A 57,671-nucleotide genomic window follows, 5' to 3' on the forward strand; every position below is an offset into this window, starting at 1 on the left:
GCCCCCGGCGGTCTGCGGTTCCGGTCACGGCGACCCAGCCCCTTTCAGTTCGTGCTGCTCGGGTCGAGATAGAGCCTGCGCTTGTCGATGTAGCGGACCACACCGTCCGGCACCAGGTACCAGACCGGTTCGCCGCTGGCGACCCGGACCCGGCAGTCGGTGGAGGAGATGGCCAGTGCGGGCACCTCGACCAGGGACACCCCGCCCTCGGGCAGACCCGGGTCCGACAAAGTGTGCCCTGGACGGGTCACTCCGATGAAGTGCGCGAGGTCGAAGAGCTCCTCGGCGTTCCGCCAGGAGAAGATCTGGCTCAGCGCGTCGGCGCCGGTGATGAAGAAGAGGTCCGCGTCGGCGTGCTCGGCGCGCAGGTCGCGCAGGGTGTCCGTGGTGTACGTCGGCCCCTTGCGGTCGACGTCGATGCGGCTGACCGAGAACTGGGGGTTGGAAGCGGTGGCGATGACCGTCATCAGATAGCGGTCCTCGGCCGGCGACACCGGCCGGCGGTCCTTCTGCCACGGCTCGCCGGTGGGCACGAAGATGACCTCGTCCAGGTGGAACTGGCTGGCCACCTCGCTGGCGGCGACCAGGTGACCGTGGTGGATCGGGTCGAAGGTGCCGCCCATGACGCCGATGCGCTTCTTCACTGGCCCGTCTCCGAGCTCAGGCTGCTCTCCCATGAGCGCTCACCCTACGTGGTCCGCGCGGCGGACGTGCGCCCCGGCCGCGGGCCGGACGGGGCCCGACGCGGCCGGGGGGCGGCCCCGGCGCTGCTGGCGGCGGTCGCTGCTAGCGGTCCTTGTTGAAGCGGGTGGTGAGGAAGAGCAGGATCAGCAGCAGGAGCAGCGCGCCGCCGCCGGTGATGAACGGGTTGAGGCTGTCGTGGTTGTCGCTGCCGTCCGCGAGAACGGAGAGGGCGGGCGCAGCGGCTGCGTGGAGGCTCATCGGTGGCGGACCTTCTGGCTCGGAGGCGTGCGGGGGGCCTGCTTGATCGTGCTCATGGTACGGGCAGCACACCAGGAACTGCTCGGCGGCTCCACACGTCTGACTCCGTGTGCGCTCATTCCCGGTAGCCGCGCAGCAGGAAGACAGCCAGGAACACGACGCCGACGACGGCGCAGATGACGATGATCCGCAGGAACATCCCCGGGCCACTGCCGTTGGAGATGGCGGCCAGCTGCTGCAGAGCGGTGGTGGTGCGCATGGGGCGGGACTCCTCGGGGGTAAGGCCGGACGACTCAGCCTAGACCCGGCCCCCTGCGGAATTGTCGGCGGGATCGCCGGTCGTCGTCGGTCCCCCGGCGTAGTGTGGCGAACGGAGTTCCGGGGACGAGCGGCAGCAGGGCAGCGAGCAGCTGTGCAGCAGAGGAATTACACAGGACGGCGGGGGCCCGGCGGTGGCGCCGGGGTCCGCTGTCGATCGGGAGGAAGCAGCAGATGACCCAACCCACCGAAGGCAGCGTGCCGAGCCGGAACCGCAAGCGCTTCCCGGGCATCTCCACTCGTGCCTGGGAGCACCCCGCCGACCGCTCCGCGCTGGTCGCCCTGCGCAAGCTCAGCGGCTTCGACGACATCCTCAAGAAGCTCGGCGGCATGGTCTCCGAGCGCGCCGTGCGGCTGATGTTCCTGGCCTCGGCGGTCCGGGCCTCGGAGCGGCAGTTCGCGCACCTGCACGACATGGTGCGGGACGCCGCCTACATCCTGGACCTGGAGAAGGTCCCGCCGCTCTACGTCACCCAGGACCCGGTCCCCAACGCCATGTGCATCGGCATGGACTCCCCGGTGATCGTGGTGACCACCTCGCTGGTCGAGCTGCTCGACGAGGAGGAGATGCGGGCCGTGATCGGCCACGAGGTCGCCCACGCCATGTCCGGGCACGCCGTGTACCGGACCATGCTGATCATCCTCACCAACCTGGCCACCAGGATCGCCTGGATCCCGCTGGGCAACATCGCCATCCTGGCGATCATCACCGCGCTCAAGGAGTGGTTCCGCAAGTCGGAGATCTCCTGCGACCGGGCCGGGCTGCTGGTCGGCCAGGACCTGCAGGCGTCGATGCGCGGCCTGATGAAGCTGGCCGGCGGCCACCACCTGCACGAGATGAACACCGACGCCTTCCTGGAGCAGGCCGAGGAGTACGACCGCGCCGGTGACCTGCGCGACGGCGTCATCAAGCTGCTGCAGCTGCTGCCGCAGACCCACCCGTTCGTGGCGGTGCGGGTGCAGAAGCTGAAGAAGTGGGCCGAGAGCGAGGAGTACAGCTCGATCATGGCCGGCGCCTACCCGCGCCGGGAGCAGGACGGCGACGCCTCGGTCACCGACCAGATGAAGGCGGCGGCGGACTCCTACGCCCAGTCCTTCAAAGAGACCAAGGACCCGCTGATGGGCCTGGTCCGCGATGTCGCCAGCGGCGCCGGGGACATCGGCGGCAAGCTGCGCGACGCCTTCGTGGGAAGTCGCAGTGCGGGGAACCGCGGCACCCGGGACAGCGCGGAGGAGCCGCCGGCCGAGCCGGGGGCGGCCCCGGCCTGACGGCCGCTCAGCAACCGCTCAGCACTAGTTGTACCGAACGGGGCCGGCGCTCGATCAGGGCGTCGGCCCGCCCATGACCCCGCAGACCGCCCAGGCGCTGCGGGTCTTGTCGTAGGGGTCGACGACCGCCCCGGACGGCGAGGCGGCGGCGGAGACAGTGGCCGCCGCGGAGGCCTTGCCGGACGCCGATGCCGACGCCGATGCCGTCCCGGACGCCGTGGCGGGCAGGACCGGGGTGAAGTACCTGGCGGCGCTCGCGGCGTCGCAGGCCATCGGACCGGCCTCGGTCGCCGAGGAGGTCAGCTCGACCCGGTTGGCGGCCAGGTCCGCGGCGGTGAACCGGTAGACGACCTCCCGGCGCACCGTGAAGAGCACGGTCGGCTGCTGGGTGCCGTCGGTGGAGACCGGGGTCAGCGCGTAGACGAAGGTGTGGTCACCGGTCAGCTGGAGCGCGCCGTCCACCTCCACCGGCACCGTGAACGAGCCCTGCACCCGGGTCTCCTGGCCGGCCGTCGGACCCACCTCGGTGGAGTCGAAGCGCACCAGCCAGCCGGTCGCCTCGTGCTTGCCGTCGTCGACCGGACTCTTGATGCTCTGGTCGAACTGGCTGCGCTGCCCGGACGCCAGCAGGTCGCGGACCGGGTCGGTCTTGCCGCCGAACAGCACGCCGGTGTCCAGCGAGGACACCTCCGCGTAGTTCTGAGCCAGGATCAGCGCCTGCGCCACCTGGTTCTTGCTGAAGTGGTCGGTCGCACCGGCGTTGGGCAGGGCCAGCCCGGCCGGTCCCAGCGCGTAGGTCCTGGGGTCGACCTCGGTCGAGGCGCCGGCGCTCGCACTCGCGTCCGTGGACGGGGTGGCGCCGGCGGTCGCGGTGGAGCTCGTGGTGGCGACCGCGCTCGCCGTCGCCGCCGCGCTGCCGCTGGCCACCGGCGCCAGCGTGGGGACGCCGCCGGCGCCCGGCTGCAGCGGGACCACGGACATGCTGAGCTCGGCGGCGGAACCGGCGCCCGCCTGCGGGTAGGGGTGCTTGGTCCCCAGGTAGACGGCGGCCGAGAAGGCGATCGCGATCAGCAGCATCAGCGCCAGGGCCTGCCGCGAGAGCCCCCCGCCGCGAAGGCCGCGTCCGCGGATCGGCCGGCTGCCCGCGGAGAGCCGTTCCTGTGCCGAGAGCTCCTGGATCCGGGCAGCCCTGACGAACGACTCGTCGAAAACGACGGATCGGAACTCGTCATCACCACCGGCACCGCCCTCGGGCGTGCCCTCCGGTGGTTCTGCCCGGCCACCCATGGCACAAGGGTATGTCGGCACGGGGAGAGTGAAGGGTGCTCATGGGCCAACTTCTGCGCCGGTACTGAGAGATTCCTCACCCGGTCGGCGCCGGAACTCCGGACAGGACCTAGCGCGGTGATGCCGCCGCGGTCGCCGACACGGCCGAGGCCGACGCCGAGGCGCTGCCCCCGGTTCCGCTGGTCGGCCGTTGCACCGACTGGCCGTTCTCGCTCCCGGTGCCCCGGTAGACGGCGGCGGCGGCGACCATCACCGCGAGCATGCCGATCACCACCAGCATCATCCGGGCGACGATGCGCTGCCAGCGGCCGGGGTGCGCCTGGTGCCGCCCCCGCACAGGGCCGAACGGGGAGACCGGCCGACCGGCGGTGGCGGTCCGGCCCGCGGCGGAGCCGGCCGCGGCTCTGCCCCGGCGGCGGCCGGGACCGCGCAGTGCCAGGCTGCGCTCGGCGGCCGAGGGCTCATGGATCAGCGCGGCGAGGACGAACGCCTCGTCGAAGACCACGCCGTCGAAGATGTCGGCCGGGTCGCTGTCGGGCTGTCCGGCGTCAGCGTCGCCGGAGCCGGTGTCGAAGCCATCGGGATTCACGGGACCCCCCAGGTACTCGGTCGCACCACTCCCAGCAGAGTAGCGCCGGGCCCCGTTCTTGTCTGTGGCTTACCGTACGGGTCACACTGCTGTCACCGCGCTGTCACCCCCGTACGTGTCCGTCACCGGTGACGATGTACTTGGTTGAGGTCAGCTCCGGCAGGCCCATCGGGCCGCGGGCGTGCAGCTTCTGGGTGGAGATGCCGATCTCCGCGCCGAAGCCGAACTGGCCGCCGTCGGTGAACCGGGTCGAGGCGTTGACGGCGACCGTGGTGGCATCGACCAGCTGGGTGAACCGGCGGGCCGCGGACTGAGAGGTCGTCACGATCGCCTCGGTGTGGCCCGAGGACCACAGCCGGATGTGCGCGACGGCAGCCTCCAGCGAGTCCACGATGCCGGCCGCGATGTCGTAGGAGAGGTACTCGGTCTCCCAGTCCTCGACGGTGGCCGGGACCACCGTCGCCTTGGAGTCCGGCGCGTACGCCAGCACGCGGTCGTCGGCGTGCACGGTCACCCCGGCCTCGGCCAGCGCGTCCAGGGCCAGCGGGACGAAGGCGTCGGCGACGTCCTTGTGCACCAGCAGGGTCTCCGCCGCGTTGCAGACGCTCGGCCGGGAGGCCTTGGAGTTCACCAGGATCTCCACCGCCATGGCCAGGTCGGTCTCCGCGTCGACGTAGACATGGCAGTTCCCGGTACCGGTCTCAATCACCGGAACGGTGGAGTTCTCGACGACGTTGCGGATCAGCGCCGCCCCGCCGCGCGGGATCAGCACGTCCACCATGCCCCGGGCCCGCATCAGCTCGGTCACCGACTCCCGGCTCTCCCCCGGCACCAGCTGGATGCAGTCGGCCGGCAGGCCCGCGCCGCCGACGGCGTCCCGCAGCACCTCCACCAGCTTGCGGTTGGAGGAGTAGGCGGAGGAGGAGCCGCGCAGCAGCACCGCGTTGCCGGACTTCAGGCAGAGCGCCGCGGCGTCCACGGTGACGTTGGGGCGGGCCTCGTAGATGATCCCGACCACGCCCAGCGGCACCCGCACCTGGCGCAGGTCCAGCCCGTTCGGCAGGGTCGAGCCGCGGACCACCTCGCCCACCGGGTCGGGCAGCCCGGCGACGTGCCGCACGTCGGCGGCGATGGCGGCGACCCGCTCCCGGTTCAGCGTCAGCCGGTCGATGATCGACTCGCTGGTGCCGGCCTCCCGAGCCCGCTCCACGTCCTCGGCATTGGCCTCGACAATCTCCCGGGTGCGCACCACCAGCGCGTCGGCGATGGCGAGCAGCGCCTCGTCCTTGGGCGTGCGCGGCAGCGGCGCCAGCTCGTTGGCCGCGGCCTTGGCCCGGTAGGCGGCCCTCAGCACCGGCGACTGCGGCAGCGGGGACGGCAGGTCCGGCGAGGGGAACGCGGTCAGCGGGGTGCCGTCGAGGGGGAGGTCGGATTCGGGGCTGCTGCTCATGGCGGAAAGCGTAGCCGCCCGGGGCGCGCGGGCAGCGGGTCCTCCCGAGGAATGAGAAGGTCCCGGCAGCGACGGGCCCCGAGGACGGCCGCGGGGCTCACTACGGGGCTCAGTACGGGTGCACCCCGCCGAGGAAGGCCCGCGACTCCCCGTACCCCTCCGCTATCCGCTTGTGGTAGGTCGGCCGGTCCACCACCTCCAGGCCGACGATCTCCCAGGGCGGCAGCTGTGCGGTGGCCTTGTGCTCGCCCCACAGCCGCAGCGCCATCGCCGCCGCGTCCTGGAGGTCCTCGGCCTGCTCCCAGTAGCGGATCTCGCCGTGGTCGGCGGCGTAGCGCGCGGTCAGGAAGGGCGTGTGGTCGTGGGCCAGCTGTTCCAGGCCGCGTTTGAGCTCGGTCAGCGGGGTGGCCGGACCGGCCACGCTGAGCACGACGTGCCAGAGCCGGGCCCGGCTGCTGTCCTCCTCCACGGAGGCCGACGGGCCGGGGGCGTCTTGGGTTGCGCCATCGGCGCGCGCGGTCCGCGACGCGCCCCCGTTGATACTGGTGAGCACCGGATCAGCTGTCCCCGCCGATCTCGCACCCTGGCGCCTGCGTCCCACCGGCGGCCTCCTGTCGACGATCTCGGGCGGTGCAGTTCGGGCGGTGCTGCTCGCAACGGTGCAGTTGGCAACGGTGCGGTTCGGACAACGCTGTCAGGACGGCCCCGTTCAGTGCTCCCGGGCGTCCGGGAGCACCACCAGGTCGTCGCGGTGCACCACCTCGCGCTCGTACTCGGGACCCAGCTCCCGTGCCAGGTCCCGGGTGGACCTCCCCAGCAGCCTGGGAAGCTCCCTTACATCAAAGTTGACCAGCCCTCGCGCCACGATGTGGCCGTTTTCGTCAAGAAGGTCCACCGGATCGCCCGCAGCGAACTTGCCCTCAACTCCGGTGACACCGGCGGCCAGCAGCGAGGTTCGGCGTTCCACCACGGCCCGGACCGCCCCGGCGTCCAGGCGCACGGCGCCACGCGGCGCGCTGGCGTGCTCCAGCCACAGCAGCCGGTCGGCGGAGCGCCGCCCGGTGCGGTGGAACAGCGTGCCGGTGCCCCGCCCGGCCAGCGCGTCGGCGGCGTGCCGGGCGGCGGTGAGCACCACCGGGATGCCCGCGCCGGTGGCGATCCGGGCCGCGTCGACCTTGGTGACCATGCCGCCGGTGCCCACCCCGGCCTTCCCGGCGGTGCCGATCTCCACCCCGGCCAGGTCCTCGGGACCGTGCACCTCCTCGATCCGGCTGCTGCCCGGCTTACCCGGATCGCCGTCGTAGAGGCCGTCCACGTCCGAGAGCAGCACCAGCAGGTCGGCGCGGACCAGGTGGGCCACGATCGCGGCGAGCCGGTCGTTGTCGCCGAACTTGATCTCGGCGGTGGCCACGGTGTCGTTCTCGTTGACCACCGGCACCGCGCCCATCACCAGCAGCTGCTCCAGGGTGCGGTAGGCGTTGCGGTAGTGCGCGCGCCGGCTGGCGTCCTCGGCGGTGAGCAGCACCTGCCCGGCGCGCAGCCCGTAGCGGGCGAAGGAGGCGGTGTAGCGGGCCATCAGCAGCCCCTGGCCGACGCTGGCGGCGGCCTGCTGCCGGGCCAGGTCGCTGGGCCGCTTGGCCAGCCCCAGCGGGGCCAGCCCGGCGGCGATGGCCCCGGAGGAGACCAGCACCACCTCGGCGCCCTCGCCCCGGGTCTTGGCGAGGACGTCGACCAGGGCGTCCACCCGGTCCGCGTCCAGCCCGCCGGACGCGGTGGTCAGCGAGGAGGAACCGACCTTGACGACGATCCGGCGCGCCTTGAGCACGTCCTCCCGCAGGCTGCCTGTCACGTCGTCCGCTCCCGGGATCGTCAGTGGTGTCGTCCGCCGCGCAGCAATGTACGCGAACCGGACACCGCACTCATCTTCGTTTCAGCCGGTGGGACCGTGCGCGTCCAGCTCGGCCAGCAGTTCCGTCCTGCGGGCCTCGTCCAGGAACGACGCCTTGAAGGAGTTCCGCGCCAGCAGCCGCAGTTGATCGTCCGTCAGCCCGAGCGCGGTACGCAGCCCCCGGTAGTTGTCCTCGACGTAGCCGCCGAAGTAGGACGGGTCGTCGGAGTTGACGGTGACCAGCAGCCCGGCCGCCAGCATCGCCGGCAGCGGGTGCTCCTCCAGCCGGTCCACGCAGCGCAGCCGGACGTTGGAGAAGGGGCAGACGGTCAGCGGGATCTGCTCCGCCACCAGCCGGGCCACCAGCGCCTCGTCCTCCAGGCAGCGGATGCCGTGGTCGATCCGCTCCACGCCGAGCAGGTCCAGCGCCTCGGTGATGTAGGAGGGCGGGCCCTCCTCCCCCGCGTGCGCGACCAGGCGCAGGCCGAGCCGCTTGGCCTCGGCGTACACCTCGGTGAACTTGGCCGGCGGGTGGCCGACCTCGGCGGAGTCCAGACCGACGGCCGAGATCCGGTCCAGGTACGGGGCGGCGTCAGCGAGGGTCTGCAGCGCGTCCTCGGCGGAGAGGTCGCGCAGGAAGCTGAGGATCAGCCCGGTGGAGACGCCGTGACGCTCCCGGCTGGTGTCCAGCGCCGAGGTCAGCCCCCGGATCACCGTGCCGATGTCCACGCCGCGGGCGGTGTGCGCCTGCGGGTCGAAGAAGATCTCCGCGTGCCGCACGCCCTGCGCCGCGGCGCGCTCCAGGTAGGCCTCGGCCAGGTCGGCGAAGTCCTGCTCGGTCTGCAGCACCGCGGTCAGCCGGTAGTACAGGTCCAGGAAGGACTGCAGGTCGCTGAAGGCGTAGGCGGAGCGCAGCTCCTCCGGCGTCGCGTACGGCAGGTCGATGCCGTTGCGCTCGGCCAGCGCGAAGGCCAGCTCGGGCTCCAGGGTGCCCTCGATGTGCAGGTGCAGCTCGGCCTTGGGCAGCGGGGTGTGCGGCGCCGCGTCGTGCGGCGCCCGGTGCGTGGTGCTCATGCTGGTCAGTTGTCCTCGAACTCTTCGGCGGCGGGCTCGACCTCGCGGCGCGGCAGCGGGTCGAACCGGGCGAACTCGGAGGCGGCGTCGTCGCGGACGGCCTCCTTCTCGCGGCGGCGGGTGACCGCGTCACGCGGCGACTCGAAGCGGTGGTCCTCGCCGCGGCGGCCGAGCATCTCCGCGCCGGCGGCCATGCTGGGCTCCCAGTCGAAGACCACGGCGTTGTCGGGGCTGCCGATGGCGACCGGGTCGCCCTCCTTGGCCCCGGCCTTGGCCAGCTCGACCTCGACGCCCAACCGGGCCAGCCGGTCCGCGAGGTAGCCGACGGCCTCGTCGTTGGAGAAGTCGGTCTGCCTGATCCAGCGCTCGGGCTTGCTGCCGCGCACCCGGTAGACCTGCTCCTGGGCGTCCCAGCTGACGGTGAAGCCGGCGTCGTCCACGGCGGTGGGCCGCAGCACCACCCGGGTGACCTCCTCGACCGGCTTGGCCGCGCGGGCCTCGGCGACGATCCTGGCCAGCGCGAAGCTGAGCTCGCGCAGGCCCTTGCGGGACACCGCGGAGACGTCGAACACCTCGTAGCCGCGCTCCTCCAGCGAGGCGCGGGTGATGTCGGCGAGGTCCTGCCCGTCCGGGACGTCGGTCTTGTTCAGCGCGACCAGCCGGGGCCGGTCCTCCAGGCCGCCGTAGAGCGCCAGTTCGGCCTCGATGGTGTCCAGGTCGGAGAGCGGGTCGCGGTCGTTCTCCAGGGTGGCGCAGTCCAGCACGTGCACCAGCACCTCGCAGCGCTCGACGTGGCGCAGGAACTCCAGGCCGAGGCCCTTGCCCTGGCTGGCGCCGGGGATCAGCCCGGGCACGTCGGCGATGGTGTAGGTGATGTCGCCCGCGGTGACCACGCCCAGGTTGGGGACCAGGGTGGTGAAGGGGTAGTCCGCGATCTTCGGCTTGGCGGCGGAGAGCACCGAGATCAGCGAGGACTTGCCGGCGCTGGGGTAGCCCACCAGGGCCACGTCGGCGACGGACTTGAGCTCCAGGACGATGTCCAGGCTCTCGCCGGGCTCGCCGAGCAGCGCGAAGCCGGGGGCCTTGCGCCGGGAGGAGGCCAGCGCGGCGTTGCCGAGCCCGCCGCGGCCGCCGGCCGCGACCACGAAGCTGGTGCCGAAGCCGACCAGGTCGGCCAGCACGTTGCCCTTCTTGTCCAGCACCACGGTGCCGTCCGGCACGGACAGCACCAGGTCGTTGCCCTCGCCGCCGGTCCGGTGGTCACCGGCCCCGGGCTTGCCGTTGGTGGCGCTGCGGTGCGGGTGGTGGTGGTACTCGATCAGCGTGGTGACCTGGGGGTCGACCACGAGCAGCACATCGCCGCCCTTGCCGCCGCTGCCCCCGTCGGGGCCGCCCAGCGGCTTGAACTTCTCCCGGTGAACGGAGGCGCAGCCGTGGCCTCCGTTACCCGCGGCGACATTCAGCTCGACGCGGTCCACGAAGGTGGTCATGGTTGGAGCGCCTCTCGATAGGCAACAGGAATGTTCGAACGGGAAACCCGTGGTGCAAACACCGAGGGTGGACCGGAATGTTCCGATCCACCCTCAGTGTCACGTATTGCTCGCCCAACGGCAGGCCTGGATCAGGCGACCGGGACGATGTTCACGACGCGACGGCCGCGGTGGGTACCGAACTCCACCGCACCGGCGTTCAGCGCGAACAGGGTGTCGTCGCCGCCACGGCCGACGCCGGAACCCGGGTGGAAGTGGGTGCCGCGCTGGCGGACCAGGATCTCGCCGGCGTTGACCTTCTGGCCGCCGAAACGCTTGACGCCGAGGCGCTGAGCGTTCGAGTCACGACCGTTACGAGTAGAGCTTGCGCCCTTCTTGTGAGCCATTGTCGCCTCCCCTTACTTCGCGGTGTTGATGCTGGTCACGCGGAGCGCGGTGTGGCGCTGACGGTGGCCCATGCGCTTGCGGTAACCGGTCTTGTTCTTGTACTTCTGGATGTTGATCTTCTCGCCCTTGTGGTGGTCCACAACCTCGGCGGAGACCTTCACGCCTGCCAGGACCCAAGGGTCACTGGTGACCGAGTCACCGTCGACGACCAGGATCGTCGAAAGCTCAACGGTCTCGCCGACCTTGGCGTCGACCTTGTCGGACTCAAACACATCGCCGACAGCAACCTTGTGCTGCCGACCGCCGCTACGCACGATCGCGTACACCGCGAACCCACTCTCATCACTCGGTCGGAGCCCCTGATGCCAGCACTCCCCGCAGCGGAACGGCAGGGGGCCTCTTCCGGGCGCGAGGCTCGGAAGGTGGTTGCTCAGGAGCTGGGCGTGACGGTGCCGAAATGCAAAGCACGCCGAGGGTCAAGGCTACGGAACCACGGCCTGCGGGTCAAACCGCCCCAGGTGGGACAGGGTCCGCCGGGGAAAACCGCAGCCCGCACCTGTCCCCGTTTCGGGGACAGGTGCGGGCTGCGTCCGTGCCTGCGGTGCTACTCGGCCGCCTCGGGGGCGGGAGCGTCCGCGCTCGCGGTCTTCTTGGCGGCGCGCTTGGTGGCGGTCTTCTTGGCCGCCGCCTTCTTCGCCACGGTCTTCTTGGCCGGGGCCTTGTCGGCCGCGGCCTTCTTCGCCGCCTTCTTGGCCGGGGCCGGCTTCTCCTCGGCCGGCTCACCCTCGACCGCCGCCGTCTTCTTGGCGGCGGCCTTGCGCGGGGCGCGCTTGCGCGGCGCGGGGGCAGCGGCCTCGGCCGGCGCCTCCTCGACGACGGCCTCGGCGACCGGCTCGGCGACAGCCACCGGCTCCGGCGCCGCCACGACCTCGGGCGCTGCCTCGACCGGCTCCGGCGTCCGCGCCGGTACGACCACCACGGCCGCCTCCTGCGCGGCCGGCGGTCCGGCCGGCGAGGTCGCCTTGCGGACCGCGCGGCGGCGGGTGCGCGCCGGGCGGGCCGAGGACTCGATCATGGCCTCGGCCAGTTCCTCGGCCTCGGCCTGCACCGCGGCGTCCACCGGAGCGGGCTCCACGACGACGGCCGGTTCCACCACCGCCTCGGCCACGACGACCGGCTCGGGCAGCACGATCTCCAGGTCCTCCGCCTCGGCGGTGTCCTCGGCCGTCAGGCCGTTGGAGACCAGGTCCTGGGCCAGCTCCTCCAGGGTCTCCTCGCGCACCGGCGTCTCCGCCTGGTGCGCCTGGTCCCCGCCCCGGCCGCGACGGCGGCGCTTGCTGCCGCCGCTGCCGCTGCCGTGCTCGGACTGGGCGTCCTCGTCGGACTCCACCGGAGCGGCCTGCTCCAGGTGCATCGGTCCGGAGAAGCCCTTCGGCGGCGGCGGCGCCTGCTCCATGTGCACGATGACGCCGCGTCCGTTGCAGTGCACGCAGGTCTCGGAGAAGGACTCCAGCAGGCCCTGGCCGACCCGCTTGCGGGTCATCTGCACCAGGCCCAGCGAGGTGACCTCGGCCACCTGGTGCTTGGTCCGGTCCCGGCCCAGGCACTCCAGCAGCCGGCGCAGCACCAGGTCCCGGTTGGACTCCAGCACCATGTCGATGAAGTCGATCACGATGATGCCGCCGAGGTCGCGCAGCCGCAGCTGACGGACGATCTCCTCGGCCGCCTCGATGTTGTTGCGGGTGACCGTCTCCTCCAGGTTGCCGCCCTGGCCGGTGAACTTCCCGGTGTTGACGTCGACCACGACCATGGCCTCGGTCTTGTCGATCACCAGCGAGCCGCCGCTGGGCAGCCAGACCTTGCGGTCCAGCGCCTTCATCAGCTGCTCGTCGATGCGGTACGTCGCGAAGACGTCCACCTCGGAGGTCCACCGCTGGAGCCGGGGCACCAGGTCCGGGGCGACCCCGGCCACGTACTCGTGGATGGTCTTCCAGGCGGTGTCACCGGAGACGATGACCTTGGTGAAGTCCTCGTTGAAGATGTCGCGGACCACCCGGACGGTCATGTCCGGCTCGCCGTAGAGCAGGGTCGGCGCGTTGCCGCTGCTGACCTTCTTCTGGATGTCCTCCCACTGCTGCTGCAGCCGCTGGACGTCGCGGGTCAGCTCGTCCTCGGAGGCGCCCTCGGCGGCGGTGCGCACGATCACGCCCGCGTCGTCGGGGACGATCTTCTTCAGGATGTTCTTCAGCCGGGCCCGCTCGGTGTCCGGCAGCTTGCGGCTGATCCCGGTCATCGAGCCCTCGGGCACGTACACCAGGTAGCGGCCGGGCAGCGAGATCTGGCTGGTGAGCCGGGCGCCCTTGTGGCCGATCGGGTCCTTGGAGACCTGCACCAGCACGGACTGGCCGGACTTCAGCACCGACTCGATCCGGCGCGGGCCGCCCTTGACGCCCAGGGCGCCGAAGTTGACCTCACCGGCGTAGAGCACCGCGTTGCGGCCCTTGCCGATGTCGATGAAAGCGGCCTCCATCGACGGCAGCACGTTCTGGACCTTGCCCAGGTACACGTTTCCGACGTAGGAGGTGGCCTGCTCCTTGTTGACGTAGTGCTCCACCAGCACGTCGTCCTCGAGCACGCCGATCTGGGTGCGCTCGCCGTTCTGACGGACCACCATGACCCGCTCGACCGCCTCGCGGCGGGCCAGGAACTCGGCCTCGGTGATGATCGGCACCCGGCGGCGGCCCTGCTCGCGGCCCTCGCGGCGGCGCTGCTTCTTCGCCTCCAGACGGGTGGAGCCCTTGATGGACTGCACCTCGTCCGGGTCGAACGGGGCGTCGGCGCGGTCAGCGGCGCCCGCGGAGCCACGGCGGCGCGGCTCGCGGACCTTCACCACGGTGCGCTCCGGGTCGTCCCCGGGAGCTCCGCTCTCGACCTCGGCCGCGCTGTCACCGCTGCGACGGCGGCGGCGCCGACGGCGGCGGCTGGACGCGGACAGCGCCTCGCCCAGGTCCTCGTCGTCGTCCTCGTCGTCGCCCTCGTGGTCCTCGTCCTGCGCCTGGGCGCCGGACTGGCCGCTGCCGCGCTCGGCGGCGGGGGCGTCGAAGTCGTCGCCGTCACCGCGGCGGCGACGGCGGCCACCGCGACGGCGGCGGCGCGAGGGCCGGCCCTCGTCGTCGCCGGCGGCGGAGTCCTGGGAGTCCTGCTCCTCGGCCGACTCGGCATCCTGGTCGATGCCGTCCTGCTCGTCCTCGTCCAGCTCGTCGGCGTCCTCGAGGTCGGTGTCGTCCTCGTCCACGGCCGGCTGCGGGGCCTCGAAGGTGGCGGCCGGGGAGACCGCGCGGCGGCGGTTGCGGCGACGACCGGTCGGCGCGTCGAACTCGTCGACGGCGGTCTCGGCGGACTGCTCCTCGGCCGGGGCCTGCACCGGGGCGGCCGGCGCGCGGCGCTCGTCGGCGCCCAGCGGGGCACGGCCGGAGGACTGCTGGAACACGGCGGGCGCGCTCGGCGGCGGCGGCGCGGAGGCGCGGCGGCTGCCGCGGCGGGCCGGTGCCGCGGTCGCCTCGTCGACGGCGGGGGCCTCGGCCGGGGCGCTGTCCACGGCGGGCGCGGCGACCGGCGCGGTGGCCCGACGGCGGTTGCGGCGGCGGCCGTCCTCGGGGGCCTCGGCCGGGCTCTCGGCGGCCGGCGCGGTGAACGCGGCCTGCGGCACGGCCGGACGGGCCGGCACCACGATCTCTGCGGGTTCCTGGAACACCGGGGCCTGGAAGACCGCGGTGGACGGACGCACCGCCCGGCGGCGCGAGCGCGGCGCCGCCGTCTCCTCGACGACGGGCTCCTCGGCAGCGGGGGCCACTGCGGCAGGGGCCTCCGCGGCCGGCGCGGGCGCCTCGGCGGCGGGGGCCGGTGCCGGTGCCGGCTCCTCGACGACCGGCTCGGTCACCGCGACCGGCTCGGGCTCGGCCTTCTTGCGGGTCCGACGGGCCCGCTTCACCGGCTCTGCGGCCGGGGCCGCCTCCTCAGCGGGGGCGTCGACCGGCGCAGCCTCGGCCACGGTCTCCAGGACCGGCTCGGCCTCGGCCTTCTTGCGGGTGCGGCGGGCGCGCTTCACCGGCTCTGCGGCCGGAGCGGCCTCCTCCGCGGCGGGTGCGGCAGCGGCGGTACCGGCCGAGGCCTCGGCACCCTCGCCCTGCGGCGGTCCGGCCGGGCGGCTGGCCGCCCTGCGGCGGCGCGGTGCGGCCTTGGGGGCCGCAGCCTCCGTGCCCCCCGCTTCGCTTCGTTCGTTCTCTTCGTTCTGTTCGTTGATTTCAAGCATCCGGGCGGTTCTCCCGTTCATGCCCCCGGGCGCCGCGCATGGTGAGCGGGCGCCGCACAGGGGCTTGCGTATGTCGATCGGTGCTCCGCTGTGCGGTGCGCCGATAAGTCTTTGGTCGAGCCTGTGGCAATCAAGTGGGTTGTGTCCGGAGTCCCGGGTGGCTCCCAGGGGCCCTGGACGGGCTCCGACGACGCCGGACGGCCGACCGCCGCCGCCTACGCGGGCTGCGGCTCGGCCGCCTCGGATGGGAGGGCCGGTGCCGCGCCGCGGTCGGGCGCGAACGGGTCGGTCACCGTGCCGGACTCCTCGTCTAGCGGCCCCTGCGCCAGCCTGGTCACCCCAGCGGGGACCGGCAGCGCCAGGTCGGCCGTCACACGGAGACCGGACAGGACGTCATCGGGTCGCACGGCGGGTGTTGCGTGCCGAACAACCAGCCGCAGTATCGCACAGGCACGGCCTGCGGCGATATCGGTACTACTTTCAGGTAGGCCGGTCGCACCAGCGACGACCTGCGATTCGACCACCTGGAGGGCCACCACGGCGCCGCGCGCGTCGAAGCTGCGGATGCCGTTCTTGGTCTGCCGCTGCACCTCGACGCTCTCGGCGGCGAGGAACGCCGCCACAGCCGCCGCAGCCGCCTCCGGGGCCACTCCGTCCAGCCGCAGCTCCCAGACCGACGCCTCGAGGCGCTCCACGAAGTTCGGGGTGCGCACCTCGACCGCGTCGATCACGTCGAGCCCGGTCGGCAGCGACTCGTCCAGTTGCGCCCGCAGCTGCTCCGGGTCGCGCGGCGCGCTCAGCGCCAGCTCGACGTACTCGGCCTCGCTGGCGGAGCCGGTGGGCGCCGCGTTGGCGAAGCTGATCCTGGGGTGCGGCGAGAAGCCCGCCGAGTACGCCATCGGCACGGCCGAGCGGCGCAGTGCGCGCTCAAGGGCCCGCTGGAAGTCGCGGTGGCTGGTGAATCGCAGACGGCCGCGCTTGGTGTAGCGCAGTCGGATGCGCTGCACCACCGGTGCGGGCGGCGGACCGTCGGGCGTACGGCGTGCCAGTGCGCTCAGTCCTCAGGTAGTAGGGGTGTGTCCGGACCCGTCCAAGGGTACGCGGACCGGACATCAAGCTCTGACGGCCGAGGGAAGCCCACTCACTGACCTGCTGTTCATGTTCACTCAACATGTCCCGGCCCGCGGATATTCCGGGAACCGGTCGTCGCCATGACGGTGTCTCAGACGACACCGAACAGGCACACTGTGCCCATCACGGTACCTTCACCAAAGGACGATCGACGGATGATAACGCTCACCAAGGAAGACGGCCCCGCGGACCTGGACGGGGTCACCCACCTCTCCATCGGCGCCTCCTGGGACGCCACCGCCGGGAGCAGCGGCAAGCTGGCCGGCATGGTCCGCCGCAAGGTCGGCACCGACCTGGACCTGATCGGCATCGCCATGCAGGGCGCGGACCCGGTCCGACTGGCCGGCCTGGACTCGCTGGACCCGCTGGGGAACGGCTCCTTGGTCCACAGCGGCGACAACCAGACCGGGCACGGTGACGGTGACGACGAGGTGCTGACGGTGGACTTCGCCAAGGTCCCCGGCAACATCACGGCCATCGTGTTCGTCGCGGCCGCCTTCAAGAAGGGCAGTTCCTTCCAGAAGGCGCGCAACATCAGCTTCAAGGTCTACGACGCCACCGGCGGCAGCTCCCAGCAGGTCGCCGACATCTGGCCGAGCCTGCTCAGCACGGACAACGGCTGCGCGGTGGCCAAGGCCATGCGGGTCGGCAACGGCTGGAAGCTCCAGGTGGTCAACGAGACCGGCAAGATCAAGCAGGGCGACGAGCAGTCCCTGATGCGCTTCGCCATCAGCAAGTGAGCGGATAGCGGGCGGACCGCGGTCCTGCGGCCCGGGGGGGCCGCAGGACCGGTCGGTCAGTGGTTGTGCGCGGCGCCGCCGGCGGCCGGCTGCTTGACCGTCAGCGGCAGCAGCTTGACCCCGGTCGGGCCGATCTGGATCTGGGTGTCCATCTGCGGGCACACGCCGCAGTCGAAGCAGGGGGTCCAGCGGCAGTCGTCCACCTCGACCTCCTCCAGCGAGTCCTGCCAGTCCTCCCAGAGCCAGTCCTTGTCCAGGCCGGAGTCCAGGTGGTCCCAGGGCAGGACCTCCTCGTACTGGCGCTCGCGGGTGGTGTACCAGGCGACGTCCACGCCGGTGCCGGCGAAGCCCTTCTCGGCGGCGCGCATCCAGCGGTCGTAGGAGAAGTACTCGCGCCAGCCGTCGAAGCGGCCGCCGTCCTCGTAGACCGCGCGGATCACCGCGCCCACCCGGCGGTCGCCGCGCGAGAGCAGGCCCTCGACGATGCCGGGCTTGCCGTCGTGGTAGCGGTAGCCGATGTTGCGGCCGTACTTCCGGTCGTTGCGGATGGCGTCGCGCAGCTTCAGCAGCCGGGCGTCGGTCTCCTCGACGCCGAGCTGCGGCGCCCACTGGAACGGGGTGTGCGGCTTGGGCACGAAACCGCCGATGGAGACGGTGCAGCGGATGTCGTTCTGCCCGGTGACCTCGCGGCCCTTGGCGATGACGTTCTTCGCCATCTCGGCGATCTGCAGCACGTCCTCGTCGGTCTCGGTGGGCAGGCCGGCCATGAAGTAGAGCTTCACCTGGCGCCAGCCGTTGCCGTAGGCGGCCGCGACGGTGCGGATGAGGTCCTCCTCGGACACCATCTTGTTGATCACCTTGCGGATCCGCTCGCTGCCGCCCTCGGGGGCGAAGGTCAGCCCGGAGCGGCGGCCGTTCCTGGTCAGTTCGTTGGCCAGGTCGATGTTGAAGGCGTCGACCCGGGTGGACGGCAGGGACAGGCCGACCTTGTCCTCCTCGTAGCGGTCGGCGAGCCCCTTGGCGATGTCCGCGATCTCGGTGTGGTCGGCCGAGGACAGCGACAGCAGGCCCACCTCCTCGAACCCGGTCGCCTTGAGGCCGCGGTCGACCATCTCGCCGATGCCGGTGATGCTTCGCTCCCGCACGGGGCGCGTGATCATGCCGGCCTGGCAGAAACGGCAGCCGCGGGTGCAGCCGCGGAAGATCTCCACGGACATCCGCTCGTGGACCGTCTCCGCAAGCGGAACCAGAGGCTGCTTGGGGTAGGGCCACTCGTCCAAGTCCATCACAGTGTGCTTGGACACCCGCCACGGCACGCCGGAGATGGTCGGCACGACCCGGCCGATCCGGCCGTCCGGCAGGTACTCCACGTCGTAGAACCGGGGGACGTAGAAGCCGCCGGTCCTGGCCAGCCGGAACAGCACTTCGTCGCGGGGGCTGCGGCCGTCCAGGCCGGGGCGGCCCTCGGCCTTCCAGGCCCGGATGATCTCGGTCATGTCCAGCACGGCCTGCTCGCCGTCGCCGACCACGGCCGCGTCCAGGAAGTCCGCGATGGGCTCCGGGTTGAACGCGGCGTGCCCGCCGGCCAGCACGATCGGGTCGTCGACGGTCCGGTCCTTCGACTCCAGCGGGATGCCCGCCAGGTCCAGCGCGGTGAGCATGTTGGTGTAGCCGAGCTCGGTGGAGAAGCTCAGGCCGAACACGTCGAACGCCTTGACCGGGCGGTGCGCGTCCACCGTGAACTGGGGGACCTGCTGCTCGCGCATCAGCTTCTCCAGGTCCGGCCAGACGCTGTAGGTGCGCTCGGCGAGCACGCCCTCGCGCTCGTTCAGCACCTCGTACAGGATCATGACGCCCTGGTTGGGCAGCCCGACCTCGTAGGCGTCCGGGTACATCAGGGCCCAGCGCACATCGCACGCGTCCCAGTCCTTCACGGTGGAGTTCAGCTCGCCACCGACGTACTGGATCGGCTTCTGGACGTGCGGGAGGAGTGCCTCCAGGCGCGGGAAGACCGACTCGACAGGCATAGAGGGGGACTTTCGTGACGACGGCAGGGCGGACCCTTCAGGATAACGCGGAGGTGGAGGAAGTCCGGACCGGAAGCAGCCGCCGCAGCAGCGGGGAGGGCTCCAGGCCCAGCTCGGACCAGAGCAGCCGGCGGTAGGACTGGTAGTGGCGCAGTGCCTCGGAGGCGTTGCCCTCGCTCAGGTGCACCTCGATGACGGCCCGGTGGGCGCTCTCCCGCAGGGGCTCCATGGCGACCGCGCCCATGGCCATCTCCAGCGCGCCGGCGCAGTCGCCGTGCTCCAGCAGCGCGGCGGCCAGCCGGTCCAGGGCGTGCAGGCAGTGCTGGCGCAGCTGCTCCTGCTTGGGCAGCACCCAGTCGTCGTACCAGTCCGGCAGCAGGTCGCCGCCGGTGAGGTAGGCGGGTTCGGGGCGGGGCGGGTCCGGCGGGCGCAGCAGCAGGGCGTTGAGCTCGGAGAGGTCGAGCCGGATCCGGGCCAGGTCGAGCATCACCAGGTCGTCGCGGAGCAGCAGCAGCGGGTCCAGGCAGCGTCTGATCCGCCACAGGGTGGACCGGAGGCAGGCGTGCGCCTGGGCCTCGGGCGCTTCCGGCCACAGCGCGCCGACCAGCTGGAGCCGGGTGCATGGTCCGTGCAGTGCGGTGTAGGCGACGACCCTGCGGCCGGCCTCCGGGAGCGCGACCGGGCTTCCGTCCGAGGTCAGCCTCCAGCCGCCGAGCAGTGAGAGTTCGATCATCGCGACCTCCGTCCGCTCCGTGCCTGGGATCGTTCGGCACTGTGCACTCTTGACGCGGCTCGGGGTTGTGTCAACGCCTCCGGAGCGGGCCCGGTGCGCGAGCGGTGACGGACAGGTGACGCGACAGGCCGTAGGCAGGGGCGTGACAGCCGATTGATTCCCTCAGGAGGACCCATGTCCGTCGCCCATGACCGTGTGGCACTGATCGGCAGCGAACGGAAGATGTCGAAGGGGCAGAGCCTCATCGGGTCTGCCGACTCCCACGAGAAGCTGACGGTGACCGTGCAGGTGCGCCGCCACCCCAACGCCGCCGCCGCACCCGACCTGGCGGAGCTGGGCCGGCAGCGCCCGAGCCGGCGCGCCCCGGTGGACCGCAAGTCCGTGCTGGCGGCGCTCGGCGCCGACCCCAAGGACCTCGACCAGGTCAAGCAGTTCGCGCAGCAGTTCAAGCTCAAGGCGGAGCAGGCCGACCCGGCGCAGCGGACGATCCGCCTCACCGGCACGGTGGAGCAGTTCAACCAGGCCTTCGGGGTGCAGTTGAAGCAGTACCGCGAGGGAGACCGGACCTTCCGCAGCCGTCAGGGCAGCGTCCATGTGCCCCGGCACCTGCAGGGCGTGATCGAGCGGGTGTCCGGGCTGACCAACCGTCCGCTGGCGCAGCCGCACCACAAGCTGATCCCCCGGTCGCCGTCCGGCGTCACCGCCCAGCAGGTCGCCCAGTTGTACGACTTCCCGCAGGGGGTGGACTGCTCGGGCCAGACCATCGCGCTGATCGAACTCGGCGGCGGCTACAGCCAGCAGGACCTGGACACCTACTTCAACAACGCGGGGATCCCCTCGCCGAACGTGATGTCGATCGGGGTGGACGGCGCCTCCAACTCCTACGGCGACCCCAGCGGTGCGGACGGCGAGGTGGAGCTGGACATCGAGATCGCCGCGTCGATCGCCCAGGCCGCGACCATCGCGGTCTACTTCGCGCCCAACAGCGAGCAGGGCTTCATCGACGCCGTGCTGGCCGCGGCGACCAGCACCCAGCACCCGGCCACCTGCATCTCCATCAGCTGGGGTGCGCCGGAGGACGCCGGCTGGACGGCGGCCGGGCGGAGCGGGATGGACTTCGCCTGCTTCGTCGCGGCGGCCCTGGGCATCACCGTGCTCGCCGCCTCCGGCGACAACGGCAGCAACGACGGGGTCTACGACGGGATGGCGCACTGCGACTTCCCGTCCTCCGACCCGTACGTGCTGGCCTGCGGCGGCACCTCGCTGCAGCTCGACAACAAGGGCATGCTGCGGAACGAGGTGGTCTGGAACAACGGCAACGGCTGGGCCACCGGCGGCGGGATCAGCAACGAGTTCCTGATCCTGCCCTGGCAGACCGCCGACGAGGTCCCGCTCCAGGTCGACACCGGACAGCAGGGCCGCGGGGTCCCGGACGTCGCCGGCAACGCCGACCCGATGCGCAGCCCGTACGAGGTCGTGGTGGACGGCGCCTGGATGTCGGTGGGCGGCACCAGCGCGGTGGCGCCGCTGTACGCGGGGCTGTTCGCGGTGATCGCGGCCAGCAGCGGGACCATGCCGGGCTTCATCGGCCCGTACCTGTACCAGCTGGCCTCGCAGCCGAACCTGTACTTCGACGTGGACAGCGGCAGCAACGCGGTCCAGCCGGCGCCGGGCTACTCGGCCGGCAAGGGCTGGGACGCCTGCTCCGGCATCGGCCGGATCAACGGGAACCTGCTGCTGCAGCAGATCTGACCCGGCGGGTCCGGGCCGTCCCGGCACCTGGAAGGGCTTCAGGTGCCGGGACGGTCATGACGTTATGGTGCGGTGCATCTTCACCGACTGCAGCAGTCCGATGCCCACCCAGATGGCGAACATCGAGGAGCCGCCGTAGCTGACGAAGGGCAGCGGGATACCGGCCACCGGCATGATGCCCAGGGTCATCCCGATGTTCTCGAAGCCCTGGAAGCCGAACCAGGCGACCACCCCGGCGGCGACCACGGTGCTGTAGAGGTCGTTGGCCTGCCGGGCGATCCGGCAGGCCCGCCAGAGCACCACGCCGAGCAGCAGGATGATCAGCCCGGCGCCGAGGAAGCCGAGTTCCTCGCCGGCGACGGTGAAGACGAAGTCGGTCTGCTGCTCCGGCACGAACTGTCCGGTGGTCTGGGTGCCGTGGAACAGGCCCTTGCCGAGCAGGCCGCCGGAGCCGATGGCGATCCTGGCCTGGGCGGTGTTGTAGCCCACGCCGGAGGGGTCCAGGCCCGGGTCGGCGAAGGCCGCGAAGCGGGCGATCTGGTACTGCTTCAGCACGTGCAGCTGGACGATGGCGAAGGCGCCCGCGCCGCCGACCACGATCAGGCCGAACAGCCAGCGCTTGGGCGCCCCGGAGGCCAGCAGCACGCCCAGGATGATCACCACCATCACCATGGTGGAGCCCAGGTCGGGCATCAGCAGGATGATCCCGATCGGGACCGCCGCCAGCGCCAGCGCCTGGACGATGGAGCGGCTGTCGGGGAAGGCCCGCTCCCCCGCGTCCACCCGGGCGGACAGCAGGGTGGCCATGCCCAGGATGATCGCGATCTTGCAGAATTCGGAGGGCTGCACCGAGAAGCCGCCGCCCAGCACGATCCAGGAGTGCGCGCCGTTGACGGTGGAGCCCAGCGGGCTGAGCACGGCCAGCACGCCGAGCACGGCCAGCCCGTACACCACCGGTGCGATGGTGCGCAGCCGCTGGTGGCCCAGCAGCACCACCCCGACGCACAGGCCCAGACCGATGGCCATGTTCATCAGATGCCGGATCAGGAAGTACTGCGGGTCGCCGTGGTTGATCTCGGTGCGGCTGCGGGTCGCCGACCACACCAGCAGGGCGCCGATGCCGGACAGCGCCAGGGCGGCGATGGCCAGGATCCAGTCCATCCGCCGCAGCGGGGACTCCCGGGACACCAGCCTGCTCAGCGTGGAGCGGCTGGGCGCGTAGCGGGGCGCGCGGTAGCCGGCGCCCGCCCCGGCGCTCCAGTTCCCCGAGGCGGTCATGCGAGCACCCTCCGCTCCGGGCTCAGCGCGAAGGCGGCCAGCGGGGCGCCGGTCCCCGGCAGCGGGGTGGTCGGCGCCAACGGGGCGCCGGCGGCGCTGAGGGTGTAGGCGGTCTGCTGGGCCTGGGTGACGCTGCCGTCCGGGTGGAAGGTCGGCAGGTTCTGCTGCGGGACCGGCAGCAGCGCCTTCTTGGGGTCGATGCTGTTGTCCTTCTGGATGCCGTACAGCGCGTTGTAGATGTTGCGCACGGCCGGGCCGGCGCCGCCGGACCCGGTACCGCCCTGGGAGATGGTCATGACGACGGCGTAGTCCTTGGTGTAGGTGTCGAACCAGGACGTGGTCTGCTTGCCGACGACCTCCGCGGTACCGGTCTTGGCGTGCAGGGCGATCTTGTCCTGCGGCCAGCCCTGGAACTTCCAGGCCGCGGTACCCGAGGTGATGACGTTGGCGGTGGCCTGGTCGATGTACTGGATGGTCCGCTGACTGTCCGGCAGCTTGCCCTGGACCACCGGCTTGAGGTTCTGGACCACCTTGCCGGTCGGCGAGACCACGGCCTTGGCGATCTGCGGCTGGTACAGCGTCCCGCCGTTGGCCAATGCCGAGTAGACCCGGGCCATCTGGATCGGGGTGACCAGGGTGTCGCCCTGGCCGATCGCGTAGTTGACCTCGTCACCGGCGCGCAGGGTGGCGAAGTCGGTGCAGTCCTCCTTGGCGATCTCGGTCGCGTAGTCGTTCTTGCCGCTCTGCGCCTGCTTGCACCAGGTGTCCTTCATGGCGTCGTAGTACGCCTGGTGCCAGGCCCGGTCCGGGACCCGTCCGGACGCCTCGCTGGGGAGGTCGATGCCGGTCTTGGCGCCGAGGCCGAACTGGTGCGCCGCCTTGTAGAGCCAGTCGGCGGGGGCCTTCGGCTTGGTGCCGCCGTCCTTGAGCCACTGGCTGTAGGCGATGTTGTAGAAGACGGTGTCGCAGGACACCTCCAGGGCCTTCGACAGGTTGATGGCGCCGAAGTTCTCCCCCTCGAAGTTCTTGAACACCCGTCCGCCGATGGTCATCGAGGAGGTGCAGGGGAAGGTGTCGTCGTAGCTGTAGCCCGCGTTGATCGCGCCCGAGGTGGTGACCACCTTGAACGTCGAGCCCGGTGCGCTCTGACCCTGTATGGCCCGGTTCAGCAGCGGGAAGTCGGAGGAGGTGCTGGTCAGCGCCTTGTAGTCCTTGGCGGAGATCCCGCCGCTCCAGATGTTGGGGTCGAACGTCGGCGCGCTGGCCATGGCGACCACCCGGCCGGTGTGCACGTCCATGACCACGACCGCGCCGGAGTCGGCCTTGAAGTTCTCGTGGGTGACCGGGTCGTAGGTCTTGCGGAGCGTCACCAGCGCCTGCTGCAGCTGCTGCTCGGCGATGCTCTGGATCCGGGCGTCGATGCTGGTCACCACGGAGTCGCCGGGCTGGGCCGCGGTGCCGCCGGCGGTGCCCTGGACCCGGCCCAGGTTGTCGACCTCCAGGTCGGTGGTGCCGGGCTTGCCGCGCAGCGCGCTGTCGTAGACCGACTCCAGTCCCGAACGGCCGATCTGGTCCGAGGCGGCGTAGGCGGACTTGCCGTCGGCGCCGGTCGCGGCGGTGATCTCGTCCTGGGTGACCGGCGAGAGGTAGCCGAGGACCTGGGCCGCGTTGGCGCCGCTGGGCGCCGGGTAGGTGCGCACCGCGGTGGGGTCGGCGGTGACCCCGGGGAAGTCCTCGCGGCGCTCCATGATCTGCATGGCCTGCTGGGTGGTGGCCTTGTCGGTGACCGGGATCGGCTGGTACGGAGAACCGTTCCAGCAGGGCTGCGGGGTCTTCGCGTCGCAGAGCCTGACCTTGTCGTGGACCTCGGTGGGCGTCATGCCCAGCACCTGGGCCAGCCGGTCCAGCACCGCCTTGCCGCCGTCCTTCTGCTGCAGCAGCGAGGTCCGGCTGACCGAGACCACCAGCTGGGTCTCGTTGTCGGCCAGCGGCTTGCCGTTGGCGTCCAGGATCTCGCCGCGCACCGCCGGCACCAGCACCGTGCGGATGTGGTTGGACGAGGCCTGGTCCTGGTACTCCTGCCCGTTGCGGATCTGCAGGTACCAGAGCCGCCCGCCCAGGGTCGCCAGCAGCGACAGCACGAGGACCTGGAGGATCAGCAGGCGTCCGGTGACCCGGCCGGTGCGGCCGGTCTGCGGGATGTTGGTCATGGGTGTCGCTTCCCGCCCCTGGGGGTCGTTGCGCGGTGGCTGAATGCTGTCTGAACTACTCGCCGCTGGTCTTGATCTTGGTTCGGCCCGGCTTGGAGCCGCCGAAGCCGGAGACCGTGCCCAGGCCGGCGCTGCCGCCGCTGCGGCTGCCGCCCTGGCCGAACATCGAACCGCGCCGGCTCAGACCGCCCCTGGCGGCCTTCGGCGAACCGCCGCCGGAACCCGCGGTGCCGCCGCCGCTGCTGACCGGCACCGCGATGGAGCGCCGGGCCAGCGCCATCACCCCCGGCACCACGAACGGGGCCAGCAGCACGTCGTAGATCACCGAGGTGACCAGCAGGCTGCCGACGCCCACGTGCCGCGCCGCCGAGTCGCCGACCAGCGCGCCGACGCCCGCGTAGAGCAGGGTCGCCGCGAACGCGGCCGCGGCGACCACCAGCAGCGGGGTCAGCACCGAGCGGATCTGGCCGCTCTCCGGCCGCAGCAGCCCCGCGGCGTAGCCGAGCACGCAGAGCACCAGCGCGTAGCGGCCCACCGCGTGGTCCGAGGGCGGCGCCAGGTCGGCCAGCAGCCCGGCGCCGAAGCCGACCAGGCAGCCGCCCTTCGGCCCGTACACCAGCGCGAGCCCTATCACCACCAGCAGCATCAGGTCCGGTACCGCGCCGGGCAGTCCGAGCCTGGCGAACACGCTCACCTGGACGACCAGGGCGACGACGACCAGCACGGTGGAGAGCAGGATGCGGTGCAGCCACATGGGACTAGTGGGCCTTCCCGTTGGCGGACTTGCTGGCAGGGGTACTGGCCGGCTTGGGCGGCAGCACGGCGTCCCTGGGGTCGGTGGCCGGCGGCTGGACCACCACGCCGACCAGGTCCAGGCTGGTGAAGTTGACGAAGGGTCGGACCAGCACGGTCCGGGTCAGCTGGCCGGGGTCGTTCTCCACCTTGGTCACCGTGCCGACCGGGACGCCGGGGACGAACGGGCGGTCGTTCTGCGAACCGAAGGTCACCAGCCGGTCGCCCGCCTTCACCACGGCCTGCGCGCTCAGCAGCTCCACCCGCAGCGGCCCGGTGCCCTCGCCGGTGGCCACGCCGACCTCGCCGCTGCCCTCCATCCGGGTGCCGACCGAGAAGCCCGGGTCGCTGGCCAGCAACACCGTGGAGGTGGTGGGAGCGACCGTGGTGATCCGGCCGACCAGGCCGTCCCCGTCGATGACGGTCATGTCGCGCTTGATGCCGTCGTTGCCGCCGATGTCGATGGTGACGGTCCAGGAGAAGCCCTGCGCCGCGCCGATGGCCACCACCTGGGCGGCCTTGACGGTGTACTGGCCCGCACCGGCGGCGCCCAGCATCCGGCTCAGCTCGGTGGACTGGCCGCGGGCCAGGTCGGAGCTGTTCAGCTGCTGCTTGAGCTGCAGGTTCTGCTGCTCCAGCGCGCTGATGCGGTTGTGCTGCGCACTGGCGTCGGTCACCGAGTGGACGGTGTCCGCCACCGGGTTGACCAGACCGGACACCCCGCTCTCGACCGGCCCGAGGACGGAGGCGGCGACGTTCCTCGGCCCGTTCAGCGGCGAGGTGTCACCGCCCCGGATGTCCACGGTGATCAGCGCGAACGCCACCGCGATCAGCAGGACCAGCAGCAGCCGGCTCTCTCGTGTGTCCCTCACGGTCCTCGGCGGTGCCCTTCGCTGTCGTGGTGTGCGTCTTGGGTGCCCGGCAGACCGGTTGAGCCGGCGTCAGATCCGGTGTGCGGGGTCAGCGGCGCGGCTGGGCGTCCAGTACCTGCTGGAGCACCTCGAAGTCCTCGACCACCTGTCCCGAGCCGAGGGCTACCGAGTCCAGCGGGTTCTCCGCGATGTGGACCGGCATCCCGGTCTCCCGGCGCAGCCGTTCGTCCAGGCCGCGCAGCAGTGCGCCGCCCCCGGTGAGAACGATGCCGCGGTCCATGATGTCACCGGCGAGTTCCGGCGGGCACTGGTCCAGCGTGGTCTTGACGGCGTCGATGATCTGGTTGACCGGCTCCTCGATCGCCTGCCGGACCTCGGCCGCGGAGATCACGATGGTCTTGGGCAGACCGCTGACCAGGTCGCGGCCCCGGAGCTCGCTGTGCTCCTCCTTGTCCCCGTCGACGGGGTGGGCCGAGCCGATGGTCATCTTGATGTTCTCGGCGCTGCGCTCGCCGAGCAGCAGCGAGTACTCCTTCTTGATGTGCTGGATGATCGCGTTGTCCAGCTCGTCGCCGGCGACCCGGATCGACTGGGCGGTCACGATCCCGCCCAGCGAGATCACCGCGACCTCGGTGGTGCCGCCGCCGATGTCGACCACCATGTTGCCGGTCGGCTCGTGCACCGGCAGCCCGGCGCCGATCGCCGCGGCCATCGGCTCCTCGATGATGTGCACCTGGCGCGCACCGGCCTGGGCCGCCGCCTCGATCACGGCGCGCCGCTCCACCCCGGTGATGCCGCTGGGCACGCAGACCACGACCCGCGGACGGGCCAGGTAGCGGCGCCGGTGGATCTTGAGGATGAAGTAGCGGAGCATCCGCTCGGTGATCTCGAAGTCGGCGATCACCCCGTCCTTCATCGGACGGATGGCCACCACGTTGCCGGGGGTGCGCCCGATCATCCGCTTCGCCTCGGTGCCGACCGCCAGGATGCTGCCGGTGTTGGTGTTCACCGCGACGACCGACGGCTCGTTGAGGACGATCCCCCGGCCCCTGACGTACACCAGCGTGTTGGCGGTGCCGAGGTCGACAGCCATGTCACGACCAATGAACGACATGTTGTTCGCCATGGGTATGCGGGGCCTTCCCGGGGTCGAGGGGGTTTGGGGCGGCGGGCCGTCCCCATGGTAGCCAAGTACACACTGAGGGTGACGATGGACCCCCTGCCATTGTCGGGGCAGACGATCACATTTCCTGCTATTGGGACGCCGGTGTCGGCTGCGTAGTTCCTGGACGGCCGGAACTCAGGAATAGATTATTCCGCTATCCCCATAATCCGACAGAAGCAGCGCCGTAGAAATACCGGCGTGTCAGCTCAGGCCGGGGAAGAAGATCTTGATCTCACGCTCGGCGGAGGTGTCCGAGTCCGAGGCGTGGATCAGGTTCTCCCTGGTGATGGTGGCGAAGTCACCACGGATGGTGCCGGGGCCCGCCTCCAGCGGGTTGGTCTTGCCGGCCAGCGCGCGGATCCCCTCGATCACGCTCTCGCCCTCCACGATCAGGGCCACCACCGGGCCCGAGCCCATGAACTCCATCAGCGGCTCGTAGAACGGCTTGCCGATGTGCTCGCCGTAGTGCTGCTCCAGCGTGGCGGTGTCCAGGGTGCGCAGTTCCATCGCGGCGATGGTCCAGTTCGCCTTGCGCTCGATCCGGCTGATGATCTCGCCGATGAGGCCGCGTCGGGTGGCGTCGGGCTTCAGGAGGACAAGGGTGCGCTGCGGCATGGCGGAGCTCCGAGGGGGGTCGAGCCGAACGGGTGGGAGAACAGCTTGGGAGGGTGTGGCGAGCCTACCCGAGACGGCCTGGGCATTCGAACGCCAGGTGGACGTCAGCTCGCTTGTGCACGCGCCGTTTTGATGATGTCAATCTTCCGACCGTAGTGGACCGAGGCCCACCACAGCGCCGCAAAGATGACACCGAGTCCGTACATCATCCCCACGACGGTACCGCTGGCGATCAGCGCGACCTGGAGCACCCAGCCGACCGCGACCGCGCCCGGACGGGTGATCACACCGCAGAGCAGCACGCACAGGGCCATCGCGGCGCCGCAGACCGTCCACAGCGTCGTGGAGGAGACATCGGAGAGGTGCATCGCGACCAGAGCGGCGAAGCCGACCACCATCGCCTCGGCGATGAGCGTGGACGAGCAGAGGGTGCGCACGGGAGGCCTTTCGGACAGGACGGTTCGGTGGCGGGAAGGTTCGGTGGGGGAAGGGTTCGGTGGCGGGAAGGGTTCGGTGGGGGCTGTCAGCGACGGTTGCGGCTCAGCAGGATGCGGGCCTCGCCCACGGTGATGACCGAGCCGGTGACCAGCACGCCCGAGCCGCCCAGGTCGCCCTCCTCCTCCGCCAGCGTCACCGCCGCCTCGATGGCGTCGTCCAGACGGGTCTCCACCAGCACCCGGTCCGGGCCGAAGATCTCGACCGCCTGCTCGGCGAGGCGGTCGATGGAGGTGGCCCGCTGGGTCGAGTTCTGGGTGATCACGACCTCGGCGAGGACCGGCTCCAACGCCTCCAGCAGTCCGCTGGAGTCCTTGTCGCCACTGGTGCCGATCACCCCGATCAGCCGGGTGAAGCCGAAGGACTCGCCGATGGCGTCGGCGGTGACCCGCGCCCCGGCCGGGTTGTGGGCGGCGTCCAGCACGATGGTCGGACTGCGGCGGACCACCTCCAACCGGCCCGGGGAGCTGACCCCGGAGAAGGCGGCGCGGACCTTGTCGATGTCCAGCGGCTGCTGGTGCGCGGCGCCGACACCGAAGAAGCCCTCGACCGCGGCCAGCGCCAGGGCGGCGTTCTGCGCCTGGTGCGCGCCGTGCAGCGGGATGAAGACCTCGGTGTACTCGTGCCCGGAGATGCCGCGCAGGGTGAGCAGCTGCCCGCCGACCGCGACGTCCCGGTGCACCACGCCGAACTCCATGCCCTCGCGGGCGACCACGGCGTCCTCCTCGACGGCGCGCCGCAGGATCACCTCGGCGGCGTCCAGCGGCTGCTGGGCCACCACCGCCAGGGCGCCCTTCTTGATGATCCCGGACTTCTCGGTCGCGATCTTGCCGGGCGTGTCGCCGAGCTTGTCGGTGTGGTCCAGCGAGATCGGGGCGATCACCGCGACCGGGGCGTCGATGACATTGGTGGCGTCCCAGGACCCGCCCATGCCGACCTCGACCACCGCGACGTCCACCGGCGCCTCGGCGAAGGCGGCGTAGGCCATCCCGGTGAGGATCTCGAAGAAGGACAGCCGGATCGGCTGAGCGGCGTCCACCATGCCGATGTACGGCTCGATGTCGCGGTAGGTGTGCACGAACAGCTCGGGGCTGACCGGCTCCCCGTCCAGGCTGATCCGCTCGGTCACCGACTCCACGTGCGGGCTGGTGTAGCGGCCGGTGCGGAGCTCGAAGTGGCGCAGCAACTGCTCGACCATCCGGGCCGTGCTGGTCTTGCCGTTGGTGCCGGTGATGTGGATCGAGGGGTAGGCCCGCTGGGGCTGGCCCAGGATGTCCATCAGCGCCGAGATCCGGTCCAGCGAGGGTTCCAGCTGGGTCTCCGGCCAGCGCGAGGCCAGCTCCGCCTCGACGGCACGCAGCTGCGCCGCGGGGTCGTTCGAGGTGATGTCGTCCGAGGTCGCGTCGGCGTCGTTCGGCGGGGTGGTGCGGGATGCGTCGCTCACCCCGCCAGTCTACGGAGCGCGGGGCATCGGGGCCGACGGCGGGGCGGTTGCCCGCCGGGCTCGGGAGAGGCGGGGCCGGGTGGGGCCCGGGTTCGGCCCCTGGTACGGCGGAAGGACCGCCGCGCGGCTGCGGGGCGGTCCTTCCGGTGGGTGGTGGCGTGTCCTGCGTCGGCCTGTTCCTCAGCCGGCCGGCAGGGCCGCGATCTGTGCGGTGAGGCGGTTGATGTCGGCCTCGGCCTTGGCCTGCCGGGCCTGGATCTTCTCGACCGCGACCGGGGCCGCCTTGGCCAGGAAGGCCTCGTTGGCGAGCTTGGCGCCGGCCTGCGACAGCTCCTTCTCGGCGTTGGCGAGGTCCTTGGTCAGCCGCTTGCGCTCGGCGGCGACGTCGATGGTGCCGGACAGGTCCAGCGCCACGGTGGCGTCGGCGACCGAGAGGGTCGCGGTCGCGCTGAAGTCCGCACCGGCGGGCTGGAGCTTGGCCAGGGAGCGCAGTGCGCCCTCGTGCGCCGCCAGCGTGGTGCCGGACAGGTCCAGCCGGGCCGGGACCTTCTGACCCGGGTTGAGCCCCTGGTCGGCGCGGAACCGGCGGATCTCGGTGACCACCTGCTGCAGCTGCGCGATCTCCGCCTCGGCGGCCGCGTCCGCGCGGGAGGCGTCCACCGTCGGCCACTCGGCGACCACCACGGACTCCCGCCCGGTCAGCGTCGTCCACAGGGCGTCGGTGACGAAGGGGATGACCGGGTGCAGCAGCCGCAGGGTGACCTCCAGGACCTCGCCCAGCACCCGGCGCGAGGCGTCGGCCTGCGGGCCGCCCTCGGCCAGCACCGACTTGGACAGCTCGACGTACCAGTCGAAGACCTCGTCCCAGGCGAAGTGGTAGAGGGCGTCGCTGAGCTTGGCGAACTGGTAGTCCTCGTAGAGGCCGTCGACCTCGGCGACCACCGCGTTGAGCCGGGACAGGATCCAGCGGTCGGTGGCGGTGAGCTGCTCGGCCGCCGGCAGCGGGCCCTCCAGGGTCGCGCCGTTCATCAGCGCGAAGCGGGTGGCGTTCCAGATCTTGTTGCAGAAGTTGCGGGATGCCTTGACCCAGTCCTCGCCGATCGGCACGTCGGCGCCCGGGTTGGCGCCGCTGGCCAGGGTGAACCGGACCGCGTCGGCGCCGAACTCGTCCATCCAGTCCAGCGGGTCCACGGCGGTGCCGGAGGACTTGGACATCTTCTTGCCGAACTGGTCGCGGACCAGGCCGGTGAGGGCGATGGTGTGGAACGGCGCCTGGCCGTCCATGGCGTACAGGCCGAACATCATCATCCGGGCGACCCAGAAGAAGATGATGTCGTGGCCGGTCAGCAGGACGTCGGTCGGGTAGAACTTCTCCAGGTCACGGGTCTGCTCGGGCCAGCCCAGGGTGGAGAAGGGCCACAGCCCGCTGGAGAACCAGGTGTCCAGGACGTCGGGGTCCTGGTGCCAGCCGTCACCCGTCGGGGGCTGCTCGTCCGGTCCGACGCAGACGACCTCGCCGTCCGGGCCGTACCAGACCGGGATCCGGTGGCCCCACCACAGCTGGCGCGAGATGCACCAGTCGTACATGTTGTCGACCCAGCTGAAGTAGCGGCCCTCCAGCTCCTTGGGGTGGATCTGGACCCGGCCGTCGCGGACCGCCTCGGCGGCGGGCCCGGCCAGCGGGGCGACCTTGACCCACCACTGCAGCGACAGCCGCGGCTCGACCACGGTGTGGCAGCGCGAGCAGTGCCCGACCGCGTGCATGTAGGGGCGCTTCTCCTCGACGATGCGCCCCTGCTCACGCAGGGTGCCGACGACGGCGTCCCGGGCCTCGAAGCGGTCCAGGCCGAGGAAGGGGCCGTGGACGGTGATGACGCCGTGCTCGTCCAGGACGTTGATGTTCGGCAGGTTGTGCCGCTGGCCGATGGCGAAGTCATTGGGGTCGTGGGCCGGGGTGACCTTGACCGCGCCGGTGCCGAACTCCGGGTCGACGTGCTCGTCGGCGACGACCGGGATCCGACGGTCCGTCAGCGGCAGCGCGATGGTGCGGCCGACCAGGTGCGCGTAGCGCGGGTCCTCCGGGTGGACCGCGACCGCGGTGTCGCCGAGCAGGGTCTCGGCACGGGTGGTGGCGACGACGACGGAGTCCTCGCCGTCCCCGTAGCGGATCGAGACCAGCTCGCCGGCCCGGTCCTCGTGCTCGACCTCGATGTCGGAGAGCGCGGTGAGGCAGCGCGGACACCAGTTGATGATGCGTTCGGCGCGGTAGATCAGGCCGTCGTCGAACAGCTTCTTGAAGATGGTCTGGACGGCCTGGGACAGGCCCTCGTCCATGGTGAAGCGCTCACGGGACCAGTCGACGCCGTCGCCGAGGCGACGCATCTGGCCGAGGATCCGGCCGCCGTACTGCTCCTTCCACTCCCAGACCTTCTCGACGAAGGCCTCCCGGCCGATGTCGTGCCGGGACAGGCCCTGCTCGGCGAGCTGCTGCTCGACCTTGTTCTGGGTGGCGATGCCGGCGTGGTCCATGCCCGGCAGCCACAGCGCCTCGAAGCCGAGCATGCGCTTGCGCCTGGTCAGCGCGTCCATCAGCGTGTGCTGGAAGGCGTGGCCCAGGTGCAGGGCGCCGGTGACGTTGGGCGGCGGGATGACGATGGTGTACGGCGGCTTCTCGCTCTTGGCGTCGGCCTCGAAGTAGCCCCGCTCGACCCAGCGCTCGTACAGCGGGCCTTCTACCTCCGCCGGCGAGTACTGGGTCGGCAGGGTGTTCGGCTGGGCGCTGTGGTCCCCGGCGTTCGCGTCGTGCGCGTCAGGCTCGGGGCGCTGGTTCGTGTCGGTCACGCGGCACAGTTTACGAGGAGTGGGGGCGTGGTAACGAACCGCTTTAGCCGCAGCCCGGCAGGACGTGGGGGTCCGGGGGGTCGCCCCCCGCAGCACTGCAGCACGAGGAGTGGGGGCGTGGTAACGAACGGCTTTGTGCCCCATCGGTCGCGCCTCCCGCGTGGTGGGGCTGTGGGTCGGTTCACTGATCGCTGTTGGTGCTTGCAATGGGAGGACGCGGGTGAGCAGCGGGGACAGCGGTAGTGAAGAGGGCGGCGCGGCAGCGCGCAACGCTGTTCGGCGGGCGCGGATCGAGGAGCTCCGGGCCGCTGAGAAGGCCAGGGTGAAGAAGCGCCGGACGGTGTTCGCGGTGGCCGCCGTGGTGGTGGTCGCGCTGGTCGCCGGTGGGCTGGTGTGGGCGACGACCCGGCCGGTCTTCTGCGGGGACGCGGCCTCCGGCAGCCCCAACGGCAAACAGTGGAAGACCGCTCCGGCCATGTCCATCGACACCTCCGCGGCCTACAGCGCCACACTGAAGACCTCCTGCGGCGACATCGGCATCAAGCTGGACGCCAAGAACGCCCCGCAGACCGTCAACAGCTTCGTCTTCCTGGCCCAGCAGAACTACTTCGACCACACCAAGTGCCACCGCCTGACCACCAGCGGCATCTACGTGCTGCAGTGCGGCGACCCCACCGACTCCGGCAGCGGCGGTCCCGGCTACACCCTCCCCGACGAGTACCTGAAGGACCCGGCGGTCCAGGGCGGCAGCTACCCGGCCGGAACGGTGGCGATGGCCAACACCGGGACCGCGCACACCGGCGGCAGCCAGTTCTTCCTGGTCTACCAGGCCAGCCAGCTCGCGGCGAACTACACCCCGTTCGGCACCATCACCTCGGGCCTGGACATCCTTCAGCACATCGCCAGGGACGGGGTCCAGGGCGGCGGCAGCGACGGAAAACCCAAGGACAACGTCGTGATCAACAGCGTTCCTGTGACCAAGGAGTGACCTCGGTTTTCTCATGACGCGTTCACGACGTTCACATTCTCTGCAAGATTTCGGCCCGCAAGGTCGAAGTCATGAGCAGCAGAGTTGAGCCGGACCAGGGTCGCCGTCGTCGTAAGCGGCAGCTGGTGTCGATCGCCGTGACCGCCGTCATGGCCGCGGGTGCCCTGGGCGGTCTCGCCTACGCCGCCGAAGGCAGCGGCAGTCCGGCCATGGTCGCCAGCGCGAGCAGCAGCACCATCACGGTCACCGGCTCCGCGTCCGCCACCGTCGCCGCCTCCACCTCTGCCTCGGCCTCCGCTGCTGCCTCCGCCAGCTCACCCAGCCTGGACGAGCAGGCCCGTACCGCCCTGGCCGCCGCCGAGTCCTCGCTGGTCAGCGGCTTCTCCGGAAACGTCTCGGTGGCGGCGCTGGACCTGGACACCGGGGCCACCGCCGACTACGGCAACACCGAGAACAGCTACGACACCGCGAGCATCGCCAAGGTCGACATCCTGGCGACCCTGCTGCTGCAGACCCAGGACAGCGGCGGCCTCAGCAGCGCCCAGAAGGCCCTGGCCACCTCGATGATCGAGCAGAGCGACAACGACGCCGCGTCCACGCTGTGGAACGAGATCGGCGGTGCGGACGGGCTGAACGCCGCCAACAGGACCTTCGGCCTGACCGGCACCACCGGTGGCAGCAACGGGAACTGGGGCCTGACCCAGACCACCGCGGCGGATCAGTTGACGCTGCTTCAGGTGGTGTTCGGCGACGACTCGCCGCTCGACAGCGCCTCGCAGAAGTACCTGCAGGGCCTGATGGGCCAGGTCGAGTCGGACCAGGCCTGGGGCGTCTCGGCCGCCGCCGACAGCGGCACCGCGACCGAGCTGAAGAACGGCTGGCTGCAGCGCAGCCAGAGCGGGCTCTGGGACGTCAACAGCATCGGGAAGGTCACCGTCGACGGCCACAGCGTGCTGATCGCGGTGGTGTCGGACGGCGGCAGCACCGAGGCGGGTTCGATCAGCCTGGTCGAGTCGGTCGCCTCGGCCGCCGCCGAGGCGGTCACCAGCGTCGGCTGAGCCCGCCCCGCCCTACCCCGCCCCGCACCACCCCGACATGCAGGAACCCCGCCCGGACCGAGGTCCGAGCGGGGTTCCTGAACGTCCGGCTACGCCGACTTCTCGCGGCGCTCGCGCTGGCTGCGCAGATCGCGCGGCACCAGCGTCGGGTTGACGTGCTCCAGCACCACGTCCTCGGTGACCACCACGCGGGCGACGTCCTTGCGGGAGGGGACCTCGTACATCACGGACATCAGCACCTCCTCCATGATGGCGCGCAGGCCGCGGGCGCCGGTGGAGCGCTTGATGGCCTGGTCGGCGATGGCGTCCAGCGCGGTGTCCGAGAACTCCAACTCCACGCCGTCCAGCTCGAACAGCCGCCGGTACTGCTTGACCAGGGCGTTCTTGGGCTCGGTGAGGATCTGCAGCAGCGCGTCGCGGTCCAGGTTGTGGACGCTGGTGATGACCGGCAGACGGCCGATGAACTCCGGGATCATCCCGAACTTCACCAGGTCCTCCGGCATGACCGCGCGGAACTGGTCGCTGGACTCGATCTCGTGCTTGGACCGGATCGTCGCGCCGAAGCCGATGCCCTTCTTGCCGGCCCGGGACTCGATGATGCGCTCCAGGCCCGAGAAGGCACCGCCCACGATGAACAGCACGTTCGTCGTGTCGATCTGGATGAACTCCTGGTGCGGGTGCTTGCGGCCGCCCTGCGGGGGCACCGAGGCGGTGGTCCCCTCCAGGATCTTCAGCAGCGCCTGCTGCACGCCCTCGCCGGAGACGTCGCGGGTGATCGACGGGTTCTCGCTCTTGCGGGCGACCTTGTCGATCTCGTCGATGTAGATGATGCCGGTCTCGGCCTTCTTGACGTCGTAGTCAGCGGCCTGGATCAGCTTCAGCAGGATGTTCTCGACGTCCTCGCCGACATAGCCGGCCTCGGTCAGCGCCGTGGCGTCCGCGATGGCGAACGGCACGTTCAGCATCCGGGCCAGGGTCTGCGCCAGCAGGGTCTTGCCGGAGCCGGTCGGGCCCAGCAGCAGGATGTTGGACTTGGCCAGCTCGATGCCGTCGTCGCGGCCGTGCTTGCCGTTCTCGCCCGCCTGGACCCGCTTGTAGTGGTTGTAGACGGCCACGGAGAGTGACTTCTTCGCCGCCTCCTGACCCACCACGTACCCGTCGAGGAACTCGTAGATCTCGCGGGGCTTGGGCAGCTCCTCGAACCTCACCTCCGAGGTCTCCGCGAGCTCCTCTTCGATGATCTCGTTGCACAGGTCGATGCACTCGTCGCAGATGTACACGCCGGGCCCGGCAATGAGCTTCTTCACCTGCTTCTGGCTCTTTCCGCAGAACGAGCACTTGAGCAGGTCGCCACCGTCACCGATGCGTGCCACGAGGTGAATCCCCTTCGCCAAAGGCTCCGTGGGGCAGGAGCCTGGTGCTTGGTTTCCGACGGTACTCCGTCAGGAGCCCCGATCCGCCGACTTCGGCGGTCTTCCCTCTTCCGCCCTGGGCGAAGTGCCGTCAGGGTGGGCGATGCAGGGCGCGGCAATTTTGAGAGTGCCTGTCACCGATGGTGCCAGGCCGGGGCCCCCGCTCCAATAGCCGGGGGCCGACGGACTGCGTGGTACTCGTCTCAGTGACTGGACCGGGGACGGTCTCAGTCGTTGAGCGAGCTCTTGCGGGTCGAGGTGATCTGGTCGATCAGCCCGTACTCCAGCGCCTCGGCCGCGGTGAGGATCTTGTCGCGCTCGATATCCTCGCTGATCTGCTGCGGGGTCTGGTGGGAGTGCTTGGACAGCATCTCCTCCAGCTGCTCGCGCATCCGCTGGATCTCGGCGGCCTGGATCTCCAGGTCGGAGACCTGGCCGCGGCCGGTCTCGGTGTAGGGCTGGTGGATCAGGATCCGGGCGTTCGGCAGCGCCAGGCGCTTGCCGGGGGCGCCGGCCGCCAGCAGCACCGCGGCGGCGGAGGCCGCCTGGCCCATGCAGACGGTCGCCACGTCGGGCTTCACGAACTGCATGGTGTCGTAGATCGCGGTCAGCGCGGTGAAGGAGCCGCCGGGCGAGTTGATGTACATGGAGATGTCCCGGTCCGGGTCCATCGACTCCAGGCAGATCAGCTGCGCCATGATGTCGTTCGCGGAGACGTCGTCGACCTGGGAGCCCAGGAAGATGATGCGCTCCTCGAAGAGCTTGGCGTAGGGGTCGTACTCGCGCACACCCTGCGAGGTGCGCTCGACGAAGCGCGGGACGATGTAGCGGCCCTCGGCGCGCATGTCCTCCAGGCGCCGCTCGGCGCTGGACAGGCTGGGGATGTTCATAGCTGGTGTGGCCTCTCCGGAAGCGTACGGACTTGGTTCGTGGGCGGGGCGGTGCTGAGCGGCTCGAAGGGCCGGTCAGGCGCCGGTGCCGCCGCCGCCGGGGACGTCCGCGGCGCTGTGCATGATGCCGTCGATCAGGCCGTACTCCATGGCCTCCTGCGGCTGGAACCAGCGGTCTCGGTCGGAGTCCTTGGTGACCTGCTCGACGGTCTGGCCACTGTGCTCGGCGATCAGCTCGGCCATCCGGTGCTTCAGCCGCACCAGCTGCTGGGCCTGGATGCGGATGTCGGTGGCGGAGCCGCCGAGGCCGGCCGAGGGCTGGTGCATCAGGATCTCGGCGTTGGGGAGCGCGAAGCGCTTGCCCTTGGCGCCGGCCGTGAGCAGGAACTGGCCCATCGAGGCGGCCATGCCCATGGCGATGGTGACCACGTCGTTCTTGATGTACTGCATGGTGTCGTAGATCGCCATGCCGGCGGTGACCGAGCCGCCGGGCGAGTTGATGTACAGGAAGATGTCCCGGTCCGGGTCGGACGCGAGCAGCAGCAGCTGAGCGGTGATCTTGTTGGCGATCTCGTCGTCGACCTGCTGGCCGAGGAAGATGATGCGCTCGTTGAGCAGACGGTTGAAGACCTGGTCGCCGAGACCGCCGCCGCCGATGTCACCGGCTGCGGTGGGGGCCATCAGGCCGGGCATCTGGAACTGGGGAGTCATCACGTAATCCACCCGCTCATTGTGTTCGGACGGCTGATCGTCCACCGTCACTGCGTCTCTTACGAAGGCCGGTACGGAGGCCGGTTGCATCGGGAAGCCTGACGGACAGTCCTGATGGACCGACAGTCACCCTGCCCCTCGTACCAAGGACCCTAACGCGCAGGCAGGGCCTGGCCATCCCCTACACAGAACTGTTCGCTGTGAGCGCAGGGTGACCGGGGACGCCGGAAGGGCCCGGACGCATGTCGCGTCCGGGCCCTTCCTGGGAGGTGCTGCAGTGCCGGGGAGGATCAGGCCTCGGTCGCCTCGACGACGGCCTCAGCCGCGGCCTCGACGGTCTCGTCCTCTTCGTCGTCGTCCTCGAAGTCGACGACCTCACCGTTGGTGTCGACCACCTTGGCGGACTCCACCACCACCGCGAGGGCCTTTCCACGGACGACCTCGCCGACCAGCAGCGGGACCTGGCCGCCCTCGACGACCTGCTGGGCGAACTGGTCGGGCGTCATGCCCGAGCCGGCCGCGCGGCGCAGCAGGTGCTCGGTGAGCTCCTCCTGGTTGACCGCGAGCTCCTCCTTGGACGCGATGGCGTCCAGGACGAACTGGGTCTTGATGCCCTTCTGGGCCTGCTCGAGCAGCTCGGCCTCGAACTCCTCGGCGGTCTTGCCCTGGAGCTTGAGGTAGCCGTCCAGGTCGATGCCCATCTGCGGCAGCTGGTGGTGCTCCAGGTTGTGCTTGCGGGTCTCCAGCTCGTCCGCGAGCAGCTTCTCCGGGTACGGCATCTCGATGAGCTCCATGAGCTTGTCGAGCACGCGCTCCTGGGCCTGGGTGGCCTGGTCGAACTCCTTCATCCGGACCAGCCGCTTGCGGGAGTCCTCCTTGAGCTCCTCCAGGGTGTCGAACTCGCTGGCGAGCTGGGCGAACTCGTCGTCCAGGGCCGGGAGTTCCTTCTCCTGGACGGTGGTCAGGCTGACCGTGACCTCGGAGTCCTTGCCCTCGGCGCTGCCGCCCTTGAGCTCGGTGGTGAAGGTCGCGGTGCCGCCGGCCTCCAGGCCGGTGAGGGCCTCGTCGATGCCGTCGAGCAGGCGGCCAGAGCCGATCTCGTAGCTGACGCCGGTGGCGGTGCCGTCCTCGGGGACCTCACCGTCGACCTTGGCCTCCAGGTCGACGACCACGACGTCGCCCTCGGCGGCGGCGCGCTCGACGGTCTTCAGCGAGGCGAAGCGGTCGCGGAGCTGGTTCAGGCTCTCCTCGACGTCCTCGTCGGACACGGCGATCGGGTCGACCTCGACCTCGATGGCGGTGTAGTCGGGGAGGGTGATCTCGGGGCGGATGTCCACCTCGGCGGTGAACTTCAGGTCGCCGCCGTCCGCGATCTTCTCGACGCCCTCGAGGCCGTCGATGTCGGGCTGGCCGAGGACGTCGAGCTTGGACTCGTCGACGGCCTGGGTGTAGAAGCGCGGCAGGGCGTCGTTGACAGCCTCTTCCAGCACCGCGGCACGGCCGAAGCGCTGGTCGATGACGCGAGCCGGGATCTTGCCCTTACGGAAGCCCGGCACCGTGACCTGCTGGTTGATCTTCTTGTACGCCGCGTCGAGGCTGGGCTTGAGCTCCTCGAAGGGCACCTCGACGGTGAGTCGAACCCGGGTCGGGTTCAGAGTCTCCACGGCGCTCTTCACGGTTGGGTCTCCTTGGGGGCTTGCGGTCGGGGTGTCCGCCGCGCACCCGCTTGGTGGGGAGCACGGCGAGACGGGTGATGAGTCAGAGGCGACTTCGCCCGCCGGGGTGGGTGGACGGTGAGCTCGCTCCTCGCCCTCGGGCGAGTGTCCCGCACCGCTTCTCCCTGCGGAGACGCGCACGTGGACAGCCGCCAGCGGTCCATCCTACCGGTACCACAATCTGCATTGGTCCCGCCGGGAGGGGTCAGCTGTCCAGGCTCTGGACCGGGACCTTCCCTGAGCCCTCCGCCGGGCCCTCGCCCGAGCGCTCCGCCGGACCCTCGACCGGGGTCTCCCGCGCCATGGTCGGGGCGGCGTCCCGGTCGGAGACGAACAGCGACAGCACGGCCGCGGCCAGGGCCAGGCCGGCGGCGACCCGGAACGCCGCGTGGTAGGCCGCCAGGTTCGCGCTCGGCGTACCGTCCGGACCGGTGGTCACCGTCCCGATGGCGCCCAGGACCGTGCTGAGCAGGGCCACCCCCAGCGCCGGGCCGAGCCGGCTCTGGGTGTTGAACAGGGTGGAGGCCCGGCCGGTCGCGGCCGGGGAGACGGTCGCGAAGGCGGCCGTCTGGGTCGGCATGAAGAGGTGGGCCATGGAGAAGCCGGTCGCGAACATCAGCCCGCGGGCCGCCCAGACGCTGCTCTCCGGGGTGAGCAGCGACATCAGCCCGATGGCGACGGAGACGGCGACGCCACCCGCGGTCATCAGCCGGCGCGGCCCGATCCGCGGGTAGATCCGACCGACCAGTTGCGAGGCCAGCATCACCCCGAGGGCCTCGGGGAAGGTGTTGAGGCCGGTCCGGAAGGCGGTCGCCCCGGCGGCGTTCTGGTAGAAGAGGGGGAAGACGAAGAGCATGCCCAGGAAGGCGGCGCCGGCGACCACGCCGACCAGGTTGGTGGCGCGGAACAGCCGGTCCTTGAAGAGCCGCAGGTCCAGCATCGGGTCGTCGATCCGCAGTTCCACCACGACCAGCGCGACCAGCGCGGCGATCCCGACCGTCGCCGGGACCACGATCCCCGCGGTCCCCCAGCCCTTGTCCGCCCCCTCGGCGAGGGCGTAGGTCGCCGCCCCGAAGCCGACGGCGGCCAGCAGGAACCCCGCGGTGTCGAAGCGGCCGGCCCGCTCGGCGCCGAAGTCCGGCAGGAACAGCAGGCCGAAGGTCATCGCGACGGCGCCCAGCGGGACGTTGACGATGAACACCCAGTGCCAGGAGGCGGCGTCCACCAGCCAGCCGCCCAGCACCGGACCCAGCGCCGGGGCGACGGCGGTCGGCACCATCAGCACCCGGCTCGCCCGCATCCGCTCCTGCTGCGGGAAGGCCCGGTACAGCATGGTCATCCCGACCGGGTTGAGCATCCCGCCGCCGACGCCTTGGAGGACCCGGTAGAGGCTCAGCTGGTTGAGGCCGGTGGCCGTCGCGCACAGCAGCGAGGCCAGGGTGAAGAGGGCCAGCGCCGCCAGGAAGACCCTGCGGGTGCCGAAGCGGTCGCCGAGCCAGCCGGAGAGCGGCACGAAGACCGCGAGGCTGACCAGGTAGCCGACGTTGACCACACCGACGGAGGCCGCGTCCACGTGGAACTGGTCGCCGATGGACGGCAGCGCCACATTGACGATCGTGGTGTCCATGATCGACATGAACAGCGCGGCGACGAAGACGACCGCGACCGCGGTCTTGGCGGATATCCGCGGACGGTGCGGCTGCGCTGCTGCGGACATGGCTCAGCACGCCTTCCCGGAGAACGAAAAAGGACCTGCCGCCGTGGCGGACAGGATCCCGTGCATATGGTCGGGGTGACCGGATTCGAACCGACGACCTTCCGCTCCCAAAGCGGACGCGCTACCAAACTGCGCCACACCCCGTACCGTCCGACGTGCCGAACGACACGTAGCGTACAGGCAGATCCCCGGCCCTTCGCCCGCTTTTCGCCGCGCCGCACCCATCCGGCCGCCACGCCGGAGAACCGGTGTGCATCCGCCCGACCAGGTCCGCTAGGCTGTCCCCCGAACGCGCCGCACCGGTGCGCTCTGCGGGCGTAGCTCAATGGTAGAGCCCTAGTCTTCCAAACTAGCTACGCGGGTTCGATTCCCGTCGCCCGCTCCGAAGTGGCTCGGCCCCGACTCGGCGATCATCATGCCGGGTCGGGGCCGATGTGTTTTGCACGCGTCAGAACGGGTGCGGGGGGCGGACGGGGGCGGGTACGCTCCCGGAGGCGGGATGTTCACTCGGTTTCCCCCCACAATCTCCACAGGGCCTGCTCCGCCCGGGGGTTGTGCGGGCGAACGGGAGTCGCTCCCCGGAACGTCGGAGTACATCCCTCACACACACGGAGAGACCCTGTGCGCAGGCTCCAGGTCATACAGCGCAGCGTGGTGCGCGAGATGGCCTGCCTCGGGCGGGAGTTCCAGGCCGAGGGCGACGTCGTCCGCGGTCCGGGGACGACCGCCGTGGCGGTGCGCGAGCACCTGGGGCAGGGCGGCGGCCACGTCGACCTGGGGTACGTGCTGCGGATCGGCGAGGGCGGCGGGCCGGTGGTCTGGGACTGCGCGGCCGGGCTCGGGCGGACCGAGGAGGAGCAGCTCCAGAACGCGGTGCGGATGTGGCGGACCACCACCGCCTCCGCGGTGGTGGAGATGCTGGAGCGGCGCGGCGTCCACGGCGACCACGTGGCGCCCGGTGCGGCCGGGGGCGTCGCCGGATGGCACGCGGTCCAGGGCCCTGCCTGCGTGTTCGGGTTCCGCAGCGGACCGCTGGGCGACTGGGTGGCGGAGCATCAACTGCTGCCCGCGGTCGCGGAGGTGGTGCTCCCGCACCTGAGCGACCCGGTGCTGAACGGGGTGAAGTTCTTCTTCGGCGGGCGCTCCGGCGACGAGGTCGCCGAGGTGCGGGTGAACGGCGAACCGGTCGCCGCGGCCTCGGCCGCGCTGCGGCGACTGTCCTGGCCGCGCGGGGAGCGGCTGGCCTGGGCCCGCTGCTTCGTGCTGCTGGCGGCCGACCCGCTGAGCCTGCGCGGAGCGGAGGGTGGCGCGGAGCCCGCCGACGCCGCCGTGGGCGGGCGGCGCGCCGCTGCAGGGGCGCTGCTGCGGCGGTGGCGGGAGCGCTGAGGCTGCTGCTCCGGCAGCTGTCGGGTCGGTAGCTGTTACTTCGTCAGATTGTTGATGGTGGTGGCGATCTGGTCCAGAAAGGTCTGGATGGGTGCCGCTGCCGAGGTCTTGGCCAGGAAGAATCCGAAGAGCATAGCGAGGATGGCGTAGCCGATCTTCATGCTCCCGTTCCTGATGAACACGATCAACAGGATGCCCAGCAGGACAACAGCGGAGAAGGAGAAGGTTGTCACGCGGTTCCACTTCCTCGTTCATGACATGCTCGGGGCCCGGGCCACCCGGCAGGCCGGTCCGCCGCGCCGTGCATCGACACTGCCTCCCCCCTCCCATGGCCGACATTCAGTGTCTCCGGACTGGCAGGTTCCGTAAAGCATTTCCGGGACACAGCTCTACAAGTGATCACTATTCGGCCGAGATTGGCCGAACAGCACGTCGGAGAACGTGTGGCTGATGTTACAGGTGCGGTGAACTGAGCACCGGGGGACGGTTATTCACGCCAGATCAGCAGCAGCGCGCGGTCGTCGTTGAGGTCCTTGGCGACGGTCTCGATGAGCCGCCAGGCCGTCCCGACGAAGGGCGAGCCGATCAGTCGGTCCGCCTCCCCCATCAGCCGGTCCATGCCCTCGGAGAGGTCCCGGCCCGGGGCCTCGACCATGCCGTCGGTGCAGAGCATCAGCACGTCGCCGCGCTCCAGCCGGCCGCGCAGGCCGGTGAACTTGGCGCCCTCGAAGATGCCCAGCAGCGGGCCCTCGGCCTCCTTGGTCTCCCAGTGGCCCTTGCCCATGCAGCGCTGCATCCCGGGGAGGTGGCCGGCCGACAGCAGTTCGTACTCCCCGGTGTCCAGGTCCAGCACCAGGTGGACGGCGCTGGCGAAGCCCTCGTCCCACTCCTGGCGCAGCAGGTAGCCGTTGGCGGCCGGGAGGAAGTCGTGCGGCGGCAGCGAGCCGAGCAGGCCGCCGAAGGCGCCGGAGAGCAGCAGCGCCCGGGAGCCCGCGTCCATGCCCTTGCCGGAGACGTCGGCCAGCACCGCCTCCAGCATCCGGCTGCCGTCGCCGGTGCGGGCGGCGACCAGGAAGTCGCCGGAGAAGGACTGGCCGCCGGCCGGGCGCAGCGCCATCTCGGCGTGCCAGCCCGGCGGCAGCGCCGGGATCTGCGACTGCACCTTGAGCCGCTCGCGCAGGTCGAACAGCATGGTGCCGCCGCCGCGCCAGGGAACGCCGACCCGGCTGCGCAGTTGGGCGACCAGCAGGCCGCCGGCCCCGACCGCGCCCATGACCAGCACGCTGCCCGGGGTGACCCGGCCCGGGCCCAGGTGGTACGGGCCCAGCAGGGCCGCCTCCACGGCCAGCGCGGAGGCCGCGGCGGCGTAGAGCAGCACCAGACTGCTGGGCCGCAGCAGCAGCGCCCCGGCGAGCAGCGGGAGCACCAGGGCGGTCGGCGGGCACCAGATCGGGACCATCAGCGTGACCACGGTGATCAGCGGCACCAGCAGGAACAGCGCCCCGAAGGCGAACCAGTCGGAGGCGTCGCCGCGGAAGTAGTCGACGGCGGATCGGCGCAGCCGACGTCGGGCCCGGTAGAGCGCCCTGCGCCCCCGTGCCGTCATCGTCTCCCGAGGTGGCGCCTCGGCCGCTCCGTCAGCCATCCGGGTCGACCCTACCGAGGGTGCGCGGTCCGCGTCGACGCTCCCAGGAACTACGGCCGGTACTGGAGGGAGCCGATCGGTGTGGCGGGCTGGCAGGCGGGGCACCAGAACAGGTTGCGGCCGGCGTGGGTGCCGGCGCTGACCGGAGTGGCACAGACCAGGCAGGGCAGGCCGGCCCGGCGGTAGACGTAGACCTCGCCGCCGTGGGCGTCCTCGCGGGCCGGGCGGCCCATGGCCTGCGGGGTGTGCTCGGGGCGGACGGTGTCGATCCAGCCGTCGCGGACGCCGTCGGCCATCAGCAGGGTGAGGTCCTTCCAGACCGCGTCCCACTGCTCCCGGGTGAGCGCCCGGCCGGGCAGCCGCGGGTCGATGCCCTGCCGGAACAGCACCTCGGCGCGGTAGATGTTGCCGACGCCGGAAAGCACCTTCTGGTCCATCAGCAGTGCCGCGACGGTGGTGCCGCTGCGGCTCACCCGCTGCCAGGCCTGCTCCGGGAGCGAGTCGTCGCGCAGCGGGTCCGGGCCGAGCCGGCGGTGCACCTCCTGCTTCTCCGGATCGCTGATCAGGGCACAGGTCGTGGGGCCGCGGAGGTCGGCGTGGGCGGTGTCGTCGGCGGTGCTGATCCGGAGCCGGATCTGCCCGACCGGCTCCGGCGCCGGGCCCTCGCCGAAGCGGACCTTGCCGTAGAGGCCGAGGTGGATGTGGACCCAGTCGGTGGACGCGGGGTCCGCCGTGCCGCCGAAGCCGAGGAAGAGGTGCTTGCCGTGGGCCTCGGTGCTGGTGAGCGGACGTCCGTCGAGGCGCAGCGCAGCCTGGGCGAAGGGCCCCTGCGGGCTGGAGACGCGCACGGACTCGCCGCCGAACACCTGGCGGTACGCGGCGGCGAGTCGATGGAGGGTGTGGCCTTCTGGCATCGGAGCTGCGGTCAGCCCTGCGGGTGGTGGGCGGGGACCGGCGGAAGCTCGCCGGTGGTCTCGTACTCGCTGATCATGTCGATCCGGCGGATGTGCCGCGGGTCCTCGGAGAACGGCGTCGCCAGGAAGACCTCGACGAACTTGGTGGCCTCGTCGAGGGAGTGCATCCGGGCGCCGACGCTGATCACGTTGGCGTTGTTGTGCTGACGTCCGAGGGTGGCCGTCTCGGTGCTCCACGCCAGTGCCGCGCGGACGCCCTTGACCTTGTTCGCGGCGATGGCCTCGCCGTTGCCGGAGCCGCCGATCACGATGCCCAGCGCCTGCGGGTCGGCCGCGGTCCGCTCGGCGGCGCGGAGGATGAACGGGGGGTAGTCGTCCACCGCGTCGTAGATGTGCGGGCCGCAGTCGACCGGTTCGTGACCGGCGCTGGTCAGCCACTCGACGAGGTGCTGCTTGAGTTCGTATCCGGCATGGTCGGATCCCAGGTACACGCGCATGGCGTCAGTGTGGCACGAGCCGGTGACGGTGCGCCGGTCAGCCTCCGGCTAGGACCGGACGCCGAGCAGCTTCCAGGCGGCCGGGAGCAGGCCCATGGCCAGGGCGACCTTCAGGGCGTCGCCCAGCAGGTAGGGGTAGAGGCCCAGCGAGGCGGCCCGGCCCAGGCCGATGTGCAGCGAGACGGCCAAGTAGGGGACGCCGACGGCGTAGATGGCCAGACTGCCCAGCACCATCGCCGCGGCGGTGCGCAGCGGGCTGCGGTCGGCGCCGCGCCGGGCCAGCTCGCCGACCACGACCCCGGCCAGCATGAAGCCGATGATGTAACCGAGGGTGACGCCGCTGCCGGAGCTGCCGGCCGCGAACCAGGGCACCCCGGCCAGACCGGCCACCAGGTAGAGGCCCATGGCGGCGACCCCGCGGCGGGTGCCCAGCGCGGTCCCGACCAGCAGTGCGGCCAGGGTCTGGCCGGTCACCGGGACCGGCGAACCGGGGACGGGCACCGAGATCTGTGCGGCTATGCCGGTGAGGGCCGCACCGCCGACGACCAGGGCGAGATCACGGGCCGTGGCGCGGGCACGGGTGGCGGCGGGGAGCAGGTCGGCGAGGACGGTGCCGGGGCGGGGGGCGGCGGTGGCGAGGGCCATTCGGGTCTCCGGGCAGGGGCGAGGGACGGAGTCTGGGTTAACGACTGTGAACCTACCTGCCTGGTGACCTGTGTGTGTAGCGCGCTCCCCACAAAAGGGCTGGTCAGTGCGTTGGTGACTCCGGGCAGTGGGGGCGCGGGAAACAGTGCGCCTTGGTGCGTGGCTGGGCGCGCAGTTCCCCGCGCCCCTGTCGGGGCGCTACTCGAAGCTCTACTCGAAGCTGGGGCCGGCGGTGCGGGTGCGCTTGATCTCGTAGAAGCCGGGGGTGGAGGCGACCAGCAGGGTGCCGTCCCAGAGGCGGGCGGCGGCCTCGCCGCGCGGGGTGGGGGTGACCACCGGGCCGAAGAAGGCGACCCGCTCGCCGTCGGCGCCGGGGACCGCGATCACCGGGGTGCCGACGTCCTCGCCGACCAGGTCGATGCCCTCCTTGTGGGAGGCGCGCAGGGCCTCGTCGTACTCGGTCGAGTCGGCGGCCTCGGCCAGTTCGACCGGCAGCCCGGCGTCGGCGAGGGCCGCCGCGATGGTCTCCTTGGTGCGGGGCTCGGCCTGGTTGTGGAACCGGGTGCCGAGGGCGGTGTAGAGGTCGCCGAGGACCTTGTCGCCGTGCGCCTGCGCGGCCGCGATGCAGACCCGGACCGGGCCCCAGGCCTCGGTGAGGAAGGCGCGGTACTGCTCGGGGACGTCCTTGTCGGCGTTGAGCACGGCGAGGCTCATCACGTGCCAGTGCACCTGGACGGGGCGCTGCTGCTCGACCTCCAGCATCCAGCGCGAGGTCATCCAGGCCCACGGGCAGAGCGGGTCGAACCAGAAGTCTGCGGTCACGGGGGTGGCGGTTGTTGCGGACATGAGTCCTCCGGTGCCAGGAACGTGCGGTCAACGTGGCGAACAGAGGGCGGCGCACGGGCATTCCCGCCCTGCGGGAGTGCGCCAACGTTGTCGGCGTGCCGTGAAAGGATGCCCGCAACAGGTGACAGTCCGGGGCCCACACCCGGCCGGCACCGGACGGGCGGCCACAAGCTCGCGCGCCACCGCATGCACCAGTAGGGAGTACCGCAGTGCCCGGGACCAATCTCACCCGCGACGAGGCCCGCGAGCGGGCCCGCATCCTCAGCGTGGACGGCTACGAGGTCGAACTGGACCTCCGCTCCGCCGTGCTGCCCGTGGCTGAAGGGGAGGGCGCGGGCAGGTTCCGCTCGCGGACGCTGCTGCGCTTCCGCTGCTCCGAACCCGGGGCGGACAGCTTCGCCGACCTGCTGGCGCCCGAGGTGCACAGCGTCGTCCTGAACGGCACCGCGCTCGACCCCGCGCTGGTGTTCGACGGCACCCGGATCGCCCTGCCCGGTCTGGCCGAGGAGAACGAGCTGGTCGTCGAGGCGTCCTGCGCCTACAGCCGCACCGGGGAGGGTTTGCACCGCTTCACCGACCCGGTCGACGGCGAGACCTACCTCTACACCCAGTACGAACCGGCCGACGCACGGCGGGTGTTCACCACCTTCGAACAGCCCGACCTCAAGGCGCCGTTCAGCTTCACCGTCACCGCGCCCTCGCACTGGCAGGTCTTCTCCAACTCCCCCGCCGGCGGCGACCCGGTGGCCGTGGAGTCCGGTCTGACCTGGCAGTTCGCCCCGACGCCGCGAATCTCCAGCTACATCACCGCGGTGGTGGCCGGCCCGTACCACGTGGCCCGTGACCACTACACCCGGGCACTGCCGGACGGCCGCCGGCTGGAGATCCCGCTGGGCGCGCTCTGCCGGGCCTCGCTGGCGCAGTACTTCGACTCCGACGAGATCTTCACGGTCACCAAGCAGGGCCTGGACTTCTTCCACGAGGAGTTCGACTACCCCTACCCCTTCGGCAAGTACGACCAGGCGTTCGTGCCCGAGTACAACCTCGGCGCCATGGAGAACCCCGGCCTGGTCACCTTCCGCGAGGAGTACGTCTTCCGGTCCAAGGTCACCGAGGCGGCCTACGAGGGCCGGGCCAACGTCATCCTGCACGAGATGGCGCACATGTGGTTCGGCGACCTGGTCACCATGCAGTGGTGGGACGACCTGTGGCTGAAGGAGTCCTTCGCCGACTTCATGGGCGCGTTCGCCCAGGTGGAGGTGACGAAGTACCAGGCCGGCTGGATCACCTTCGCCAACCGCAGGAAGACCTGGGCGTACCGGCAGGATCAGCTGCCCACCACGCACCCGATCACCGCGGATATCCGTGACCTGGAGGACGCCAAGCTCAACTTCGACGGCATCACCTACGCCAAGGGCGCCTCGGTGCTCAAGCAGTTGGTGGCCTATGTGGGGCGCGACGCCTTCTTCGAGGGCGCGCGGCACTACTTCAAGCGCCATGCGTTCGGCAACACCACACTCGCCGACCTGCTCGCCGTGCTCGCGGAGACCTCCGGGCGGGGTGCCGACGCCATGGCCGAGTGGTCGCGGGCCTGGCTGGAGACGGCGGGGGTGAACGCCCTGACGCCGCAGCTGGTCACCGACTCCTCGGGGACCATCACCGGGTTCGCGGTGCTGCAGGAGGCCGCCGCCGAGAACCCGACGCTGCGGCCGCACCGGATCGCGGTGGGGCTGTTCGACCGGGACCCGGACAGCGGGGCGCTGGTGCGGACGCGCCGGGTCGAGCTGGACGTCGTCGCCGGGGCCCGGACCGAGGTGCCGGAGCTGGTCGGGCTCGCCCGTCCGGCGCTGGTGCTGGTCAACGACGAGGACCTGACCTACTGCAAGATCCGCTTCGACGAGGCGTCACTGGCCACGCTGCGGGAGTCGCTGGGCGAGCTGGAGGACCCGCTGGCCCGTGCGCTGAGCTGGTCCGCGCTGTGGAACCTGACCCGGGACGGGCTGATGCCGGCCCGCGACTACCTGGAGATCGTGCTGCGGTTCGCCGGCCGCGAGAGCGACATCGGCGTGCTCCAGTCGCTGCACCAGCAGGCGCGCACCGCGCTCGACCTCTATGTCGCGCCCGAGGCGCGGGAGGAGTGGGCCGGGCGGCTCGCCGAGGGCGCGCTGGGCGAGCTGCGGGCCGCGGCGCCCGGAGGCGACCACCAGCTGGCGTGGGCGCGGTTCTTCGCGCAGACGGCCCGGTCGGAGGCGGACCTGCAGCTGGTGGGCGGGCTGCTGGCCGGGACGGCGCGGGTCGACGGACTCTCCGTCGACCAGGAGCTGCGCTGGACGCTGCTGCACACGCTGGCCGCCGCCGGGGTCGCCGACGAGGCGGCGTTGGACGCGGAGCTGGCCCGGGACGACACCGCCAGCGGCAAGCGGCTGCTGACGGCGTGTCTGGCGGCGCGGCCGACGGCGGAGGCCAAGGCGGAGGTGTGGCGGCAGGTCGTGGATTCGGACCAGCTGCCGAACGCGCTGGTCGAAGCGCAGATCAGCGGCTTCCAGGCGGCGGCGGGGGGCGCGGCGCGGGAGTTGCTGGCGCCGTACGCCGAGCCGTACTTCGAGGTGCTGGAGAAGATCTGGAGCGAGCGGTCGATCGAGATCGCGCTGCGGATCGTCAGCGGGCTGTTCCCGAGGCTGGTGACGACGGAGGCCACGCTGGAGCGGACGGATCTGTGGCTGCGGGAGCACGAGGCTGCGGCGCCGGCGTTGCGGAGGCTGGTGCTGGAGGGGCGGGACGATCTGGCGCGGGCGTTGCGGGCGCAGCGGCGGGATGCGGCGCGGGGGTAGGTTGCGCGACGGGGGGTTGGGGCTGGGGCTGGGGTTGCTGGGCGAGTGGCCGTCGGGGGGCGGTTGCTCGCGCAGTTCCCCGCGCCCCTGAGGGGCTGCCTTGTTGATCGGGCAGAGTCTCGCGCCCCTGGGGGGCTGCCTGGTGACGGTGGGTTTGGTCGTACCTCGTAGCATGGCCCGCTAGTCGAGGTGTCGAGGGAAGGGCGTACGGGGGCATGGCGGACAACGGAGCAGGACCAGGGGCTGACGGTCGGAGCGGCGCGGCGGGGGGAACTGACGGGGCGTCGAACGTGCCGCCGCCGCCTGCGTACATGCCCACCCAGACCTACACGCCCGGCGTACCCCAGCAGGCTCCGCCGGCCTCGGCGGACGGGGGGATCGCCTACGCGCCGACGCAGGCGTACAACCCCGCCGCGGCGGGGCCCGGGACGCCGCCCGCGCCGCAGCCGCAGGCGCCGCAGCAGCAGCCCGGGGCGTGGCCGGCCGGTGGGGCGACCGGGGCGTACCCCTCGGTGCAGCACGGGGGGTACGGCTATCCGCAGCCGCAGACCCCGCAGGCCGCTCCGCCCGGCTACCCGCAGGGGTACCCGCCGCAGCAGCAGGGCTATCCGCCGCAGCAGGGGTATCCGGCGCCGCAGGCGTACCCGCAGCAGCAGGGGTACCCGCCCCAGCAGGGCTATCCGCAGCAGGGGTACCCCCAGCAGGGCGGCTACCCGCCGCCGCAGCCGCCGCGGCGCAGGCTGGGCGGGGGTGCCATCGCCGGGATCGTCGCCGGTGTGGTCGTGCTGGCCTGCATCGCGGTGGTCGGGGTGATGATCGCCAACAACGGCAGCAAGAAGGCCGGTTCCATGCTGTCCAAGGCGTGGTCGGTGCCGGCCCAGGGCAGCGACGACAAGCTCATCGGTTCCTGGCTGACCAGCACCGCGCTGGTGCGGAGCAGCTCGGCGACCGGTGTGACCGCCTACAGCATCGCGGACGGCAGCAAGAGCTGGACGCTCACTCCGCCGTCCTCGGCGCAGACGCCCTGCGCCATGTCACCGACCATGACCTCCGACGGCATCGGGACCATGGCCTTCGGCAGCGACGACAACTCCTGCTCGGTCTTCGCCGGGGTCGACTCCCGCACCGGGAAGATCCTCTGGACGGTCCCGCTGACCAGCGCGTCCAACTCGGTCGCGATGTCGGCCAGCACCTACATCCAGGGCTCGGTGGCCACCATCGTCAGCGGCGACCGGGTGGGCGGGTTCGACACCAGGACCGGCGCCCAGGTCTGGGGGCTGAAGCCGCGCGGGGACTACTGCAACGAGTCGTCGGTGGCGACGACCGGCATCGTCCTGGTGGACGACTTCTGCGCCGACGTCAAGCCGTCGTACACGCTGACCGCCCTCAACGCCAGTACCGGCAAGCAGATGTGGCGCAAGACCGAGAGCGACCACACCGACGTCAGCAGCCTGCTCAACGGCTCGCCCCTGGTCAGCGTGGTCTCCACCAGCGGCGACACCTCGCTGCAGATGTACGACGCCAACGGCGGCAACGGCAAGACCCTGCAGACCCCCAACCTGAAGCTGAACGAGTACCACGAGGTGACCGCTTCGCTGCCGGGGCAGTTGCTGGTGGTGCAGGGTGACGAGGACCTGAGCTCGGACAACGGGAGCACCGCCGGGAACATCGTCGCCTTCAACCTCGCCACCGGCGCCGAGGCCTGGACCTACGACGGTGAGAGCAACCACGGCGCACTGCTGGCCCAGTCCACCGGGGACGGCAAGCTCTACGCCCTGTCCACCGGGACGTACAGCGGCTCGCCGCACTTCGTCAGCCTGGACCCGACGACCGGCAAGTCCACCGTGCTCGGCGCGCTGCCGTCGGACACCGACGGCTGGACCTTCTCGGACGGGATGCTCTACGCCACCAACGACGGCGGCCTCATCGCGCTGAGCAGCTACGGCGACGAGGCTGCGGTGTCCATGTACCACAAGTGACGGTGGATCAGGGTGCTACCCGGCCGCTCGCACCTCCGGGCCCAGCGCCCACTCCGCCACCGCCCCGGTGATCCGGTCCAGCAGTTCCTCGGCGCTGACCGGGGCCGACTTGAGGACCGCGAAGGAGTGGTTGCCGTACGGGAGCGCCAGCAGCCGCTGGTGCGCCGGGAGCGGCGGGAAGTCGGATCCGGCGCCGAAGGGGTCGGTGGCGCCCTGGACCACCAGCACCGGGCGTGGGCAGGAGAGCAGTTCCTCGGCCCGGCTGCGCTCCGGCTTGCCCGGCGGGTGCAGCGGGAAGGCCAGCGCCAGCACCGCGTCGGCGCCGCCCTGCTCCGCGGTGCGGCAGGCGACCCGGGCGCCGGCGCTGCGGCCGCCGCTGATCAGCGGGATCCCGGCGGCGGGGCCGGACCGCAGCCGGGCCAGCACCGGCAGCCAGCCGGTGTCCAGGGTCTTCGGGGCCGGGGCGACCTTCCGGCCGGCCACCCGCCAGGGCTGCTCCACCAGGGCGACGGTGACGCCCAGCGGTGGCAGCGCCACGGCGAGGGCCCGCAGATCCGGTGCCTCGATGCCGCCGCCGGCCCCGTGCCCGAGCGCCAGCACGGCGAGCGGGCGGGCGGTGCCGGCCGGGTGGGTGGTGATCCTGGCGTCCCCCGCGGGGGTGCTGACCAGGGTCCGGGTCGGGGCGGGGCTGGAGGTGCTCATGGGGGGAACCCTAGGACGGCGGCGTTCGCCGTGCGCGGAGGCACGGGCCGCTGTCCGTGCGACATGGGAGGATGCCGGGCAGACACCGAGACGAAGGAGTCACGCAGCGTGCCTGGCACCAACCTGACCCGTGAGGAGGCCCGTACCCGGGCCCAGCTCCTCCATGTGGACGCCTACGAGATCGAGCTCGACCTGAGCACGGCCACCGACGGGGGCACGTTCCGGTCCACCACCGTGGTCCGTTTCAACGCCACCACTCCGGGAGCGTCCAGCTTCATCGACCTGGTCGCGCCCGGCGTGCGCGAGGTCGTCCTGAACGGCACCGCGCTGGACCCCGCCGAGGTCTTCCGGGACAGCAGGATCGCGCTGCCGTCGCTCGCCGCCGAGAACGAGCTGCGCGTCGTCGCCGACTGCGCCTACTCCAACACCGGCGAGGGCCTGCACCGCTTCGTGGACCCGGTCGACAAGGAGACCTACCTCTACACCCAGTTCGAGGTCCCGGACGCCCGGCGCGTGTTCGCGTCGTTCGAGCAGCCCGACCTCAAGGGGACCTTCCGGTTCACCGTCACCGCCCCGACCGGGTGGAAGGTGATCAGCAACGAGGTCTCCCCCGAGCCGGAGAAGGGCGCGGTCGCGGGCACCGAGGTGCACCGCTTCGCGGCCACCCCGCGGATCTCCACCTACATCACCGCCCTGGTCGCCGGCCCCTACGCCGGTGTCTTCGACAGCTACCAGGGCGCCGATGGCCAGAGCGTGCCGCTGGGCGTGTACTGCCGGCGCTCGCTGGAGCAGTACCTGGACGCCGATGCGATCTTCGAGGTGACCAAGCAGGGCTTCAGCTACTTCCAGGAGAAGTTCGACACGGTCTACCCGTTCAGCAAGTACGACCAGCTGTTCGTGCCCGAGTTCAACGCCGGCGCGATGGAGAACGCCGGCGCGGTCACCATCCGGGACCAGTACGTGTTCCGCTCCAAGGTGACCGACGCGGCCTACGAGGTCCGCGCCTCGACGATCCTGCACGAGCTGGCGCACATGTGGTTCGGCGACCTGGTCACCATGGAGTGGTGGAACGACCTGTGGCTGAACGAGTCCTTCGCGACCTTCGCCGAGGGCATCTGCCTGGCCGAGGCGCCCGGGACCAAGTGGCCCAACTCCTGGACCACCTTCGCCAACCAGATGAAGACCTGGGCGTACCGGCAGGACCAGCTGCCGTCCACGCACCCGATCATGGCGGAGATCAACGACCTGGAGGACGTCCAGGTCAACTTCGACGGCATCACCTACGCCAAGGGCGCCTCGGTGCTCAAGCAGCTGGTGGCGTACGTCGGCCAGGACGCCTTCTTCGCCGGCGTGCAGGCCTACATGAAGCGCCACGCCTGGGGCAACGCCCGGCTCAGCGACCTGCTGGGCGCGCTGGAGGAGACCTCGGGACGCGACCTGGCCTCCTGGTCCAAGGCCTGGCTGGAGACGGCCGGGATCAACATCCTGCGCCCCGAGCTGGAGGTGGACGCCGACGGCGTGCTGACCTCGTTCTCGATCCGCCAGGAGGCCCCGGCGCTGCCCGCCGGCGCCAAGGGCGAGGCGGTGCTGCGGCCGCACCGCATCGCGGTCGGCATGTACGACCTGGACGCGAAGGGCGCGCTGGTGCGCGCCGAGCGGATCGAGCTGGACGTCGACGGCGAGCTCACGTCGGTGCCGGTGCAGGCCGGGCGCAAGCGGCCGGCCGTGGTCCTGCTCAACGACGACGACCTGTCCTACGCCAAGGTGCGCCTGGACGCGGAGTCGCTGGCCAACGTCACCGCGCACATCGCCGACTTCACCGAGTCGCTGCCGCGCGCCCTGTGCTGGGCCTCCGCCTGGGACATGACCCGCGACGGCGAGCTGGCCACCCGGGACTACCTGGCCCTGGTGATCAGCGGCGTCGGCCGGGAGTCCGACATCGGTGTGGTCCAGTCGCTGCAGCGGCAGGCCAAGCTGGCCGTCGAGCTCTACGCCGACCCGGAGTGGCGGGCCGAGGGCCTGGCCCGCTTCGCCGGCACCGCGCTGGAGCTGCTGCGCTCCTCCGAGCCCGGCGGGGACCACCAGCTGTCCTGGGCCCGCACCTTCGCCGGCCTGGCCAGCACCGACGAGCAGCTGGACCTGCTGGCCGGGCTGCTCGACGGCAGCAGCACCGTCGAGGGCCTGACCGTCGACGACGAGCTGCGCTGGGCCTTCCTGGAGCGGCTGTCCGCGACCGGCCGGGTCGACGAGGACACCATCGTCGACGAGCTGGTGCGCGACAACACCGCGGCCGGGCAGCAGCACGCGGCGTCCTGCCGGGCCGCGCTCCCGACCGCGGCCGCCAAGGCTGCGGCCTGGGCCTCGGTGGTGGAGGCGGAGACGCTGACCAACACCGTCCAGGAGGCGGCGATCGCCGGCTTCGAGCAGGCCGACCAGCGGGAGCTGCTGGCCCCCTACACGGCGAAGTACTTCGCCGCGATCAAGGGGATCTTCGAGCAGCGCTCGCACGAGATGGGCCAGCAGATCATCGTCGGGCTCTACCCGTCGCTGCAGGTCGAGCAGGCGACGCTGGACGCCACCGACGCCTGGCTGGCCTCGGCCGACCCGGCGCCGGCGCTGCGCCGGATGGTCGTCGAGTGCCGGGCCGGCGTGGAGCGCGCGCTGCGCGCCCAGGCCGTCGACCGGGCGGCGGGGCAGCGCTGACCCTTCCACCGGCTGACCCGTCGTCGGGTTGACGGCTGGTCAGCTGTAGCTCGACTCCGCTCCCGGCCCCTGCTCCCCCACCGCTTCGCCGGTGCGGGGGGCGAGGGCCGGTTCGTTCATGACGGCGGTGAGCGCCTCGGTCCGGGGGGAGGCGGTGACCTGCTCCAGCGAGGCGGGCCGGCCCTGGGCGTCGGCGAGCGGAAGCCGCCAGTTGGGGTACTCGCTGGAGGTACCGGGCAGGTTCTGCGGGCGCGGGTCGCCCAGGGTGTCCGGCAGCCAGACCCCCAGCAGCCGGGCCGGGGTGCGCAGCAGGTAGCGGTGCAGGGCGGCGACCGCCGCCGGGACCACCTCTCCCTCGGCCGGCTCGGTCAGGTCTGCGGCCGGCCCGTCGCCGTACGGGGAGACCGAGAGCAGCCCCTCGCCGGCCAGCTCGCCCAGCCACTCCTCGACGTCCGACTCGGCGTCGGCCTGCTCCTCCGCCAGCGGACGGGTCAGCAGGCCCAGCCGGTGCCGCAGTTCGACGTGCTCGCCGCTGAGCCGGGAGGCGGTGCTGGGGAGGTCGTGGGTGGTGAGGGTGGCCAGGCACTGCTCGCGCCACTGCTCCGGCGGCAGCGGGGTGCCCTTGGCGTCGTCGCCGTAGTCCCGCTCGAACCAGAGCACCGAGGTGCCCAGGATGCCCCGGTCGGCGAGCTGCTCGCGGACGCCCGGCTCGACCGTGCCCAGGTCCTCGCCGATCACGGCCGCGCCCGCGCGCTCCGCCTCCAGGGCGAGCACGCCCAGCATCGCCTCGTGGTCGTAGCGGACGTAGGTGCCCTCCGTCGGCGGGCGGCCCTCCGGCACCCACCAGAGCCGGAACAGGCCCATCACGTGGTCGATCCGCAGCGCGCCGGCATGCCGCACCACGCCGCGCAGCAGCGCCGCGAAGGGTTCGTAGGCGGCGTCGGCGAGCGCGTCCGGACGCCAGGGTGGCAGGCCCCAGTCCTGGCCGCGGGCGTTGAAGGCGTCCGGGGGCGCGCCCACCGAGATGCCGGTGGCCAGGCAGTTCTGCAGGGCCCAGGCGTCGGCGCCCTCGGGGTGGCAGCCGACCGCGAGGTCGTGGATCAGGCCCACCGGCATCCCGGCGCCGCGGGCGGCGGACTGGGCGGCGGCGAGCTGATCGTCCACCAGCCAGGCCAGCCAGCGGTGGAACTCGACCCGTCCGGACAGGTCGGCGGCGGCCCGGTGGACCGCGGCCGAACCCGGGTCGCGCAGCCCGGCCGGCCAGGAGCGCCAGGCCGGACCGTGCACCTCGGCCAGCGCGCACCAGGTGGCATAGGCCTCCAGACCGGCCCCCTCGCGGCGGAGGAAGGCCTGGTAGGCGGCCTCCCGGCCGGGGCTGCGGCGGACCTGGTGAAGGAGTGTCAGTGCCTCGTGCTTGAGTGTCCAGGTGGCGTCGCGGTCCACCAGTCCGTCACTGAGCAGCACCGCGTCGCGCAGCGCCGCGCCGTGCCGGGCCAGCTCGTGGACGCGGTCGCGGGCGGGCGCGTCCAGGTAGGGGTACTCAGGGACGGCCTCCACCCGCAGATGGACCGGGTCGGCGAAGCGGCGCGAGGAGGGACGGTAGGGGGACGGGTCGGTCATCGCCCCCGGGGTCGCCGGCAGACCCGCGTGCAGCGGGTTGACCTGGACGAAGCCGGCGCCGTGGGCATGGCCGGCCCACTGCGCCAGATCGGCCAGGTCGGCCAGGTCGCCCATGCCCCAGGAGTGCTGCGAGAGCACGGAGTAGAGCTGGGCCAGGAAGCCCCAGCTGCGCTGCCGCACGCCCGGCAGCCGAGCCGGGGTGACCAGCAGCGGGGCGGCCGAGGCGCGGCCGTTGCGGCGGGCGCACAGGGTGTGCCGGCCCGGGGGGAGGTCGCCGGGGATGCGTCCGGTGGCGGGGCGGTGGTCCAGGT

Annotated in this window: 48 protein-coding genes and 2 tRNA genes (2 of these 50 only partly in view); 10 read left to right on the forward strand and 40 right to left on the reverse strand. The window is 71.4% G+C overall.

The annotated features are described in order from the left end of the window. The 4 genes from ABUW04_RS25505 to ABUW04_RS25520 form a co-directional block, all read right to left on the reverse strand. Positions 1-28: the 5' end (the start) of an LCP family protein gene (locus ABUW04_RS25505; protein ID WP_380566743.1), read on the reverse strand. Its footprint begins 1,661 nt before the window's first position; the window shows 28 of its 1,689 coding nt (coding positions 1-28); the start codon lies at positions 26-28; its stop codon lies off the left edge, out of view. A gap of 16 nt (positions 29-44) precedes the next feature. Next, positions 45-677, reverse strand: a complete 633-nt coding sequence (gene nadD, locus ABUW04_RS25510) for a nicotinate-nucleotide adenylyltransferase (protein ID WP_030250691.1) — start codon at positions 675-677, stop codon at positions 45-47. Positions 678-786: 109 nt separating this feature from the next. Next, on the reverse strand, positions 787-942 hold the full coding sequence (locus tag ABUW04_RS25515; protein WP_198037314.1) for a hypothetical protein: 156 nt from the start codon (positions 940-942) through the stop codon (positions 787-789). Positions 943-1,057: 115 nt separating this feature from the next. Continuing rightward, positions 1,058-1,201: a hypothetical protein gene (locus ABUW04_RS25520; protein ID WP_166682523.1), complete on the reverse strand. Its 144-nt coding sequence runs from the start codon at positions 1,199-1,201 to the stop codon at positions 1,058-1,060. Between the two features lie 233 nt (positions 1,202-1,434). On the opposite strand from ABUW04_RS25520, the gene ABUW04_RS25525 reads away from it, so the two are divergent. Next, positions 1,435-2,529, forward strand: a complete 1,095-nt coding sequence (locus ABUW04_RS25525) for a M48 family metallopeptidase (protein WP_030250688.1) — start codon at positions 1,435-1,437, stop codon at positions 2,527-2,529. 54 nt (positions 2,530-2,583) lie between these two features. Here ABUW04_RS25525 and ABUW04_RS25530 read toward each other — a convergent pair whose 3' ends face one another. The 11 genes from ABUW04_RS25530 to ABUW04_RS25580 all read right to left on the reverse strand — a co-directional run bounded on the left by ABUW04_RS25530 (position 2,584) and on the right by ABUW04_RS25580 (position 16,013). Next, positions 2,584-3,816 carry an SCO2583 family membrane protein gene (locus ABUW04_RS25530; protein ID WP_380566744.1) on the reverse strand — a complete coding sequence of 411 codons (1,233 nt, stop codon included), beginning with the start codon at positions 3,814-3,816 and terminating at the stop codon, positions 2,584-2,586. 109 nt (positions 3,817-3,925) lie between these two features. After that, a complete protein-coding gene (locus ABUW04_RS25535) occupies positions 3,926-4,405 on the reverse strand; it encodes an SCO2583/SCO2584 N-terminal domain-containing protein (RefSeq protein ID WP_030250685.1) in 480 nt (159 codons plus the stop codon). A gap of 103 nt (positions 4,406-4,508) precedes the next feature. Then, positions 4,509-5,855: a glutamate-5-semialdehyde dehydrogenase gene (locus ABUW04_RS25540; RefSeq protein WP_084713634.1), complete on the reverse strand. Its 1,347-nt coding sequence runs from the start codon at positions 5,853-5,855 to the stop codon at positions 4,509-4,511. Positions 5,856-5,964: 109 nt separating this feature from the next. Next, a complete protein-coding gene (locus ABUW04_RS25545; protein WP_380566745.1) occupies positions 5,965-6,456 on the reverse strand; it encodes a hypothetical protein in 492 nt (163 codons plus the stop codon). Positions 6,457-6,564: 108 nt separating this feature from the next. Further along, positions 6,565-7,704 carry a glutamate 5-kinase gene (gene proB, locus ABUW04_RS25550; RefSeq protein WP_030250674.1) on the reverse strand — a complete coding sequence of 380 codons (1,140 nt, stop codon included), beginning with the start codon at positions 7,702-7,704 and terminating at the stop codon, positions 6,565-6,567. 81 nt (positions 7,705-7,785) lie between these two features. Beyond that, positions 7,786-8,817 (reverse strand): adenosine deaminase, encoded by a 1,032-nt coding sequence (locus tag ABUW04_RS25555; RefSeq protein ID WP_380566746.1) that lies wholly within the window; start codon positions 8,815-8,817, stop codon positions 7,786-7,788. 5 nt (positions 8,818-8,822) lie between these two features. Continuing rightward, the gene (gene obgE, locus ABUW04_RS25560; protein WP_380566747.1) at positions 8,823-10,307 is read right to left on the reverse strand and encodes a GTPase ObgE; all 1,485 of its coding nucleotides are present in this window, start codon (positions 10,305-10,307) and stop codon (positions 8,823-8,825) included. A 131-nt stretch (positions 10,308-10,438) separates the two neighbouring features. Continuing rightward, entirely contained in the window at positions 10,439-10,693 is a 255-nt protein-coding gene (gene rpmA, locus ABUW04_RS25565; protein WP_030250668.1) for a 50S ribosomal protein L27, read from the reverse strand. 12 nt (positions 10,694-10,705) lie between these two features. Then, on the reverse strand, positions 10,706-11,020 hold the full coding sequence (gene rplU / locus ABUW04_RS25570) for a 50S ribosomal protein L21 (protein ID WP_030250665.1): 315 nt from the start codon (positions 11,018-11,020) through the stop codon (positions 10,706-10,708). Positions 11,021-11,298: 278 nt separating this feature from the next. Beyond that, positions 11,299-15,006, reverse strand: a complete 3,708-nt coding sequence (locus tag ABUW04_RS25575) for an Rne/Rng family ribonuclease (protein ID WP_380566748.1) — start codon at positions 15,004-15,006, stop codon at positions 11,299-11,301. A gap of 215 nt (positions 15,007-15,221) precedes the next feature. Continuing rightward, positions 15,222-16,013, reverse strand: coding sequence for a TIGR03936 family radical SAM-associated protein (locus ABUW04_RS25580; protein ID WP_030250660.1), 792 nt, complete (start codon positions 16,011-16,013; stop codon positions 15,222-15,224). A 279-nt stretch (positions 16,014-16,292) separates the two neighbouring features. Between ABUW04_RS25580 and ABUW04_RS25585 the strand changes: the two genes are divergently transcribed. Then, on the forward strand, positions 16,293-16,877 hold the full coding sequence (locus ABUW04_RS25585) for a TerD family protein (RefSeq protein ID WP_030250657.1): 585 nt from the start codon (positions 16,293-16,295) through the stop codon (positions 16,875-16,877). Positions 16,878-16,933: 56 nt separating this feature from the next. Here the strand turns inward: ABUW04_RS25585 and ABUW04_RS25590 are convergent, their stop codons facing one another. Beyond that, positions 16,934-18,904 carry a TIGR03960 family B12-binding radical SAM protein gene (locus ABUW04_RS25590; protein ID WP_030250655.1) on the reverse strand — a complete coding sequence of 657 codons (1,971 nt, stop codon included), beginning with the start codon at positions 18,902-18,904 and terminating at the stop codon, positions 16,934-16,936. A 37-nt stretch (positions 18,905-18,941) separates the two neighbouring features. Further along, the gene (locus tag ABUW04_RS25595) at positions 18,942-19,637 is read right to left on the reverse strand and encodes an AfsR/SARP family transcriptional regulator (protein ID WP_037594422.1); all 696 of its coding nucleotides are present in this window, start codon (positions 19,635-19,637) and stop codon (positions 18,942-18,944) included. A 174-nt stretch (positions 19,638-19,811) separates the two neighbouring features. Here ABUW04_RS25595 and ABUW04_RS25600 point away from each other — a divergent pair, with 174 nt between their 5' ends. Further along, complete coding sequence (locus ABUW04_RS25600; protein WP_030250649.1) at positions 19,812-21,389, forward strand: S53 family peptidase; 1,578 nt, start codon at positions 19,812-19,814, stop codon at positions 21,387-21,389. A 54-nt stretch (positions 21,390-21,443) separates the two neighbouring features. Here ABUW04_RS25600 and rodA read toward each other — a convergent pair whose 3' ends face one another. From rodA to ABUW04_RS25645, 9 genes are all read right to left on the reverse strand, one after another. Next, positions 21,444-22,667 carry a rod shape-determining protein RodA gene (rodA, locus tag ABUW04_RS25605; protein ID WP_030250647.1) on the reverse strand — a complete coding sequence of 408 codons (1,224 nt, stop codon included), beginning with the start codon at positions 22,665-22,667 and terminating at the stop codon, positions 21,444-21,446. Beyond that, positions 22,664-24,877, reverse strand: coding sequence for a penicillin-binding protein 2 (mrdA, locus tag ABUW04_RS25610; RefSeq protein ID WP_380566749.1), 2,214 nt, complete (start codon positions 24,875-24,877; stop codon positions 22,664-22,666). The genes rodA and mrdA overlap by 4 nt, the downstream gene beginning before the upstream one ends. Positions 24,878-24,932: 55 nt before the next feature. Continuing rightward, entirely contained in the window at positions 24,933-25,631 is a 699-nt protein-coding gene (gene mreD, locus ABUW04_RS25615; protein ID WP_030250643.1) for a rod shape-determining protein MreD, read from the reverse strand. Between the two features lie 4 nt (positions 25,632-25,635). Beyond that, the gene (gene mreC / locus ABUW04_RS25620; protein ID WP_037594420.1) at positions 25,636-26,541 is read right to left on the reverse strand and encodes a rod shape-determining protein MreC; all 906 of its coding nucleotides are present in this window, start codon (positions 26,539-26,541) and stop codon (positions 25,636-25,638) included. An 88-nt stretch (positions 26,542-26,629) separates the two neighbouring features. Continuing rightward, positions 26,630-27,655 (reverse strand): rod shape-determining protein, encoded by a 1,026-nt coding sequence (locus tag ABUW04_RS25625; RefSeq protein WP_030250637.1) that lies wholly within the window; start codon positions 27,653-27,655, stop codon positions 26,630-26,632. Positions 27,656-27,907: 252 nt separating this feature from the next. Beyond that, complete coding sequence (gene ndk / locus ABUW04_RS25630) at positions 27,908-28,321, reverse strand: nucleoside-diphosphate kinase (RefSeq protein ID WP_030250636.1); 414 nt, start codon at positions 28,319-28,321, stop codon at positions 27,908-27,910. A gap of 104 nt (positions 28,322-28,425) precedes the next feature. Further along, the gene (locus tag ABUW04_RS25635) at positions 28,426-28,758 is read right to left on the reverse strand and encodes a DUF4233 domain-containing protein (protein WP_030250633.1); all 333 of its coding nucleotides are present in this window, start codon (positions 28,756-28,758) and stop codon (positions 28,426-28,428) included. An 86-nt stretch (positions 28,759-28,844) separates the two neighbouring features. Further along, positions 28,845-30,203 carry a bifunctional tetrahydrofolate synthase/dihydrofolate synthase gene (gene folC, locus ABUW04_RS25640; protein WP_380566764.1) on the reverse strand — a complete coding sequence of 453 codons (1,359 nt, stop codon included), beginning with the start codon at positions 30,201-30,203 and terminating at the stop codon, positions 28,845-28,847. 237 nt (positions 30,204-30,440) lie between these two features. Continuing rightward, on the reverse strand, positions 30,441-33,023 hold the full coding sequence (locus ABUW04_RS25645; RefSeq protein ID WP_380566765.1) for a valine--tRNA ligase: 2,583 nt from the start codon (positions 33,021-33,023) through the stop codon (positions 30,441-30,443). Positions 33,024-33,390: 367 nt separating this feature from the next. Here ABUW04_RS25645 and ABUW04_RS25650 point away from each other — a divergent pair, with 367 nt between their 5' ends. Both ABUW04_RS25650 and ABUW04_RS25655 read left to right on the forward strand, forming a co-directional pair. Beyond that, positions 33,391-34,089 (forward strand): peptidylprolyl isomerase, encoded by a 699-nt coding sequence (locus ABUW04_RS25650; protein WP_380566766.1) that lies wholly within the window; start codon positions 33,391-33,393, stop codon positions 34,087-34,089. 71 nt (positions 34,090-34,160) lie between these two features. Continuing rightward, on the forward strand, positions 34,161-35,147 hold the full coding sequence (locus ABUW04_RS25655; RefSeq protein WP_380566750.1) for a serine hydrolase: 987 nt from the start codon (positions 34,161-34,163) through the stop codon (positions 35,145-35,147). An 89-nt stretch (positions 35,148-35,236) separates the two neighbouring features. Here the strand turns inward: ABUW04_RS25655 and clpX are convergent, their stop codons facing one another. The 6 genes from clpX to ABUW04_RS25685 all read right to left on the reverse strand — a co-directional run bounded on the left by clpX (position 35,237) and on the right by ABUW04_RS25685 (position 41,736). Beyond that, a complete protein-coding gene (clpX, locus tag ABUW04_RS25660; protein WP_030250620.1) occupies positions 35,237-36,520 on the reverse strand; it encodes an ATP-dependent Clp protease ATP-binding subunit ClpX in 1,284 nt (427 codons plus the stop codon). A gap of 266 nt (positions 36,521-36,786) precedes the next feature. After that, positions 36,787-37,449 carry an ATP-dependent Clp protease proteolytic subunit gene (locus ABUW04_RS25665; RefSeq protein ID WP_030250617.1) on the reverse strand — a complete coding sequence of 221 codons (663 nt, stop codon included), beginning with the start codon at positions 37,447-37,449 and terminating at the stop codon, positions 36,787-36,789. 75 nt (positions 37,450-37,524) lie between these two features. Beyond that, entirely contained in the window at positions 37,525-38,142 is a 618-nt protein-coding gene (locus ABUW04_RS25670) for an ATP-dependent Clp protease proteolytic subunit (protein WP_370130832.1), read from the reverse strand. Between the two features lie 308 nt (positions 38,143-38,450). Then, positions 38,451-39,836, reverse strand: coding sequence for a trigger factor (tig, locus tag ABUW04_RS25675; RefSeq protein WP_030250612.1), 1,386 nt, complete (start codon positions 39,834-39,836; stop codon positions 38,451-38,453). Between the two features lie 244 nt (positions 39,837-40,080). Further along, on the reverse strand, positions 40,081-41,592 hold the full coding sequence (locus ABUW04_RS25680; RefSeq protein WP_380566751.1) for a DHA2 family efflux MFS transporter permease subunit: 1,512 nt from the start codon (positions 41,590-41,592) through the stop codon (positions 40,081-40,083). Positions 41,593-41,659: 67 nt separating this feature from the next. Continuing rightward, positions 41,660-41,736: transfer RNA gene (locus ABUW04_RS25685), tRNA-Pro, on the reverse strand. 167 nt (positions 41,737-41,903) lie between these two features. Between ABUW04_RS25685 and ABUW04_RS25690 the strand changes: the two genes are divergently transcribed. After that, a tRNA-Gly gene (locus ABUW04_RS25690) sits at positions 41,904-41,974 on the forward strand. Positions 41,975-42,213: 239 nt separating this feature from the next. Continuing rightward, a complete protein-coding gene (locus ABUW04_RS25695) occupies positions 42,214-42,978 on the forward strand; it encodes a DUF6348 family protein (protein ID WP_030250606.1) in 765 nt (254 codons plus the stop codon). Positions 42,979-43,013: 35 nt separating this feature from the next. Here ABUW04_RS25695 and ABUW04_RS25700 read toward each other — a convergent pair whose 3' ends face one another. The 6 genes from ABUW04_RS25700 to ABUW04_RS25725 all read right to left on the reverse strand — a co-directional run bounded on the left by ABUW04_RS25700 (position 43,014) and on the right by ABUW04_RS25725 (position 47,525). Then, a complete protein-coding gene (locus ABUW04_RS25700; protein ID WP_030250604.1) occupies positions 43,014-43,211 on the reverse strand; it encodes a hypothetical protein in 198 nt (65 codons plus the stop codon). A gap of 254 nt (positions 43,212-43,465) precedes the next feature. Then, positions 43,466-44,623 (reverse strand): PP2C family protein-serine/threonine phosphatase, encoded by a 1,158-nt coding sequence (locus ABUW04_RS25705; protein WP_030250601.1) that lies wholly within the window; start codon positions 44,621-44,623, stop codon positions 43,466-43,468. A gap of 50 nt (positions 44,624-44,673) precedes the next feature. Beyond that, entirely contained in the window at positions 44,674-45,537 is an 864-nt protein-coding gene (locus ABUW04_RS25710; RefSeq protein ID WP_380566752.1) for an Fpg/Nei family DNA glycosylase, read from the reverse strand. Between the two features lie 11 nt (positions 45,538-45,548). Continuing rightward, a complete protein-coding gene (locus ABUW04_RS25715) occupies positions 45,549-46,034 on the reverse strand; it encodes a ribose-5-phosphate isomerase (protein ID WP_380566753.1) in 486 nt (161 codons plus the stop codon). 48 nt (positions 46,035-46,082) lie between these two features. Beyond that, the gene (locus tag ABUW04_RS25720; RefSeq protein WP_380566754.1) at positions 46,083-46,679 is read right to left on the reverse strand and encodes a biotin transporter BioY; all 597 of its coding nucleotides are present in this window, start codon (positions 46,677-46,679) and stop codon (positions 46,083-46,085) included. A 210-nt stretch (positions 46,680-46,889) separates the two neighbouring features. Further along, a complete protein-coding gene (locus ABUW04_RS25725) occupies positions 46,890-47,525 on the reverse strand; it encodes a DsbA family oxidoreductase (RefSeq protein WP_030250591.1) in 636 nt (211 codons plus the stop codon). A 209-nt stretch (positions 47,526-47,734) separates the two neighbouring features. Between ABUW04_RS25725 and pepN (ABUW04_RS25730) the strand changes: the two genes are divergently transcribed. Both pepN (ABUW04_RS25730) and ABUW04_RS25735 read left to right on the forward strand, forming a co-directional pair. After that, positions 47,735-50,356: an aminopeptidase N gene (gene pepN, locus ABUW04_RS25730; RefSeq protein ID WP_030250588.1), complete on the forward strand. Its 2,622-nt coding sequence runs from the start codon at positions 47,735-47,737 to the stop codon at positions 50,354-50,356. Between the two features lie 311 nt (positions 50,357-50,667). Beyond that, positions 50,668-52,335 (forward strand): outer membrane protein assembly factor BamB family protein, encoded by a 1,668-nt coding sequence (locus ABUW04_RS25735; RefSeq protein ID WP_030250585.1) that lies wholly within the window; start codon positions 50,668-50,670, stop codon positions 52,333-52,335. Positions 52,336-52,350: 15 nt separating this feature from the next. Here the strand turns inward: ABUW04_RS25735 and ABUW04_RS25740 are convergent, their stop codons facing one another. Beyond that, complete coding sequence (locus ABUW04_RS25740; RefSeq protein WP_030250583.1) at positions 52,351-53,037, reverse strand: alpha/beta hydrolase family protein; 687 nt, start codon at positions 53,035-53,037, stop codon at positions 52,351-52,353. A 108-nt stretch (positions 53,038-53,145) separates the two neighbouring features. Between ABUW04_RS25740 and pepN (ABUW04_RS25745) the strand changes: the two genes are divergently transcribed. Beyond that, on the forward strand, positions 53,146-55,740 hold the full coding sequence (gene pepN, locus ABUW04_RS25745) for an aminopeptidase N (protein ID WP_030250581.1): 2,595 nt from the start codon (positions 53,146-53,148) through the stop codon (positions 55,738-55,740). Positions 55,741-55,779: 39 nt separating this feature from the next. Here pepN (ABUW04_RS25745) and malQ read toward each other — a convergent pair whose 3' ends face one another. Further along, positions 55,780-57,671, reverse strand: the 3' portion of a protein-coding gene (gene malQ / locus ABUW04_RS25750) for a 4-alpha-glucanotransferase (RefSeq protein ID WP_408640789.1). It continues 349 nt past the right edge of the window; only the last 1,892 of its 2,241 coding nucleotides appear in the window; its start codon lies beyond the right edge, outside the window; the stop codon is at positions 55,780-55,782.

The organism is Streptacidiphilus jeojiensis (genome assembly GCF_042510965.1).
GTDB lineage: Bacteria > Actinomycetota > Actinomycetes > Streptomycetales > Streptomycetaceae > Streptacidiphilus > Streptacidiphilus jeojiensis.

Coding starts and splice junctions, on each gene's coding strand:
- nadD (WP_030250691.1), bottom strand. CDS start 677: ATGGGAGAGCAGCCTGAGCTCGGAGACGGGCCAGTGAAGAAGCGCATC.
- ABUW04_RS25515 (WP_198037314.1), bottom strand. CDS start 942: ATGAGCCTCCACGCAGCCGCTGCGCCCGCCCTCTCCGTTCTCGCGGAC.
- ABUW04_RS25520 (WP_166682523.1), bottom strand. CDS start 1,201: ATGCGCACCACCACCGCTCTGCAGCAGCTGGCCGCCATCTCCAACGGC.
- ABUW04_RS25525 (WP_030250688.1), top strand. CDS start 1,435: ATGACCCAACCCACCGAAGGCAGCGTGCCGAGCCGGAACCGCAAGCGC.
- ABUW04_RS25530 (WP_380566744.1), bottom strand. CDS start 3,816: ATGGGTGGCCGGGCAGAACCACCGGAGGGCACGCCCGAGGGCGGTGCC.
- ABUW04_RS25540 (WP_084713634.1), bottom strand. CDS start 5,855: ATGAGCAGCAGCCCCGAATCCGACCTCCCCCTCGACGGCACCCCGCTG.
- ABUW04_RS25555 (WP_380566746.1), bottom strand. CDS start 8,817: ATGAGCACCACGCACCGGGCGCCGCACGACGCGGCGCCGCACACCCCG.
- obgE (WP_380566747.1), bottom strand. CDS start 10,307: ATGACCACCTTCGTGGACCGCGTCGAGCTGAATGTCGCCGCGGGTAAC.
- rpmA (WP_030250668.1), bottom strand. CDS start 10,693: ATGGCTCACAAGAAGGGCGCAAGCTCTACTCGTAACGGTCGTGACTCG.
- ABUW04_RS25575 (WP_380566748.1), bottom strand. CDS start 15,006: ATGCTTGAAATCAACGAACAGAACGAAGAGAACGAACGAAGCGAAGCG.
- ABUW04_RS25585 (WP_030250657.1), top strand. CDS start 16,293: ATGATAACGCTCACCAAGGAAGACGGCCCCGCGGACCTGGACGGGGTC.
- ABUW04_RS25590 (WP_030250655.1), bottom strand. CDS start 18,904: ATGCCTGTCGAGTCGGTCTTCCCGCGCCTGGAGGCACTCCTCCCGCAC.
- ABUW04_RS25595 (WP_037594422.1), bottom strand. CDS start 19,637: ATGATCGAACTCTCACTGCTCGGCGGCTGGAGGCTGACCTCGGACGGA.
- ABUW04_RS25600 (WP_030250649.1), top strand. CDS start 19,812: ATGTCCGTCGCCCATGACCGTGTGGCACTGATCGGCAGCGAACGGAAG.
- rodA (WP_030250647.1), bottom strand. CDS start 22,667: ATGACCGCCTCGGGGAACTGGAGCGCCGGGGCGGGCGCCGGCTACCGC.
- mrdA (WP_380566749.1), bottom strand. CDS start 24,877: ATGACCAACATCCCGCAGACCGGCCGCACCGGCCGGGTCACCGGACGC.
- mreD (WP_030250643.1), bottom strand. CDS start 25,631: ATGTGGCTGCACCGCATCCTGCTCTCCACCGTGCTGGTCGTCGTCGCC.
- ABUW04_RS25625 (WP_030250637.1), bottom strand. CDS start 27,655: ATGTCGTTCATTGGTCGTGACATGGCTGTCGACCTCGGCACCGCCAAC.
- ndk (WP_030250636.1), bottom strand. CDS start 28,321: ATGCCGCAGCGCACCCTTGTCCTCCTGAAGCCCGACGCCACCCGACGC.
- ABUW04_RS25655 (WP_380566750.1), top strand. CDS start 34,161: ATGAGCAGCAGAGTTGAGCCGGACCAGGGTCGCCGTCGTCGTAAGCGG.
- ABUW04_RS25665 (WP_030250617.1), bottom strand. CDS start 37,449: ATGAACATCCCCAGCCTGTCCAGCGCCGAGCGGCGCCTGGAGGACATG.
- ABUW04_RS25670 (WP_370130832.1), bottom strand. CDS start 38,142: ATGCCCGGCCTGATGGCCCCCACCGCAGCCGGTGACATCGGCGGCGGC.
- ABUW04_RS25680 (WP_380566751.1), bottom strand. CDS start 41,592: ATGTCCGCAGCAGCGCAGCCGCACCGTCCGCGGATATCCGCCAAGACC.
- ABUW04_RS25705 (WP_030250601.1), bottom strand. CDS start 44,623: ATGGCTGACGGAGCGGCCGAGGCGCCACCTCGGGAGACGATGACGGCA.
- ABUW04_RS25710 (WP_380566752.1), bottom strand. CDS start 45,537: ATGCCAGAAGGCCACACCCTCCATCGACTCGCCGCCGCGTACCGCCAG.
- ABUW04_RS25715 (WP_380566753.1), bottom strand. CDS start 46,034: ATGCGCGTGTACCTGGGATCCGACCATGCCGGATACGAACTCAAGCAG.
- ABUW04_RS25720 (WP_380566754.1), bottom strand. CDS start 46,679: ATGGCCCTCGCCACCGCCGCCCCCCGCCCCGGCACCGTCCTCGCCGAC.
- ABUW04_RS25725 (WP_030250591.1), bottom strand. CDS start 47,525: ATGTCCGCAACAACCGCCACCCCCGTGACCGCAGACTTCTGGTTCGAC.
- ABUW04_RS25735 (WP_030250585.1), top strand. CDS start 50,668: ATGCCCACCCAGACCTACACGCCCGGCGTACCCCAGCAGGCTCCGCCG.
- ABUW04_RS25740 (WP_030250583.1), bottom strand. CDS start 53,037: ATGAGCACCTCCAGCCCCGCCCCGACCCGGACCCTGGTCAGCACCCCC.